This window comes from Pseudomonas gingeri, assembly GCF_013386115.1.
Taxonomy (GTDB): Bacteria; Pseudomonadota; Gammaproteobacteria; order Pseudomonadales; family Pseudomonadaceae; genus Aquipseudomonas; species Aquipseudomonas gingeri.
The window spans coordinates 739,567-795,918 of sequence record NZ_JACAOR010000005.1; the positions used below are offsets into that span (position 1 = coordinate 739,567).

51 protein-coding genes and 1 pseudogene (2 of these 52 cut by a window edge) are annotated in these 56,352 nt (G+C 63.5%); 38 read left to right on the plus strand and 14 right to left on the minus strand.

All coding sequences use genetic code 11. From position 1 onward, the window contains the following. A protein-coding gene (locus HX881_RS11310) for a HAMP domain-containing sensor histidine kinase (protein ID WP_042935313.1) crosses the window boundary here: on the plus strand, positions 1–152 show its final stretch. Its footprint begins 1,309 nt before the window's first position; only the last 152 of its 1,461 coding nucleotides appear in the window; the start codon falls outside the window, past its left edge; it ends in the stop codon at positions 150–152. Here HX881_RS11310 and HX881_RS11315 read toward each other — a convergent pair. After that, positions 121–765, minus strand: coding sequence for an AP2/ERF family transcription factor (locus HX881_RS11315; protein ID WP_177084444.1), 645 nt, complete (start codon positions 763–765; stop codon positions 121–123). The two genes, HX881_RS11310 and HX881_RS11315, sit on opposite strands and share 32 nt — an antisense overlap. Positions 766–1,101: 336 nt before the next feature. Between HX881_RS11315 and HX881_RS11320 the strand changes: the two genes are divergently transcribed. From HX881_RS11320 to HX881_RS11350, 7 genes are all read left to right on the plus strand, one after another. Beyond that, positions 1,102–2,370, plus strand: a complete 1,269-nt coding sequence (locus HX881_RS11320) for a D-mannose isomerase (protein ID WP_177084446.1) — start codon at positions 1,102–1,104, stop codon at positions 2,368–2,370. A gap of 125 nt (positions 2,371–2,495) precedes the next feature. Beyond that, the gene (locus HX881_RS11325) at positions 2,496–3,782 is read left to right on the plus strand and encodes an ABC transporter substrate-binding protein (protein WP_177084448.1); all 1,287 of its coding nucleotides are present in this window, start codon (positions 2,496–2,498) and stop codon (positions 3,780–3,782) included. A gap of 144 nt (positions 3,783–3,926) precedes the next feature. Continuing rightward, the gene (locus tag HX881_RS11330) at positions 3,927–4,835 is read left to right on the plus strand and encodes a carbohydrate ABC transporter permease (protein ID WP_042935312.1); all 909 of its coding nucleotides are present in this window, start codon (positions 3,927–3,929) and stop codon (positions 4,833–4,835) included. Then, positions 4,828–5,673 (plus strand): carbohydrate ABC transporter permease, encoded by an 846-nt coding sequence (locus tag HX881_RS11335; RefSeq protein WP_103032781.1) that lies wholly within the window; start codon positions 4,828–4,830, stop codon positions 5,671–5,673. The genes HX881_RS11330 and HX881_RS11335 overlap by 8 nt, the downstream gene beginning before the upstream one ends. A gap of 2 nt (positions 5,674–5,675) precedes the next feature. Continuing rightward, positions 5,676–6,836, plus strand: a complete 1,161-nt coding sequence (locus tag HX881_RS11340; RefSeq protein ID WP_103032782.1) for an ABC transporter ATP-binding protein — start codon at positions 5,676–5,678, stop codon at positions 6,834–6,836. A gap of 89 nt (positions 6,837–6,925) precedes the next feature. Beyond that, positions 6,926–8,275, plus strand: coding sequence for a carbohydrate porin (locus tag HX881_RS11345; protein ID WP_017126230.1), 1,350 nt, complete (start codon positions 6,926–6,928; stop codon positions 8,273–8,275). A gap of 245 nt (positions 8,276–8,520) precedes the next feature. Then, on the plus strand, positions 8,521–9,372 hold the full coding sequence (locus HX881_RS11350) for a D-hexose-6-phosphate mutarotase (protein ID WP_103032783.1): 852 nt from the start codon (positions 8,521–8,523) through the stop codon (positions 9,370–9,372). 7 nt (positions 9,373–9,379) lie between these two features. On the opposite strand, the gene HX881_RS11355 is transcribed toward HX881_RS11350, so the two are convergent. Further along, a complete protein-coding gene (locus tag HX881_RS11355; RefSeq protein WP_177059095.1) occupies positions 9,380–10,240 on the minus strand; it encodes a MurR/RpiR family transcriptional regulator in 861 nt (286 codons plus the stop codon). Between the two features lie 210 nt (positions 10,241–10,450). Between HX881_RS11355 and zwf the strand changes: the two genes are divergently transcribed. Genes zwf through HX881_RS11370 form a run of 3 tightly spaced genes read left to right on the plus strand, consistent with a single transcriptional unit; the run spans position 10,451 to position 13,303 of the window. Beyond that, a complete protein-coding gene (gene zwf, locus HX881_RS11360; RefSeq protein WP_177084450.1) occupies positions 10,451–11,920 on the plus strand; it encodes a glucose-6-phosphate dehydrogenase in 1,470 nt (489 codons plus the stop codon). Further along, a complete protein-coding gene (gene pgl, locus HX881_RS11365) occupies positions 11,907–12,620 on the plus strand; it encodes a 6-phosphogluconolactonase (protein ID WP_042935306.1) in 714 nt (237 codons plus the stop codon). Before zwf ends, pgl begins: the two co-directional genes overlap by 14 nt. Positions 12,621–12,637: 17 nt before the next feature. Then, positions 12,638–13,303, plus strand: coding sequence for a bifunctional 4-hydroxy-2-oxoglutarate aldolase/2-dehydro-3-deoxy-phosphogluconate aldolase (locus HX881_RS11370; protein ID WP_177084452.1), 666 nt, complete (start codon positions 12,638–12,640; stop codon positions 13,301–13,303). 286 nt (positions 13,304–13,589) lie between these two features. Here the strand turns inward: HX881_RS11370 and HX881_RS11375 are convergent, their stop codons facing one another. Then, positions 13,590–14,774: an aminotransferase class V-fold PLP-dependent enzyme gene (locus tag HX881_RS11375; protein ID WP_177084454.1), complete on the minus strand. Its 1,185-nt coding sequence runs from the start codon at positions 14,772–14,774 to the stop codon at positions 13,590–13,592. A gap of 16 nt (positions 14,775–14,790) precedes the next feature. After that, positions 14,791–15,027: a DUF3820 family protein gene (locus tag HX881_RS11380; protein ID WP_017126223.1), complete on the minus strand. Its 237-nt coding sequence runs from the start codon at positions 15,025–15,027 to the stop codon at positions 14,791–14,793. Between the two features lie 206 nt (positions 15,028–15,233). Between HX881_RS11380 and HX881_RS11385 the strand changes: the two genes are divergently transcribed. Then, entirely contained in the window at positions 15,234–15,701 is a 468-nt protein-coding gene (locus HX881_RS11385) for a PA2169 family four-helix-bundle protein (RefSeq protein WP_017126222.1), read from the plus strand. Between the two features lie 620 nt (positions 15,702–16,321). Here the strand turns inward: HX881_RS11385 and HX881_RS11390 are convergent. Then, positions 16,322–16,792 (minus strand): MaoC family dehydratase, encoded by a 471-nt coding sequence (locus HX881_RS11390; RefSeq protein WP_017126221.1) that lies wholly within the window; start codon positions 16,790–16,792, stop codon positions 16,322–16,324. A gap of 59 nt (positions 16,793–16,851) precedes the next feature. Next, complete coding sequence (locus HX881_RS11395; protein ID WP_017126220.1) at positions 16,852–17,796, minus strand: alpha/beta hydrolase; 945 nt, start codon at positions 17,794–17,796, stop codon at positions 16,852–16,854. Between the two features lie 259 nt (positions 17,797–18,055). Between HX881_RS11395 and fadD2 the strand changes: the two genes are divergently transcribed. Both fadD2 and fadD1 read left to right on the plus strand, forming a co-directional pair. After that, positions 18,056–19,744 (plus strand): long-chain-fatty-acid--CoA ligase FadD2, encoded by a 1,689-nt coding sequence (fadD2, locus tag HX881_RS11400; protein WP_017126219.1) that lies wholly within the window; start codon positions 18,056–18,058, stop codon positions 19,742–19,744. A gap of 399 nt (positions 19,745–20,143) precedes the next feature. Beyond that, positions 20,144–21,841 (plus strand): long-chain-fatty-acid--CoA ligase FadD1, encoded by a 1,698-nt coding sequence (fadD1, locus tag HX881_RS11405; protein ID WP_103032785.1) that lies wholly within the window; start codon positions 20,144–20,146, stop codon positions 21,839–21,841. A gap of 157 nt (positions 21,842–21,998) precedes the next feature. On the opposite strand, the gene HX881_RS11410 is transcribed toward fadD1, so the two are convergent. Next, entirely contained in the window at positions 21,999–22,379 is a 381-nt protein-coding gene (locus tag HX881_RS11410; RefSeq protein WP_177084456.1) for a hypothetical protein, read from the minus strand. A 200-nt stretch (positions 22,380–22,579) separates the two neighbouring features. On the opposite strand from HX881_RS11410, the gene HX881_RS11415 reads away from it, so the two are divergent. The 3 genes from HX881_RS11415 (at position 22,580) to def (ending at position 24,444) form a co-directional block, all read left to right on the plus strand. Next, positions 22,580–22,768: a CsbD family protein gene (locus tag HX881_RS11415; RefSeq protein ID WP_017126217.1), complete on the plus strand. Its 189-nt coding sequence runs from the start codon at positions 22,580–22,582 to the stop codon at positions 22,766–22,768. A gap of 189 nt (positions 22,769–22,957) precedes the next feature. Then, positions 22,958–23,902, plus strand: a complete 945-nt coding sequence (locus HX881_RS11420) for a YihY/virulence factor BrkB family protein (protein ID WP_017126216.1) — start codon at positions 22,958–22,960, stop codon at positions 23,900–23,902. Between the two features lie 2 nt (positions 23,903–23,904). Then, positions 23,905–24,444: a peptide deformylase gene (gene def, locus HX881_RS11425; protein ID WP_017126215.1), complete on the plus strand. Its 540-nt coding sequence runs from the start codon at positions 23,905–23,907 to the stop codon at positions 24,442–24,444. Positions 24,445–24,447: 3 nt separating this feature from the next. Here the strand turns inward: def and HX881_RS11430 are convergent, their stop codons facing one another. After that, positions 24,448–25,281 (minus strand): class I SAM-dependent methyltransferase, encoded by an 834-nt coding sequence (locus tag HX881_RS11430; protein ID WP_177084458.1) that lies wholly within the window; start codon positions 25,279–25,281, stop codon positions 24,448–24,450. Between the two features lie 59 nt (positions 25,282–25,340). Continuing rightward, positions 25,341–25,778 (minus strand): GNAT family N-acetyltransferase, encoded by a 438-nt coding sequence (locus HX881_RS11435; protein WP_177084459.1) that lies wholly within the window; start codon positions 25,776–25,778, stop codon positions 25,341–25,343. Between the two features lie 323 nt (positions 25,779–26,101). Between HX881_RS11435 and HX881_RS11440 the strand changes: the two genes are divergently transcribed. From HX881_RS11440 to HX881_RS11480, 9 genes are all read left to right on the plus strand, one after another. After that, positions 26,102–27,043 (plus strand): fatty acid desaturase, encoded by a 942-nt coding sequence (locus HX881_RS11440; RefSeq protein ID WP_017126211.1) that lies wholly within the window; start codon positions 26,102–26,104, stop codon positions 27,041–27,043. 9 nt (positions 27,044–27,052) lie between these two features. Further along, positions 27,053–27,847, plus strand: coding sequence for a phosphate/phosphite/phosphonate ABC transporter substrate-binding protein (locus HX881_RS11445; RefSeq protein ID WP_177084461.1), 795 nt, complete (start codon positions 27,053–27,055; stop codon positions 27,845–27,847). Between the two features lie 233 nt (positions 27,848–28,080). Continuing rightward, positions 28,081–28,590 carry a sigma-70 family RNA polymerase sigma factor gene (locus tag HX881_RS11450; RefSeq protein WP_017126209.1) on the plus strand — a complete coding sequence of 170 codons (510 nt, stop codon included), beginning with the start codon at positions 28,081–28,083 and terminating at the stop codon, positions 28,588–28,590. 1 nt (position 28,591) lies between these two features. Then, positions 28,592–29,551 carry a FecR domain-containing protein gene (locus HX881_RS11455; protein ID WP_177084463.1) on the plus strand — a complete coding sequence of 320 codons (960 nt, stop codon included), beginning with the start codon at positions 28,592–28,594 and terminating at the stop codon, positions 29,549–29,551. A 118-nt stretch (positions 29,552–29,669) separates the two neighbouring features. Next, positions 29,670–32,345, plus strand: a complete 2,676-nt coding sequence (locus HX881_RS11460) for a TonB-dependent receptor plug domain-containing protein (protein WP_245222990.1) — start codon at positions 29,670–29,672, stop codon at positions 32,343–32,345. A 96-nt stretch (positions 32,346–32,441) separates the two neighbouring features. Then, entirely contained in the window at positions 32,442–33,455 is a 1,014-nt protein-coding gene (locus tag HX881_RS11465; RefSeq protein ID WP_017126206.1) for an ABC transporter substrate-binding protein, read from the plus strand. Then, positions 33,455–34,384, plus strand: coding sequence for an aliphatic sulfonate ABC transporter substrate-binding protein (locus HX881_RS11470; protein ID WP_177084465.1), 930 nt, complete (start codon positions 33,455–33,457; stop codon positions 34,382–34,384). Before HX881_RS11465 ends, HX881_RS11470 begins: the two co-directional genes overlap by 1 nt. A gap of 24 nt (positions 34,385–34,408) precedes the next feature. After that, a complete protein-coding gene (locus tag HX881_RS11475; protein ID WP_177084468.1) occupies positions 34,409–35,413 on the plus strand; it encodes an ornithine cyclodeaminase family protein in 1,005 nt (334 codons plus the stop codon). After that, positions 35,410–36,906: an HAL/PAL/TAL family ammonia-lyase gene (locus HX881_RS11480; RefSeq protein WP_177084470.1), complete on the plus strand. Its 1,497-nt coding sequence runs from the start codon at positions 35,410–35,412 to the stop codon at positions 36,904–36,906. The genes HX881_RS11475 and HX881_RS11480 overlap by 4 nt, the downstream gene beginning before the upstream one ends. Before the next feature lie 3 nt (positions 36,907–36,909). On the opposite strand, the gene gstA is transcribed toward HX881_RS11480, so the two are convergent. Then, positions 36,910–37,515 (minus strand): glutathione transferase GstA, encoded by a 606-nt coding sequence (gstA, locus tag HX881_RS11485; RefSeq protein ID WP_177084472.1) that lies wholly within the window; start codon positions 37,513–37,515, stop codon positions 36,910–36,912. 109 nt (positions 37,516–37,624) lie between these two features. On the opposite strand from gstA, the gene HX881_RS11490 reads away from it, so the two are divergent. The 3 genes and pseudogenes from HX881_RS11490 to HX881_RS33200 all read left to right on the plus strand — a co-directional run bounded on the left by HX881_RS11490 (position 37,625) and on the right by HX881_RS33200 (position 40,210). Beyond that, entirely contained in the window at positions 37,625–38,491 is an 867-nt protein-coding gene (locus HX881_RS11490) for a LysR family transcriptional regulator (RefSeq protein ID WP_177084474.1), read from the plus strand. A gap of 399 nt (positions 38,492–38,890) precedes the next feature. After that, a pseudogene (locus HX881_RS33195) lies at positions 38,891–39,658 on the plus strand (PAS domain-containing protein); the annotation flags it as partial. 168 nt (positions 39,659–39,826) lie between these two features. After that, positions 39,827–40,210 (plus strand): methyl-accepting chemotaxis protein, encoded by a 384-nt coding sequence (locus HX881_RS33200; protein ID WP_370591019.1) that lies wholly within the window; start codon positions 39,827–39,829, stop codon positions 40,208–40,210. Positions 40,211–40,320: 110 nt separating this feature from the next. Here the strand turns inward: HX881_RS33200 and HX881_RS11500 are convergent, their stop codons facing one another. Further along, positions 40,321–40,887, minus strand: a complete 567-nt coding sequence (locus tag HX881_RS11500; RefSeq protein ID WP_017126198.1) for a hypothetical protein — start codon at positions 40,885–40,887, stop codon at positions 40,321–40,323. A 267-nt stretch (positions 40,888–41,154) separates the two neighbouring features. Here HX881_RS11500 and HX881_RS11505 point away from each other — a divergent pair, with 267 nt between their 5' ends. After that, the gene (locus HX881_RS11505; protein WP_017126197.1) at positions 41,155–42,600 is read left to right on the plus strand and encodes an NAD-dependent succinate-semialdehyde dehydrogenase; all 1,446 of its coding nucleotides are present in this window, start codon (positions 41,155–41,157) and stop codon (positions 42,598–42,600) included. A gap of 40 nt (positions 42,601–42,640) precedes the next feature. Here the strand turns inward: HX881_RS11505 and HX881_RS11510 are convergent, their stop codons facing one another. After that, positions 42,641–43,390, minus strand: coding sequence for an NAD-dependent epimerase/dehydratase family protein (locus HX881_RS11510; protein ID WP_177084476.1), 750 nt, complete (start codon positions 43,388–43,390; stop codon positions 42,641–42,643). Between the two features lie 211 nt (positions 43,391–43,601). Then, entirely contained in the window at positions 43,602–44,633 is a 1,032-nt protein-coding gene (gene gntR, locus HX881_RS11515; protein ID WP_017126195.1) for an HTH-type transcriptional regulator GntR, read from the minus strand. A gap of 227 nt (positions 44,634–44,860) precedes the next feature. On the opposite strand from gntR, the gene HX881_RS11520 reads away from it, so the two are divergent. After that, positions 44,861–45,391: a gluconokinase gene (locus HX881_RS11520; RefSeq protein WP_017126194.1), complete on the plus strand. Its 531-nt coding sequence runs from the start codon at positions 44,861–44,863 to the stop codon at positions 45,389–45,391. 97 nt (positions 45,392–45,488) lie between these two features. Continuing rightward, a complete protein-coding gene (locus tag HX881_RS11525; protein ID WP_017126193.1) occupies positions 45,489–46,841 on the plus strand; it encodes a GntP family permease in 1,353 nt (450 codons plus the stop codon). Positions 46,842–46,966: 125 nt separating this feature from the next. Here HX881_RS11525 and alaC read toward each other — a convergent pair whose 3' ends face one another. After that, positions 46,967–48,187 carry an alanine transaminase gene (alaC, locus tag HX881_RS11530; protein ID WP_017126192.1) on the minus strand — a complete coding sequence of 407 codons (1,221 nt, stop codon included), beginning with the start codon at positions 48,185–48,187 and terminating at the stop codon, positions 46,967–46,969. A gap of 161 nt (positions 48,188–48,348) precedes the next feature. Here alaC and HX881_RS11535 point away from each other — a divergent pair, with 161 nt between their 5' ends. The 6 genes from HX881_RS11535 to HX881_RS11560 form a co-directional block, all read left to right on the plus strand. Continuing rightward, positions 48,349–48,834 carry a GyrI-like domain-containing protein gene (locus tag HX881_RS11535; protein ID WP_177084478.1) on the plus strand — a complete coding sequence of 162 codons (486 nt, stop codon included), beginning with the start codon at positions 48,349–48,351 and terminating at the stop codon, positions 48,832–48,834. A gap of 213 nt (positions 48,835–49,047) precedes the next feature. Then, the gene (kdpF, locus tag HX881_RS11540; protein WP_017126190.1) at positions 49,048–49,146 is read left to right on the plus strand and encodes a K(+)-transporting ATPase subunit F; all 99 of its coding nucleotides are present in this window, start codon (positions 49,048–49,050) and stop codon (positions 49,144–49,146) included. Between the two features lie 167 nt (positions 49,147–49,313). After that, the gene (gene kdpA, locus HX881_RS11545) at positions 49,314–51,020 is read left to right on the plus strand and encodes a potassium-transporting ATPase subunit KdpA (protein WP_017126189.1); all 1,707 of its coding nucleotides are present in this window, start codon (positions 49,314–49,316) and stop codon (positions 51,018–51,020) included. A 10-nt stretch (positions 51,021–51,030) separates the two neighbouring features. Further along, positions 51,031–51,738 (plus strand): potassium-transporting ATPase subunit KdpC, encoded by a 708-nt coding sequence (gene kdpC, locus HX881_RS11550; protein WP_177084480.1) that lies wholly within the window; start codon positions 51,031–51,033, stop codon positions 51,736–51,738. A 1-nt stretch (position 51,739) separates the two neighbouring features. Next, entirely contained in the window at positions 51,740–53,806 is a 2,067-nt protein-coding gene (gene kdpB, locus HX881_RS11555; RefSeq protein WP_177084592.1) for a potassium-transporting ATPase subunit KdpB, read from the plus strand. 108 nt (positions 53,807–53,914) lie between these two features. Beyond that, positions 53,915–56,352: the 5' portion of a sensor histidine kinase gene (locus tag HX881_RS11560; protein WP_177084482.1), read on the plus strand. 244 nt of this gene lie beyond the right edge of the window; only the first 2,438 of its 2,682 coding nucleotides appear in the window; its start codon is at positions 53,915–53,917; its stop codon lies beyond the right edge, outside the window.

Consider the following 56,352-nt stretch of genomic DNA (forward strand, 5'->3'; position numbering starts at 1 on the left):
ATTTCCGCCTATCCGGCCAGCAGCAGGGCTACGGCCTGGGGCTGGGCATCGCGCGCAATATCGCCCACAGCCATGGCGGCGAAGTGAGCCTGCAGAACCTGCGTGAAGGTGGCCTGCGGGTTACTTTGTACTTGCCGCGAAATGCCGACTGATTGATAGCAGCGCCTGTTCCGGACTGATCGTCAGCGACGCTTCCGGGGTGTTCGGCAACTGGCTGTCGGCTGAGGCGGCCGTCTGCCGGGCCTGGCCGATGGCGGCCTGGATACGGTGCTCGCGCAGGCGCGAATTGGTCTGGCTGAAGTGTTGCTGCAGGGTTTCCATGGCCTTTTCATAGGGCTCGTCACACAGCGCCAGCTGCCGTTGGCGTTCAGCCAGGGCCAGGCGCTTGGCCTGTTCCTCGCCATAACGTTCGACACTGAAGCTCCTGCTCAGGCTGTAGCCATGAATCCGCGTACTGGCGCGCCAGTAACCGGTGTTGTTGGACTCCACCCGCAGGACACCCGGATGACCGCTGGTGTTGTGCGGCAACAGGCGTTGGCGGCTTTCGGTGGTGGGCATGGGCTGCATCTTCAGCACCAGCGCATTGCGACATGACTCTGCCGCCAGGCGCGCGCCCTGTTCGCCACCATGCTCGGCGAAGGTGAAGGTCTTGCTCAGGGGCTGGCCGTCGCGTCGCACTTCCACTTTCCAGGCGTACTGCATCCCTCCCCGGTGCAACGGAAAAATGCAGCACTGACGGGCCAGGTGCGGGTTGTCGTTAACCATGGGGCATGCCTCCTTGCGGGCGTGGGCTTTCATGGGTCATGTCATGGATGAAGTCTGGAAGGTTCGCCCAGGCAACGGCGGCCTTCAATGTGGGAAAACTGCTTAGGGAGCGCTCCTACACTGAAAAGGGACGCGGCCTAATCGGCGTTTTTCCTACCGGATGGCAAAAGCCCTGATGCGGCGGATTGTCGGGACAAGGCATTGTCACCGGCTGGTGACATTTTCACCGGCCTTCGTTACCTGTTGTCCGCGGGGTGCTGGTTAGAATCCGCAGCATGGCGGGCCTGCGACCCGGCTCTGAACAACAAGACTGAATAACAAGAAAAGGCGACGCCCATGACTGGCGACAGCGTTGAATTTCCGTCCGGCAGTTGGCTGGATGCTCCTGCTCACCACGCCTGGTTGATGGCAGAAGGACAGCGCCTGCTGTCGTTCGCCAAGGCCTCCAGGCTGCCCGAAGGTTTCGGCAATCTGGATGCGCGTGGCTGCCTGCCGCCCGGGTCCATGGCCGAGACCATGAACACCGCGCGCATGACCCACAGTTTCGCCATGGCCCATGTCCAGGGGATTCCCGGTTGCCGCGAACTGGTCGACCACGGTGTCGCCGCGCTCTGGGGGCCGCTGCGCGATGCGACCTTCGGCGGTTGGTATGCCGTGGCCGAGCATCGCGATGGCAACAGTGGCAAGGCCGCCTACCTGCATGCCTTCGTGGCGCTCGCCGCCAGCTCGGCGGTGGTCGCCGGCAGCCCGGAAGCTCCCGGCCTGCTGGCCGAGGCGATCCGGGTGATCGACACGCATTTCTGGAGCGAGGAAGAGGGCACCCTGCGCGAGTCCTTCACCCGTGACTGGAGCAACGAGGAAAGTTATCGCGGCGCCAACAGCAACATGCACGGCACCGAGGCTTTCCTCGCCCTGGCCGATGTCACCGGCGACAGCCGCTGGCTCGACCGCGCCCTGCGCATCGTCGAGCGACTGATCCACCAGCAGGCGGCGGCCAATGGCTTCATGGTCATCGAGCATTTCGATCGTCACTGGCAACCCTTGCCGGGTTACAACGAGGAAAACCCCGCCGACGGTTTCCGCCCCTACGGCACGACCCCGGGTCACGGTTTCGAATGGGCGCGGCTGGTGCTGCACCTTGAGGCCGCCCGCCGTGCGGCCGGGCTGGAGACGCCGCAATGGCTGCTGGCGGATGCCCGTGAACTGTTCGCCAGCGCCTGCCGCCATGGCTGGGCGGCGGACGGTGCGCCCGGTGTGGTCTACACCCTGGACTGGGAAAATCGCCCGGTGGTCCGCGAGCGCCTGCACTGGGTGCATTGCGAGGCGAGCGCGACGGCGGCGGCACTGCTGCGGCGCACGGGCGAGGAGCAGTACGAAACCTGGTACCGGCGCTTCTGGGACTTCAACGACCTGCACTTTATCGACCGGCTGCATGGCAGCTGGCATCACGAACTCGATGAGCATAACCAGCCCGGTGCACGCATCTGGGGTGGCAAACCCGATCTCTATCATGCCTACCAGGCGGTGCTGTTACCCTGCCTGCCACTGGCACCGAGTCTCGCGAGCGCTCTGGCACGGGCCTCGGCGCCAAAAAAACGGTTATAGATACATGTAACCATGCCGTGACATTTGCACGTCCCTTCGTTACCTGCGACGGGGCGTGCCTTGACTAGAATCCCATGCAGCGCAAGCACCAGACTTGCATGCATAACAACAAGAAAGGTACTCAGATGAATTCGATTTCTCGCCTCGCCGCAGTGATTTCTCTCGCCTCGTTGTTTCCTCTCAGCGCACAGGCCGCAGACTCGAAAGGGACTGTGGAAGTGGTTCACTGGTGGACGTCCGGTGGTGAAAAAGCGGCTGTCGATGTGCTCAAGGCCCAGGTTGAAAAAGATGGTTTCACCTGGAAGGACGGCGCTGTCGCCGGCGGTGGCGGCGCCACGGCCATGACCGTGCTGAAAAGCCGCGCGGTTGCCGGCAACCCGCCAGGCGTCGCGCAGATCAAGGGTCCGGACATCCAGGAATGGGCGTCCACCGGTCTGCTCGATACCGACGTCCTGAAGGGCGTTGCCAAGGAAGAGAAGTGGGACAGCCTGCTCGACAAGAAAGTCTCCGATACCGTGAAGTACGACGGTGAATACGTGGCCGTGCCGGTGAACATCCACCGCGTCAACTGGCTGTGGATCAACCCGGAAGTCTTCAAGAAAGCCGGGATCGAAAAACCACCGACCACCCTCCAGGAATTCTACGCTGCCGGTGACAAGCTCAAGGCCGCGGGCTTCATTCCGCTCGCCCACGGCGGCCAGCCTTGGCAGGACAGCACCGTTTTCGAAGCGGTGGTGCTCTCGGTCATGGGTGTCGATGGCTACAAGAAAGCCCTGGTCGACCTGGACAACGCCACCCTGACCGGTCCTGAAATGGTCAAGGCGCTGACCGAACTGAAGAAAGTCGCGACCTACATGGACGTCGACGGCAAGGGCCAGGACTGGAACCTCGAAGCGGCCAAGGTCATCAATGGCAAGGCCGGCATGCAGATCATGGGCGACTGGGCCAAGAGCGAGTGGACCGCGGCCAAGAAAGTCGCTGGCAAGGACTACGAGTGCGTAGCCTTCCCGGGCACCGACAAGGCCTTCACCTACAACATCGACTCCCTGGCGGTGTTCAAGCAGAAAGACAAGGGCACCGCTGCCGGTCAGCAGGACATCGCCAAGGTCGTGCTGGGTGAAAACTTCCAGAAAGTCTTCAGCATCAACAAGGGTTCGATCCCGGTTCGCAACGACATGCTGAGCGACATGGGCAAGTACGGTTTCGACTCCTGCGCCCAGACCGCGGCCAAGGACTTCCTGGCAGATGCCAAGACCGGCGGCCTGCAGCCGAGCATGGCGCACAACATGGCGACCACGCTGGCGGTACAGGGTGCGTTCTTTGACGTAGTGACCAACTACATCAACGACCCGAAAGCCGATCCGGCCGATGCCGCCAAGAAGCTCGGCGCGGCGGTCAAGTCCGCCAAGTAACCGGAAACCCCCTGTAGGAGCTGGCTTGCCAGCGATAGCGGAATGTCATCCAGCGGATTTATCCACTGACACACCGTCATCGCCAGCAAGCCGGCTCCCACGAGGGATCTGCACGTAGTCTTTTTCCCTGTACTGGATTTTCCCATGAGTTCTGTTGCTGTGTTCAGCAAAGCCTCGCCGTTCGATGCATTGCAGCGCTGGCTACCCAAACTGGTGCTGGCGCCCAGCATGTTCATCGTCCTGGTGGGCTTCTACGGCTACATCCTGTGGACGTTCGTTCTGTCGTTCACCAACTCGACTTTCCTGCCGACCTACAAATGGGTAGGCCTGGCGCAATACGCGCGGTTGTTCGACAACGACCGCTGGTGGGTGGCGAGCAAGAACCTGGCGGTCTTCGGCGGGTTGTTCATCGGCGTCACCCTGGTGATCGGCGTGCTGCTGGCGGTGTTCCTCGACCAGCGCATCCGTCGCGAAGGCTTCATCCGCACCATCTACCTGTACCCGATGGCGCTCTCGATGATCGTCACCGGTACCGCCTGGAAATGGCTGCTCAACCCTGGCATGGGCCTGGACAAACTGCTGCGTGACTGGGGCTGGGAAGGCTTCCGCCTGGACTGGCTGATCGACCCCGACCGCGTGGTGTACTGCCTGGTGATCGCCGCGGTATGGCAAGCCTCGGGCTTTATCATGGCGATGTTCCTCGCCGGCCTGCGTGGTGTCGACCAGTCGATCATCCGTGCCGCCCAGATCGATGGCGCGAGCCTGCCGCGGATCTACTGGAAAGTGGTGCTGCCCAGCCTGCGTCCGGTGTTCTTCAGCGCGGTGATGATCCTGGCGCACATCGCGATCAAGAGCTTCGACCTGGTGGCGGCGATGACCGCTGGCGGTCCTGGCTACTCGTCCGATCTGCCGGCCATGTTCATGTACTCCTTCACCTTCAGTCGCGGCCAGATGGGCATGGGCTCGGCCAGTGCGATCCTGATGCTCGGTGCGATTCTCGCGATCATCGTGCCTTACCTGTACTCCGAGCTGAGGACCAAGCGTAATGACTAGTTTCGCCGCCAAACCTTCAATCAGCCTGAGTCGCATCGCGATCTACGCGGTGCTGATTCTCGCCGTGCTGCTCTATCTGGTGCCGCTGGTAGTGATGCTGCTGACCAGCTTCAAGTCGCCGGAAGACATCAGTACCGGCAACCTGCTGAGCTGGCCGACGGTGATCACCGACATCGGCTGGGTCAAGGCCTGGGCCACGGTCAACGGTTACTTCTGGAACTCGATCAAGATCACCGTCCCGGCGGTATTGATCTCCACCGCCATCGGTGCGTTGAACGGCTATGTGCTGTCGATGTGGCGCTTTCGTGGTTCGCAGCTGTTCTTCGGGCTGCTGCTGTTCGGTTGCTTCCTGCCGTTCCAGACCGTACTGCTGCCGGCCTCGTTCACCCTTGGCAAGATGGGCCTGGCCAGCACCACCACCGGCCTGGTGTTCGTCCATGTGGTCTACGGCCTGGCGTTCACCACGCTGTTCTTCCGCAACTACTACGTGAGCATTCCCGATGCGCTGGTGAAAGCGGCACGCCTCGATGGCGCGGGTTTCTTCACCATCTTCCGGCGGATCATCCTGCCGATGTCGACCCCGATCATCATGGTCTGCCTGATCTGGCAGTTCACCCAGATCTGGAACGACTTCCTGTTCGGCGTGGTGTTCTCCAGCGGTGATTCGCAGCCCATCACGGTGGCGCTGAACAACCTGGTCAACACCAGTACCGGGGTCAAGGAATACAACGTTGATATGGCAGCGGCGATGATCGCCGGGCTGCCGACCCTGCTGGTCTATGTGGTCGCAGGCAAGTATTTCGTGCGCGGGCTGACGGCCGGCGCAGTCAAGGGGTAATCATGGCAACGCTCGAACTTCGCAATGTAAACAAGACCTACGGCACCGGCCTGCCGGACACCCTGAAGAACATCGAACTGTCGATCAAGGACGGCGAGTTCCTGATTCTCGTGGGACCTTCGGGCTGCGGCAAGTCGACCCTGATGAACTGCATCGCGGGCCTGGAAAACATCACCGGCGGCGCCATCATGATCGGCGACCAGGACGTCAGCGGCATGAGCCCGAAGGACCGTGACATCGCCATGGTGTTCCAGTCCTACGCGCTGTACCCGACCATGAGCGTGCGCGAGAACATCGAGTTCGGCCTGAAGATTCGCAAGATGAGCCAGTCGGCCATCGACGAGGAAGTCGCGCGGGTCGCCAAGCTGCTGCAGATCGAACACCTGCTCAATCGCAAGCCGGGCCAGCTGTCCGGCGGCCAGCAACAGCGCGTGGCCATGGGCCGGGCACTGGCGCGGCGGCCGAAGATCTACCTGTTCGACGAACCGCTGTCCAACCTCGACGCCAAGCTGCGGGTCGAGATGCGCACCGAAATGAAACTGATGCACCAGCGCCTGAAGACCACCACCGTCTACGTCACCCACGACCAGATCGAGGCGATGACCCTGGGCGACAAAGTGGCGGTGATGAAGGACGGCATCATCCAGCAGTTCGGCACGCCGAAACAGATCTACAACGATCCGGCCAACCTGTTCGTCGCCAGCTTCATCGGCTCGCCGCCGATGAACTTCATTCCGCTGCGCCTGCAACGCAAGGATGGCCGCCTGGTCGCCCTGCTGGACAGCGGGCAGGCCCGTTGCGAGTTGCCGATGAACATGAGCGACGCCGGCCTCGAAGACCGTGAGGTGATTCTGGGCCTTCGCCCCGAACAGATCGTGCTAGCGTCCGGCGAGACCGCGGGTGTGCCGAGCATCCGTGCCGAGGTGCAGGTCACCGAGCCGACCGGCCCGGACACGCTGGTCTTCGTCACCCTCAACGACAGCAAGGTCTGCTGCCGCCTGGCGCCGGATGTGGCGCCCCAGGTGGGTGAAACCCTGACACTGCAATTCGACCCGGCCAAGGTGTTGCTGTTCGACGCCAAGACCGGTGAACGCCTGGGCCGAGTGGGCAAGCCCGAAGCGCAGGCGCATACCGACAACGTGGCGCAATTCAAGGGCCGCTGAGTTAGCAGCGGGTGGTTCGCCACCCGTCGCGATCGATGTAAACCACGTTCAATAAAAACTGTTAATAAAAATAAGACGAGGATGTAGGGATGAAAAAGAAGAACACCAACGCCCAACTTATCTGCCAGTTGTCAGCGGTGGCGGCGTTAATGCTGGCCGGGAGCGCGCATGCAGCCGACGCTTTCAGCTCTGATTCGAAATGGATGACCGGTGACTGGGGTGGTGAGCGGACCAAGCTGATCGAGCAGGGTATCGATATCCAGGCCGACTACGTGGGTGAAGTCGGCGGCAACCTCGGCGGCGGCTACAACAACGACAAGACGGCACGCTACAGCGACCAGTTCGGTCTGGGCGTCAAGTTCGACCTGCAAAAGCTGCTGGGCTGGGATAACACCCAGGCCAAGATCCAGCTGACCAACCGTAACGGCCAGAACATCTCCAACGACCGTGTGGGCGACCCGCGTGCCGGCACCCTGAGCTCCTCGCAGGAAGTCTACGGGCGTGGCCACATGGTCCGCCTGACCCAATTGTGGGTGCAGCACCAGTTCCTCGACGGCAAACTCGACGTCAAGGCCGGCTACTTCGGTGAAGGTGAAGACTTCAACACCTTCCCATGCGACTTCCAGAACCTGGCGTTCTGCGGTTCCCAGGTGGGTAACTGGGCGACCGGTATCTGGTACAACTGGCCGGTCAGCCAGGCGGCACTGCGCGTGAAGTACAACATCACGCCTGAGTTCTACGCGCAGATCGGTGCGTACAACCAGAACCCGTCGCAACTGGAACACGGCAACGGCTTCAAGCTCAGCGGCAGCGGCACCAAGGGCACCGTGCTGCCGGTCGAACTGGTCTGGTCGCCGAAGGTCAACAACCTGCCGGGCGAATACCGTGTGGGCTACTACAAGAGCACCGCCGACGCCAATGATGTCCGCGAAGACAGCAATGGCCAGGACGCCGCCACCACCGGCAACGGTTTCCGCGTTCACAACAGCAAGCACGGCTACTGGTTCGTTGCCCAACAGCAACTCACCAGCCACAACGGCGACGCTTCCCGCGGTCTGAACGTTGCGGCCAACGCCACCTTCCACGACAAGGACACCAACGTCGTCGACAACTACCAGTCGCTGATGTTCGTGTACAAGGGCCCGTTCGATGCCCGTCCGAAGGATGACATCGGCATCGGCTTCGCCCGTATCCATGTCAACGATGACGTGAAGAAGAACGCCGAACTCGCCAACGCCGCCATTGGTGTGAGCGACTACGACAACCCGCTGTACTCGCCACTGCGTGACACCGAGTACAACTATGAGCTGAACTACGGCATCCACGTCACCAACTGGCTGACCGTACGTCCCAACCTGCAGTACATCACCCATCCGGGTGGCGTGGACAAGGTGGATAACGCCGTGGTCGCCGGCCTGAAAATTCAGTCGGTCTTCTAAGGCTCCGGCTGATAAGCTCTCTCTCTATGTGCGCATCTTGCGGATGGTCCACCAGACCGTCCGCTTTTTTTTGGTGGGTGCGGTGAGGACGGTTTGCCAGGGCAATATGCTTGGCAGACGCCGCATAACCTGTGGGAGCCGGCTTGCCGGCGAAAGGGCCCTCGAGGCCGCCAAAAGCTTCGTGGGTAAGCTCCGCTCCCACAGTCACATGGATACGGCAAAACGATTTTCAGGATTCGCGGCACATGCACGAGCAACCGCTACAACGCTTTTTCAAATCGCGGCGCGAACAGCCGGTCTTCCAGTGGGAGCGCTTTCAACAGCGCGAAGTGCTGGTGATCGACCATCCACTGTGCCAGGCGGTGTTCAGTCGCCAGGGTGCGCAGTTGCTGCATTTCCAGCCACGGGGACAGAAACCCTGGCTGTGGTGCGCGGCGAAGTGGCCGCAGGTCGGGGCGATTCGCGGTGGCGTCCCCGTATGCTGGCCCTGGTATGGCCGGCACCCGAGTGAAAATGCCTGGCCCTCCCATGGCTGGGCCCGGCTGATCGACTGGAAGCTGCTGCAAAGCAGTTCCGATGACGAAGGAGTCAGCCTGCATTGGCGCCTGCAGTTGTGCGACTGGCAGGTCGACCTGCATGCTCGCCTCGGTGAAACCATGGAACTGCGCCTGAGCACCGAACACCAGGACAGCGAACCCTGTCAGCTGAGCCATGCGCTGCACGCCTATTGGCGTATTGGTGACGTTGGCGAGGTAGCGCTGTCTGGGCTGGAAGGCGCCCAGGGCTATGACCAGTTGAATCGCCAGGTTTGCCAGCAGGAAGGCGAACTGCGGGTCGATGGCGGTTGCCAGCGGGTGTTCCAGCACGAGGGTGAATTGCACCTCAAGGATCACGCCTGGCAGCGCGAGTTGTGCATCGATACCGGTGACAGTGCCGACACCGTGGTCTGGCATCCGGGGCACCGGCCGTTGCTGGGGGTGAGCTGGAACGAAGTGATGGGTTTTGTCTGTGTCGAGGCCGCCAGTGGCGGCACCGACAGCCTGTGCCTGGCGCCGGGAGAGCGCGCGCACCTGAGCTTGCAGGCGCGGGCTGCCTGAAGCGGCGTCAGTCGAACTCGTCACCCACCGGGTAACGACTGGCGTTGAGGCTTTCCTTGATCTTGCGCAGGTGCGGCTGGAAGTCCACGCCACGGCGCAGGGTCATGCCGGTGGCCAGCACATCGAGCACCGTCAACTGGACGATTCGCGAGGTCATCGGCATGTAGATGTCGGTGTCCTCGGGCAGCGGGATATTCAGGCTCAGGGTGCTGGCCTTGGCCAGTGGCGAGCCGGCGGCGGTCAGGCCGAGTACCGAGGCGCCATTGGCGCGGGCGATGCGTGCCACTTCCACCAGTTCCCGCGTGCGTCCGGTGTAGGAAATGATCACGAACAGCTCGCCGGTATGGGCGACCGAGGCGATCATGCGCTGCATCAGCACGTCGACGTGGGCGGTGACCGCCATGTTGAACCGGAAGAACTTGTGCAGGGCGTCCATGGCTACCGGCGCCGAGGCGCCCAGGCCGAAGAAGTGGATCTGCCTGGCCTGGGTCAGCAGGTCGACGGCGCGGTTGATCAGCGCCGGGTCGAGGACCTGGCAGACGCTGTCCAGCGAAGCGATGGCACTGCCGAAAATCTTCTGGGTATAGGCTTCGGCGTTGTCGTCGGCCTCTACCGCGCGGCTCACATAGGCCGCACCGCTGGCCAGGCTCTGGGCCAGTTGCAGCTTGAGTTCGGGATAGCCGCTGACGTCGAACGAGCGACAGAAACGGTTGACCGTCGGTTCGCTGACCGAAGCCGCCTGGGCGAGGGCGGCGATACTGTAGCGGGTCGCCTGCTGCGGGTTGAGCAGGATGACTTCGGCGACTTTGCGCTCGGCCTTGTTCAGGTCTTCGAGACGGCTCTGGATCTGTTCCAGCAGGTTGCGGATGCGGTCCATGTGGGTGTTCCTTGGTTCTGCGATGCCTATAAGAACGTGCTTTGGCGGCTTTCGGCGGTGGCCTATCCTACTGATGGCGTCTGTGGACCACCACTCGCAATCGTCATTTTGATAAAATGTTATGGTTATTACTACATTTTTCCTTGAGTGATGCCTCGAAAAAAGGTATTTATCGTTTAACTTGATAAAAGAACAAACATCATGCCTTCGATAACGGTTGAACCGTGCACCTTTGCCTTGTTCGGCGCCCTGGGTGACCTCGCGCTTCGCAAGCTTTTTCCTGCCTTGTATCACCTCGATAGCGCCGGTCTGCTGCACAAGGACACGCGCATCCTCGCGCTGGCCCGTGAGCCGGGCAGCGTCGACGAGCACCTGGCGACCATCGCCACCGAGTTGCGCGAGTTCGTCGAGGCCAGGGAAATCGACGAAGTGGTCGTCGAGCGTTTCCTCGGCCGCCTGAGCTACCTGCACGTGGATTTCCTCAAGGCCGACGACTACGTGGCCCTGGCGGAAACCGCCGGCACGGCCGAGCGGCTGATCGCCTATTTCGCCACGCCGGCCTCGGTGTATGGCGCGATCTGCGAGAACCTGGCGAAAGTCGGCCTGGCCGAGAACACCCGGGTGGTGCTGGAAAAGCCGATCGGCTCGGACCTGGAGTCGTCACGCAAGGTCAATGACGCGGTGGCGCAGTTTTTTCCGGAAAACCGTACCTACCGTATCGACCACTACCTGGGCAAGGAGACGGTGCAGAACCTGATCGCCCTGCGTTTCGCCAACAGCCTGTTCGAAACCCAGTGGAACCAGAACTACATCTCCCACGTGGAAATCACCGTGGCCGAGAAGGTCGGGATCGAAGGTCGCTGGGGCTATTTCGACAAGGCTGGCCAGTTGCGGGACATGATCCAGAATCACCTGCTGCAGTTGCTCTGCCTGATTGCCATGGACCCGCCGGCCGACCTCTCGGCCGACAGCATCCGTGACGAGAAGGTCAAGGTGCTCAAGGCCCTGGCGCCGATCAGCCCGGAAGGCCTGACCACCCAGGTGGTGCGTGGCCAGTACATTGCCGGGCACAGCGAAGGCAAGTCCGTGCCGGGCTACCTTGAAGAAGAGAATTCCAATACTCAGAGCGACACCGAGACCTTCGTCGCCCTGCGTGCCGACATTCGCAACTGGCGCTGGGCCGGTGTGCCGTTCTACCTGCGTACCGGCAAGCGCATGCCGCAGAAGCTGTCGCAGATCGTCATCCACTTCAAGGAGCCGTCGCACTACATCTTCGCCCCCGAGCAGCGCCTGCAGATCAGCAACAAGCTGATCATCCGCCTGCAACCGGACGAAGGTATTTCCTTGCGCGTGATGACCAAGGAGCAGGGCCTGGACAAGGGCATGCAACTGCGCAGCGGGCCGCTGCAACTGAATTTCTCCGACACTTATCGCAGTGCGCGGATCCCGGATGCCTACGAGCGTCTGTTGCTGGAAGTGATGCGCGGCAACCAGAACCTGTTTGTCCGCAAAGATGAAATCGAAGCCGCGTGGAAGTGGTGTGACCAGTTGATCGCCGGCTGGAAAAAGTCCGGTGATGCGCCCAAGCCGTATGCGGCCGGGTCCTGGGGGCCGATGAGCTCCATTGCACTGATCACGCGGGATGGGAGGTCGTGGTATGGCGATATCTGAATTGAAACTGCCGCAGGGCGTGACCGGGCACGAATTCCGTACCCCGGCGCTGTTGGCCGAGGGGCAGGCCAGGGATGTGGCGCAACAGTTGCGCGCAGCCATTGCCGCCCGTGGCGTGGCGACCCTGGTGGTTTCCGGCGGGCGCAGTCCGGTGGCGTTTTTCCAGGGCCTGGCCAAGCAGGACCTGGACTGGAGCAAGGTAGTGATCAGCCTTGCCGACGAGCGCTGGGTGCCGGTCGAGCACGCCGACAGCAATGCCGGTCTGCTCAAGCGCTACCTGTTGCAAGGCCCGGTGGCCAAGGCGCGGTTTATCGGCCTGTACAACGCCGCGGCCAATCTGGAAGAGGCCGCGCAGCAAGCCGATCAGTTCCTCGCCGAGTTGCCGGATATCGACGTACTGGTCCTGGGCATGGGGGATGACGGTCACACCGCGTCGCTGTTCCCCAACAGCCCGAACCTGGAGGCCGCCTTGCAGGTGGATGGCAGCCGGCGGGTCTGGCCGATGCTGGCCCCGACCGTGCCGCACCAGCGCCTGACCATGAGCCGGGCCCTGTTGTCCTCGGCGACCTTTACCGTGCTGGCGATTTCCGGCCAGTCGAAATTGACCACCCTGGACGCCGCGTTGGCGGGCGACGAGCTCGCCGTCATGCCGATTCGCGCGTTTCTGAAACCTACTTTAGAGATTTACTGGTGCCCATGAGCCAAGGATCAGCTGCTATGAAAAACAATGCCCCGACCGTCTCCATGGCAGACAAGGTCGCCCTGATCGACGAACTGTGCAGCCGTGCGCGGATTCTCCCGGTCATCACCATCGCCCGCGAACAGGATGTCCTGCCGCTGGCCGATGCCCTGGCCGCCGGCGGCCTGACCGCCCTGGAAGTGACCTTGCGTTCGCAGTTCGGCCTCAAGGCCATCCAGATCCTGCGTGAGCAGCGTCCGGAGCTGGTGACCGGTGCCGGTACCGTGCTCGATCGCCAGATGCTGGCGGCGGCGGAGGCGGCGGGCTCGCAGTTCATCGTCACCCCGGGGATTACCCGCGACCTGCTGGAAGCCAGCGTCGACAGTCCGATCCCCCTGTTGCCGGGCATCAGCAATGCCTCGGGCATCATGGAGGGTTATGGCCTGGGCTATCGCCGCTTCAAGTTGTTCCCGGCGGAAGTCAGCGGTGGCGTGGCGGCGATCAAGGCGCTCGGCGGTCCGTTCGGTGAAGTGAAGTTCTGCCCGACCGGCGGCGTTGGCCCGGCCAATATCAAGAGCTACATGGCGTTGAAAAACGTCATGTGCGTGGGCGGTAGCTGGATGCTGGATCCGGAATGGGTCAAGAACGGCGACTGGGCCCGCATCCAGGAGTGCACCGCCGAGGCCCTGGCCTTGCTGGATTGATTCACCGCTACTGAATTCGTTGTGTGTTCTACGGCTTTACGGTGCGCTTGGTCGGCGCACCGTTTTTTTTTGCCAGCAGAAAGCCCCTTGTTTGCCTGGGGGCACACCCTGTGGGAGCGGGCTTGCCCGCGAAGAGGCCCTTGAGGCTTGCAGCGCCCTTGCGGCCGTCTTCGCGGGCAAGCCCGCTCCCACAATGGCCTGGTCAACCTTGTATACGCAGTCAATACAAACCCTGCGTGCTGGCTTGCTGGCGATAGCAATAGGCCTGGCAATTACGGCCTTCAGCTCATGCGCTCAAATCGGCGAGGGCCCTTGTCAATAAGCCGATATCTTCGGCCGAGGTGGTGAACCCCGGGGTAATGCGGATGCACGGCCCGCAGGCCGAGCCGCTGCGGGACACGGTGAACAGGTTGTAGTCCTGCAGTAGCCGATCGACCATCGCCTGCTGGTTCGCCTGCCGGGTAAAACGCATCGAGGTGATCGCGCAGTACAGGCGCGGGTCGTCCGGTGTCAGCACCTCGATACCGGGCATCTTGCGTGCTTCGCCGACCCACAGGTCGCGCAGGTAATTCAGGCGTGCGCCCTTGGCCGCTGCGCCGCCGATCTGCCGATGCTCGTCGAACACCGTGGGCAGGGTCATCAGCGCCGGAATGTTCGGTGTGCTGTGGGGCGTGCGCGAGCGGACATCCGTGACCGGGTAATGCATTTCGCCCATGTCCGGGTCGATATCGGCCAGGCGCTCGGGATCGATATGGATCACCCCCAGGCTCAATGGCGCGCCGATCCACTTCTGCAGGTTGAAGCCGGCGAAGGCCACGCCCATCGCCCGCAGGTCGAATTCGATCTGCCCCAGGGCATGGGCGCCGTCGAGAATGACATCGACCCCGTGTTCCCGGGCCGCCTCGGCAATTGCCTGGACCGGCATCACCAGTCCGGTGCGGTGGGTGACATGGGTCAGCGCCATCAGCTTCAGGCGCGGATGGCGCACGAACGCCTCGCGGTAGGTCGCCAGCAACGACTCGAAGCTCGCCGGGTGGGTATGCTCGATGCGAATCACCTGGACCCCGCGATGGCGTTCGAGCCAGTTCAGCGCGCCCTTGACCGTGTCGTATTCCAGGTCGCTGTACAGCACCTGGTCGCCCGGTTGCAGGCGATTGTAATTGCGGATCAGCGATTGCAGGGCATCGGTGGCGCAGCGGGTGAGGGCAATCGCCTCGTCGCTGACGCCCATCAGTTCGGCCAGTTCGGCGCGAATCGCGACGCTGCCGATCTTGTCGAAGTGCTGGCGGACATGCAGCGAGTTGCTGCGGTTGATGAACTCGATGTTGTGCCGGTAATCCTCGATCACCCGGCGGCTCATGCGACCGAAGTAACCGTTTTCCAGATTGAGCGGGCCGGGTTCGACATCGTAGCGCTGGGCCACGGTTTGCCAGAAGTGTTCGTCGCGGGCGTTGTCTTCATTCCTTGGCATGGCGGGGCTCGTCGGGTCAGTGGCGGGGTTTGGGTTTGCCGTGCTTCGCACGTAGCGGGTCGAGCAGGTCGGCGAGGCCGTTGTGGTCGATCTCCTGCATCAACGCCAGCAGGCCGCCGAGTTCACCCTGGGGAAAGCCTTCGCGGGCGAACCAGTTCAGGTACGGTCCGGGGAGGTCGGCGATGATCCGCCCCTTGTACTTGCCGAAGGGCATTTCGCGGGTGACCAGCAGTTCGAGTTTTTCGGGGTTCATTCGGGGACTTGCCTCCGGTGTTCAAGCGACTGGAAAAATACAGGCATTCTGCATGCAGGCCAATTGACAGATCATGCAAATAACGGGGATACAGATTTTTCGATTATTTATAAGTTACTGAAATTAAACATAAAAATTATAAGCCGAAGGCTGGCATGGCGACTGCAACGGTATACCCAACTTCCACCACCAGAAGGAATTGAGTCATGACCAACTTGAACAAAGAAACCATTTCGGTTCTCAACCACCTGATTGAAGTCAGCAAGGATGGCCAGGAAGGCTTCAAGACGTGCGCCGAAGATATCAAGAACCCCGAGCTCAAGGCGCTGTTCCAGAAACGTTCGAGCGAGTGCGCGTCGGCGGCCGTGGAATTGCAGGCCGAAGTGCGCAAGCTCGGCGGCGATCCGGAAACCTCCACCAGCGTCTCCGGTGATCTGCACCGTCGTTGGGTGGACGTGAAGGCGCTGTTCACCGGCAAGGGCGAAGAAGCGGTGCTCAACGAAGCCGAGCGTGGTGAGGATCATGCCAAGAAGGCTTATCGCGAAGCGCTGGAGAAACTGGCCAAGCACGACACCCTGCTGAGCTTGCGTGACCTGGTGGATCGTCAGTACCAGGGCGTGCTGCGCAACCATGACCAGGTCAAGGCACTGCGTAATATCGCTCGCGCCAGCTAAGTCGCCGCTATTGCCCCTGTGGGGCTGGCTTGCCAGGGAAGGCGAGCCTCAAGGCCCTCTTCGCGGGCAAGTCCGCTCCCACACAGGGATCGGCGTTTCGACACAACTGTCGCGGCTGCCACCAATCCCCTGTGGGAGCTGGCTTGCCAGCGAAGAGGGCCTCATGAGCGCTGCAAGCCTCAAGGTCCTCATCGCCGGCAAGCCGGCTCCTACACAGGGATTGGTGTTTCGACACAACTGTCGCGGCTGCCTCCAATCCCCTGTGGGAGCTGGCTTGCCAGCGAAGAGGGCTTCACGAGCGCTGCAAGCCTCAAGGTTCTCATCGCCAGCAAGCCGGCTCCTACACAGGGATCGGCGTTTCGATACAGCTATCGCGGCTGCCACCAATCCCCTGTGGGAGCTGGCTTGCCAGCGAAGAGGGCCTCATGAGCGCTGCAAGCCTCAAGGTCTTCATCGCCAGCAAGCCGGCTCCTACACAGGGATTGGTGTTTCGACACAACTGTCGCGGCTGCCTCCAATCCCCTGTGGGAGCTGGCTTGCCAGCGAAGAGGGCCTCATGAGCGCTGCAAGCCTCAAGGTTCTCATCGCCAGCAAGCCGGCTCCCACAGTTTTTGTCATCATCAGCCAATGGTGATCGGTGGCGGGCTGGTCAGGGTCACGGTCTGTTGCTTGCGAGGGGCGAGGATTTCCGCTTCGCCGTCGACCACCAGTTCATCGCGCTGGTTGAATACGCGGGTGGCGATACGTACACGAAACTTCGGCAGTTTCTCGAGGATTTCCAGGCGCACGGTCAGGGTGTCGCCAATCTTCACCGGCTTCTGGAAGCTCATCTGCTGGCCCAGGTAGATGGTGCCCGGTCCGGGCAGTTCGCACGCCACCGCGGCACTGATCAGCGCGCCACTGAACATGCCATGGGCGATGCGTTCCTTGAACATGCTCGCGGCAGCGAATTCGGCATCCAGATGCACCGGGTTGTGGTCACCGGACATCGCGGCGAACAACTGGATATCGCGTTCTTCCACGGTCTTGCTGTAGCTGGCGGTCTGGCCGACTTCGAGGGCTTCGTACGGCGTATTGGTCACCTGGGTCATCTGATACCTGTCCTGTGAAAGTTTGTTAAAATCAACTAATTGATTTTAAAGGAAAATAATCATTCTGAGCGGGCTGGTCGACGGTGCGCCAGGGTCTGCTCCAGCCAGTGCAGCACGTCGGCGGTCACTTCATCGCGGTTGGTTTCATTGAAAAGTTCGTGCCGCGCCTGTGGGTAGACGCTCAATTGCAGGTTTTGGCTACCGGCTTCGCGCAAGGCATCGGCGAGATCCTTGAGGCGCTTGCCTTCACTGACCGGATCGCGCTCGCCACCCATCACCAGCAACGGCAGGCCGGGGTCGATCTGCTTCAGGTTGCGCGCCTTGCTGATCTGTTGCAGGCCGCCCAGCAGATCGATCCACAACTGGTTGGTGCAACGGAAACCGCAGAGCGGGTCGCTGACGTACTTGTCGACTTCCTCCGGGTCGCGGCTCAGCCAGTCGAAGGCCGTGCGGGTGGGCTTGAAGGCCTTGTTGAACGAACCGAACGACAGCCAGTCGATCAGTGCGCTGCGGCCCGTGGCGCCCTGGCGCCAGCGTTCGCCGCGGGCGATCGCGGAGGCGGCGCGGTACAGCGCCACCGGCTGGAAGTTCGAGCCGCTGAGGATCGCGCCCTGCAGGCTGGCGCTGTGGTGCAGCAGGTAGGCCTGGGCAATATAGCTGCCCATGCTGTGACCGAGCAGGATGATCGGCTTGCCCGGCTGCTCTTCGCCGATGCGCTGGTTGAGGCTCGCCAGGTCGCTGACCACCGCGCACCAGCCGTCGCGATCGGCGAAATGCCCGAGCACGCCGTGTTCGGCGGTCTTGCCGTGTCCGCGCTGGTCATGGGCGTAGAGTCCGTACCCGGCCTCGCACAGGGCCGCGGCCAGGCGAGCATACCGGCCACTGTGTTCGGCCATGCCATGGGACAGCAGGACCAGTGCCTTCGGCTCGCCTTCCGGCAACCAGCGATTGACGTGGAGGCGGCTGTGGTCACTCACGGTCAGCCAGAAAGTGTCATGGGTCATGGCGGTTCCTTTGCTCAAGATGAGACGGCGGCACGGGACGAGACAGGGCACGGGATGGCATGCGGAGTCGATCCATTGTATAGCGCATCCTCGCCGAGGAAGCAGGTCATGCTGCGCATTGGCAGCAAGATTCATGATGTTGATGACTGTGTCCGCCATATTTGCCTGATTCCACATTGCTGCTAACGTCCGCTAAGCACCGCTTTTTCGCTTCGCGCGAACGCGGCCCCGGAGAGGCTCAGGCAAGAGGACAAGAACAATGCAAGCTGATTTCTGGAACGACAAGCGCCCCGCCGGCGTACCCCTGGATATCGAGGCGGGCGCCTATAGATCCGTGGTCGAGGTATTCGAGCGCTCCTGCAAGAAATTCGCCGACCGTCCGGCCTTCAGCAACATGGGCGTGACCCTGACCTACGCCGAACTCGAACGCTACAGCGCGGCCTTTGCCGGTTATCTGCAGGCCAATACCGACCTGCAGCCCGGCGACCGGATTGCCGTCCAGTTGCCCAACGTCCTGCATTATCCGATTGCCGTGTTCGGCGCCATGCGTGCCGGGCTGATCGTGGTCAACACCAACCCGCTGTACACCGTCCGCGAGATGCGCCACCAGTTCAAGGACTCCGGTGCCCGGGCGCTGGTCTACCTGAACCTGTTCGGCGCGCGGGTCCAGGAAGTGCTGCCCGATACCCGGATCGAGTTCCTGATCGAAGCGAAGATGGGCGACCTGATGGCGCCGGCCAAGGGCTGGCTGACCAACCTGGTGGTCGACAAGGTGAAAAAGCTGGTGCCGCCTTACCAGTTGCCTCAGGCGATCTCGTTCAAGAGTGCCTTGCACCTGGGCCGGGGCCAGAGCATCCAGCCGCTCAAGGTCAGCCTCGATGACCTCGCGGTGCTGCAATACACCGGCGGCACCACGGGCCTGGCCAAGGGCGCGATGCTCACCCACGGCAACCTGGTGGCGAACATGCAGCAGGCGCGGGCCTGCCTGTCCCAGCCCGGGCCCGACGGTCATCCGCTGCTCAAGGAAGGCCAGGAAGTGATGATCGCGCCGCTGCCGCTGTATCACATCTATGCCTTCACCGCGAACTGCATGTGCATGATGGTCACCGGTAACCACAACGTGCTGATCAGCAATCCGCGGGATATCGGCGGCTTCATCAAGGAACTGAAAAAGTGGCGCTTTTCCGCGCTGCTGGGGCTCAACACCCTGTTCGTGGCGCTGATGGAGCACCCGGACTTCAAGACCCTGGATTTCTCCAGCCTGAAGCTCACCAACTCCGGCGGCACCGCCTTGGTCAAGGCCACCGCCGAGCGCTGGGAGAAGGCCACCGGCTGCCGCATCACCGAGGGCTACGGCTTGACCGAGACTTCGCCCATTGCCTGCACCAACCCTTATGGCGACAAGGGCCGCCTGGGCTCGGTCGGCATCCCGGTGCCCGGCACCAGCCTGAAGATCGCCGATGACAACGGTGTCGAGCAGCCGCTGGGCGAGCGCGGCGAGTTGTGCATCAAGGGGCCGCAGGTGATGAAGGGCTACTGGCAGCAACCGGAAGCGACCCGCGAAGTGCTGGATGCCGAAGGGTGGTTCAAGACCGGCGATATCGCGGTGATCGACCCGGATGGTTTTGTCCGTATCGTCGACCGCAAGAAGGACATGATCATCGTCTCCGGTTTCAATGTGTACCCGAATGAAATCGAAGACGTGGTGATGGCCCACCCGAAAGTTGCCAATTGCGCGGTGATCGGCGTTCCGGACGAGCGTTCGGGCGAGGCGGTGAAGTTGTTCGTGGTGGCGCGGGAGGCGGGGGTCAGCGTTGAAGAACTGAAGGCCTACTGCAAGGAAAACTTCACCGGCTACAAAGTACCCAAGCATATCGTGCTGCGGGATTCGCTGCCGATGACGCCGGTGGGCAAGATCCTGCGGCGGGAGTTGCGGGATAACCCATAGGCCGCGATCGAGGGGGGGCATTGAGGGTTCTTCGCGATGTCCCGGCAAGTCCGGCTGCTACAGTTTTCGGTGGTACGCAAAGTAAGGTGCACAACTGCGAACTGTAGGAGCCGGGCTTGCCCGCGAAGCTTTTAAAAGGGCTGAAACCCTCGAAGCAGAGCTGAATTCCGGGTAATAGACTTTTTACTCTAAAAATGACCATTGCTGTTTCTTGAGTCATATTCATGACCGGCGAGCCCATCTTTGGCTCTAGGCGACCCTTGGCAAAGCTGCTACTCTCGGCGCGCTTTGTGACTTCTCGGCGTAAGTTAAAGCCAGATTCACCCAATAAAAAACACAGATAAATAATAATCGCATCAAATGCGGTGCTGAATTCGCGTTGCTGAGGAGTGGGCTTCCATGATCGAAGACTTTTGGAAGGATAAGTACCCGGCTGGGATTGCTGCCGACATCAATCCCGATGAGTACCCGAATGTTCAGACGGTATTGAAACAGTCTTGCCAACGATTCGCCAGCAAACCGGCCTTTAGCAACCTCGGCAAGACGCTCACTTATGGTGAGTTGTACGAGTTGTCCGGTGCTTTCGCCGCCTACCTGCAACAGCACACGGACCTGCAACCGGGCGATCGGATCGCCGTGCAGTTGCCCAACCTGCTGCAATACCCGATCGCCGTGTTCGGTGCCATTCGCGCCGGGCTGATCGTGGTCAACACCAACCCGCTGTACACCGCGCGGGAAATGGAACACCAATTCAACGACTCCGGCGCCAAGGCCCTGGTGTGCCTGGCGAACATGGCGCACCTGGCCGAAGCGGTGGTGCCCAAGACCGGCGTGCGGCATGTGATCGTCACCGAAGTGGCCGACCTGCTGCCCCCGCTCAAGCGTGTGCTGATCAACAGTGTCATCAAGTACGTGAAGAAGATGGTGCCGGCCTATCACCTGCCCAAGGCCGTCAAGTTCAACGACGTGCTGAGCAAGGGCCAGGGCCAGCCGGTCAAGGAAGCCAATCCGGCCAGCAGCGACGTCGCGGTGCTGCAATACACCGGCGGCACCACCGGCGTGGCCAAGGGCGCGATGCTGACCCATCGCAACCTGGTGGCGAACATGTTGCAGTGCAAGGCACTGATGGGTTCGGACCTCAATGAAGGCTGCGAGATCGTCATCACCCCGCTGCCGCTGTACCACATCTATGCCTTCACCTTTCATTGCATGGCGATGATGCTGATCGGCAACCACAACATCCTGATCAGCAACCCGCGCGACCTGTCGGCGATGGTCAAGGAACTGTCGAAGTGGAAGTTCAGCGCCTTTGTCGGCCTCAACACCCTGTTCGTCGCCCTGTGCAACAACGAGACATTCCGCAAGCTGGACTTCTCCGCGCTCAAGGTCACCCTGTCGGGGGGCATGGCCCTGCAACTGGCGGCGTCCGAGCGTTGGAAGGCGGTGACCGGCTGTTCCATCTGCGAAGGCTACGGCATGACCGAAACCAGCCCGGTGGCCTCGGTGAACCCGAGCCAGAAGATCCAGCCCGGCACCATCGGCATTCCTGTGCCGTCGACCCTGTGCAAGGTGATCAACGACGAAGGCGTCGAGCAGCCGCTGGGTGAGATCGGCGAACTGTGCATCAAGGGCCCGCAGGTGATGAAGGGCTACTGGCAGCGCCAGGACGCCACCGACGAGATCCTCGACAGCGAAGGCTGGCTGAAGACCGGCGACATCGCGATCATCCAGCCGGACGGCTACATGCGCATTGTCGACCGCAAGAAGGACATGATCCTGGTGTCCGGTTTCAACGTCTATCCGAACGAACTGGAAGACGTGCTGGCGACCTTGCCGGGTGTGCTGCAATGCGCGGCCATCGGCGTGCCGGACGAGAAGTCGGGCGAAGTGATCAAGATCTTCATCGTCGCCAAGCCGGGCGTGACCCTGACCAAGGACCAGGTGATGGAGCATATGCGGGCCAACGTGACCGGCTACAAAGTGCCGAAGTCCGTGGAATTCCGCGATGCACTGCCGACCACCAACGTCGGCAAGATCCTGCGCCGCGAGCTGCGCGATGAAGAACTGAAGAAGCTGGGCCTGAAGAAGATCGCCTGACCCTGCATAAACGACAAAGCCCCGCCGATGCGGGGCTTTGTCGTTTATGCCTGGCGAGCCGGCTTGTGTCGGAGCCGTGCTTGTCGGAACGCCGCCCGCCGCGAAGCTTCCAGCGTCCTCAAGGGCCTTATCGCCGGCAAGCCGGCTCCTGCAGGTTTCAGGATTGCTGGAACTGCGCGAATCCTACACCGGCCCCTGCCGGCCGCACGTCCTTGAGGAACGAGTCCTTGTCGGCGCTCAGTTCCAGGCTCAGCTCCGGCTTGCGCTTGCCGGCGTTGCGCACCACCAGGCCCTCCATCCGTTCGCGCAGGAACACGGTCGGCACCTTCAGGTGCAGCAACTCGTCGGTGGCCGGGGTATGCAACAGCAGGTGCACCCATTCGTATTGGCCGATCGCCAGGCGCGCCAGGGGGATATCGAACCACCAGATGTTGCGGTTGCGGTTCAATTCGGTGAAATGGCAGTTGTTCACGCCGAGCACGGCACCGCCCAGTTCCTGGTTCCTGCGGGCAATGGCCTGCTTTTTATCGAGTTTCATCACTTTCCTACCGTTATCGATCTTCAGCGCCTGAGCCTGAATCTGGCGGCTATTCTCATGGGTCGGCGGGCAAACATAAAGGCAAACCTGCTGTCTGTGATCAACAACCGGTCGAAAATAATTGAAACTCCGTGCAAAAGCCTCGGGTCAACCTTATGTCGGGACACTGACGCCCCGCACTCAACTGATGGAGAACGACCATGAGCAGCACTGGCGATAAGATCAAAGGCACAGCGAATCAAGCGGTTGGTAACGTCAAGCAGGCCGTCGGCAAAGCCACCGACAACAACCGGCTGCGCGCCGAAGGCAAGGCCCAGGAAGTGAAGGGCGACGCGCAGAAAGCGGTGGGCAAGACCAAGGAGGCGATCAAGAAGGCAGTCGATAAATAGACCGCGTTCCGATCGATCGAGCGGCCATCCCAGGATGGCCGTTCTTGTGTATCGCAGTTGCAAACGAGACAGGGCAATTGTTCAGCGCTGGCCAACTGCGCTACCGTGGGACCTATTACCCTAGGCAAGAAACCAGCCCTTGAGTCGCCTGCTGACCTGGCCCCCATGATTGCGGCGAAAGGAGACGCTATGATTTTTCCGGACTTGCGTGGTCTTCCCCTGCACCGAGTGCTGATACGCACGGTTCAGGAGTTCGTCGACGACGAAATGTCGACCTATGCCTCGGCACTGGCCTACCAGATGCTGTTTTCGCTGTTCCCCTTCCTGCTGTTCCTGATTGCCCTGATCGGCTTCCTGCATCTGCCGGACTTCTTCACCTGGCTGCGCATGCAGTCGGAGCTGGTGCTGCCGCCCCAGGCGCTGGACCAGGTCAACCCGGTGATCGATCAGTTGCAGCAATCCAAGGGCGGCCTGCTCTCGGTGGGTATCGTCATCGCCCTGTGGACCGCCTCGGCCGGCGTCCGGTTGATGATGAGCGCGATGAACGCCGCCTACGACGTGGTCGAGGCCCGGCCGATCTGGAAGCGCTTCCCGCTGTCGATCTTCTACACCGTGGGCATCGCCGGCATGTTGCTGGCCGCCGCCGCGCTGATGGTCCTCGGGCCGCAGGTGATGAGCTGGCTGGCCGGGCAGATCGGCATGGAAGACTTCGTGGTCACCCTCTGGACCATCCTGCGCTGGCCGGTGATCGTGCTGTTGCTGATGTTCGCCGTGGCCCTGATGTACTACGTGATGCCGGACGTGAAGCAGAAATTCGTGTTTATCACCCCCGGCTCGGTGCTGGCGGTGGTGGTGTGGATCGTGGCATCGCTGGGTTTCGGCTACTACGTGAAAACCTTCGCCGATTACAACGCGATGTATGGCAGTATCGGTGCGATCATTGTGCTCCTGCTGTACTTCTATATTTCCGCGGCGGTGCTGCTGCTGGGCGCGGAAATGAATGCGGTGATCGAACATATGTCGTCGGAAGGCAAGAATCCCGGCGAGAAGGACTTCCACGAACACCACGACAAGATGCCCGTCTCCGGACTGGGGCGCGACCATTCCCTGAAACCGACTACTGACGAAACCTGATCATGATCCGTGAAATCCTGAAAATGGGCGACGAGCGCCTGCTGCGCATCGCCCCGCCGGTTCCCCCGGAGATGTTCGACAGCGCCGAGCTCTGGCAACTGATCGACGACATGTTCCAGACCATGGAGCATGTCGGTGGAGTCGGCCTGGCCGCGCCGCAGATCGGCGTCGACCTGCAACTGGTGATCTTCGGTTTCGAGCACAGCGAGCGTTATCCGGACGCCGAGGCGGTGCCCCAGACGATCCTCATCAACCCGCTGATCACACCCCTGGGGCCGGAGCTGGAAGAGGGCTGGGAAGGCTGCCTGTCGGTGCCGGGGATGCGCGGTGCGGTGGATCGCTACGCGCGGATCCGCTACGAAGGTTTCACGCCCAAGGGCGAGCCGCTGGTGCGCAGCGCCGAAGGTTTCCACGCGCGTGTCGTGCAGCACGAATGCGATCATCTGATCGGTCGCCTGTATCCGTCGCGGATCAGCGACTTCCGCAAGTTCGGTTTTACCGAAGTGCTGTTCCCCGACCTCGATCCGAGCGCCGACGACTGATCCTCAGCGGGCCGCCACCTTGCCGGGCTTGACGAAGCGCAGGGTCAGGCGGTCCGACTCACCGATGGCCAGGTACCTGGCCTTGTCCTGCTCGCCCAGGCGCAGCGACGGTGGCAGGGTCCAGACCCCAGCGGCATAGTCCTTGGTGTCCCTGGGATTGGCGTTGATCTCGCTCTGTCCCTCCAGCACGAAGCCGGCATCGGTGGCCAGTTTCACCACGTAGGCGGTGGGCAGGTAGCCGCTCTGCCTGATGTTCTCCAGATCCGCACCGTCCCTGGCCCGATGATCCACCACGCCCAGCACGCCGCCGGGCTTGAGCACCTTGAAGAACGCCGAGAACATGGCCGGCGCATCGTCGGCCATGACCCAGTTGTGCACGTTGCGGAAGGTCAGCACGCGGTCGGCCGAGTCCGGCTTGCCGAGCACCGGCGCCTGGGGATCGAACTCGACGACGGCCGCCTTGGCGTAGTGCGTCGGGTCCTCGGCGAATTTCTGTTTCAGGCCGTCGGCCGAGCGCCTGGCGTAATCGCTGCTCGAGGCGGCCTGCACGGCGGCGATGTACTGCCCGTGATCCTTGAGCAGGGGCGCCAGCACCTCGCTGTACCAACCGCCGCCGGGGGTGATTTCGATCACCGTCTGGTTGGCCCGCAGGCCGAAGAACTGCAGGGTCTGCCGCGGGTGGCGATAGACGTCACGGACGCTGTTTTCCGGGGCGCGCCAGCTGCCGGCCAGGACCTTGGCGTACTGGGCGTCGCTGATGACCGCCGTGACGGCGGCCTGGCCGAGGGCTGGAGCGAGCAGGGCGGTGAAGGATAAAGCCACGAGGGTGCGGTTCATGATCATCCTGGCAGGAACGGGTGGACGAACGAGGCTATCACGCAGCCCCGAGCGGCCGATCACACATTTTTCGCGGTCGATCTAACCAATGGTTCTATGCCCAGCGCCACCAGCGGCTTGCTGCGCGAATAGCGCGCCAGACGCTCCGCCAGGGGTTGGGGCAGGGCCGTGGCGAGGCTGAAGCCCTGGCGCGTGTAGAAGTCCCGCAGGTCCGGATGGCAGAACAGCCAGACCGGGCCCTCGGCATCGCGCCGCGCCCGGGCGATCAACTGGCCGGCGATACCCTGGCCCCGCCAGCGCGGATCGACCAGCAGGCCGGTCAGCCAGAAACCTTCGGCGACCGCGGTGAGGGACAGCCCGGCGATGATCCCGTCGCACCGCGCGACCCACAGTTGGCCGTCGCCGGCAGAGCGCATCGACGAGTTGTGGGCGCGATAGAACTTGTTCAGCAGCGGTCGCAAGGGCTCCGGGAGCTGGGCGTAGTCGGCGGTCGGCATGAGGGGCGGGCAACGGCAGGGTGGGGGCCGATTATAAAACAGCCGGCGCCCGCGGATAGGTGTATACCTGAATCTAAATCCTGACGGAGTGCGCATCATGAGCAAGGGCATGGATTCAAAGAAAGCCGCGAAGAAGAAACCGGCCAAGACCGCCGACGAGAAACGGGCGGAGAAGAAGGTCAAGAAAGCCAACGTGTTCGGGCACTGAGTTGCAATCGTTCTAAGCTGATAACCAATCGATCTGCAAGATTTTGCGTTGCTGATGCACATCAGGGGATAAAGTCGGGGTTTGTCCCTCGGCCTGTCCTGTGCGAAGCCGATCGATGCCCAACTACCTCGACCCTGTTCACCGTGAAGAAATCCTTTCCCTGTCCCGCACCTTTACCGGGCGTACCGAATGGCCGACCTGGCTGTTGCTGATCGCCGTCCATGGCGGCTGGTTCGCTGTCCTGCTCGGCAGCCCGCACCTGGGGCTGTGGCCGAGCACGCTGTTGCTGATCGTCCTGGTCGCGTTGTGGCTGTCGGTGCAGCACGAACTGCTTCACGGTCACCCGACGCGTTTCGACGGCTTGAACAAGCTGCTGGGCTACGCGCCGTTTGCCGTGTGGTATCCCTACACGCTGTATCGTGACAGCCACCTGATCCATCACCGCGACGAAGACTTGACCCTGCCCGGTATCGACCCCGAGAGCCGCTATCTGCGGCAGCAGGACTGGCAGCGCTGTTCCCTGTTCGAAAAGGCCCTGCACCGCTTGAACAAGACGGTCTTCGGTCGCCTGCTGGTGGGCGCGCCGCTGGCCCTGCTCACCCTGGTGCGTGAAGAAAGCCGGCGCTTGCGGCGCGGCGAGCGCCGGGCCTGGCTGATGTGGCTGACCCACGGTGCATTGACCGTGCTGATGCTGGTGTTTGTCGCCCGCCACAGCATTATCCCGGTCTGGCACTACCTGCTGCTGGTCAGTATCCCGGCGTTGTCGGTGGCCATGCTGCGTTCCTACTACGAACATCGTCCCCACGCCGAACCCGAGCAGCGCACGGTGATCAACGAAGCCGGCTGGCCCTGGAGCTGGTTGTTCCTCAACAACAACCTGCACTTGATGCACCACGACCTGCCGAAGCTGCCCTGGTACTTCCTGCCCCGGGTCTACCGCGCACGCCGTGACCAGTGGCTGGCGCGCAGCGGCGGCTTTCTAGTAAAAGGCTACGGCGAGCTGCTGCGGCGCCATGCCGTGAAAGCCATCGACAGCCCCCAACACCCGTTTTCCTGAGGAGTCGCCATGACTGCCCGCTACGCCGAATTGCTCATGTACGTGGCCCCGCCAGCCGTGCAGCAGGCCAACGAACAATGGCTGGGGCGGATTCTCCAGACGCTCGGCGTCAGCCGCCTTCCGGCCGCGGAGCTGGACCTGAGGCAGCTGTGGCTGTCCCCGCAATTGCTGCTGACGCAGACCTGCGGCTACCCGCTGATGACCCTGCTGCGCGGCCAGGTGACGGTTATCGGGCGCCCGCGTTATGAACTGCCGGACGCCAGCGCGGGCAATCATTGCAGCCTGCTGCTGACCCGCGAAGACAACCCGCGCGTGACCCTGGAGGACTTTCGCGACAGTCGCGGCGTGCTCAATGACGAAGGCTCCAACAGTGGCATGAACCTGCTGCGCCAGTGCCTGGCCCCGCTGCAGCGCGATGGCCGCTTCTTCGCCAGCGTCGACTACAGCGGCGCCCACCGTGAAAGCCTGCGCTGGCTGCGCGAAGACCTGGCCGACCTGGCGGCGGTGGACAGCGTGACTTTCGCCTATCTGGCGCGCTTCGCCCCCGAGGAAGTGGCCGGCCTGAGGGTAGTGCAACGCAGTGCGCCGAGCCCGTGCCTGCCGTATATCGGGCCGGCGGGCCTGGACGAAGAACAGCTCAGGCGGCTGCGCGAGGCGATGAACCAGGCCTTGCGCGAGTTGCCCGCAGTGGCCGAGGTGCTGGGCCTGGCCGAGGTGCTGCCGGCCAGCGAGGCGGACTACCAGATCCTCCTCGATTACCGGGATGAAGCCCAGCGGCTGGGGTTGGCCAGACTGGGCGCATGACGCCCCCCCTGTCAGCGTCCCCCTGTAGGAGCCGGCTTGCTGGCGATAGCGGTTTATCAGGCGACAGCGATGTCGACCAAGCGCTCGTGAGCGCCAGCAAGCCTGCCGCTGCTAGAGTGTTTATGGTTATATAAAAATACCTTTTAAGTATTATTAAAGAATAAGCCGTGTTGGTAGCATCCTGCCACCGGAACACCGGACATACAGCGCAACTCTCTTGATCTGGAGCCATCATGTCCGGCGCCGACACACCTCACAGCGATTACGTGGGCGGGTTATTCCGCACGCATTACGATTGGCTCTGCGCCCGTTTGCGCCGCCATCTCGATTCCAGCGCCAGCGCCGAAGACATCGCCGCCGACACCTTCGTGCAACTGCTGATGGCCGCGGACAGCCTGCCGATTCGCCAGCCCCGTGCATTGCTGACCACCATTGCCCAGCGATTGATGTACCAGCTCTGGCGCCGCCGCGACCTGGAGCGTGCCTACCTCGACGCCCTGCAACAGGAGGACGAAGCGCAGGTGCCGTCACCGGAAGACCTGGCCCAGATGCTCGAAGCGCTGGAGACCATCGACCGCCTGCTCAACGGCTTGCCGGACAAGGTCAAGGCGACCTTCCTGCTGTCCCAGGTCAATGGCCTGACCTATCCCGAGATCGCGGTCGAGCTGGGTATTTCCCAGCGCTCGGTCAGTGACTACATGACCCGGGCAATCAGTCGCTGCCTGCGTGCGAGGCTGGACTGAGATGAGCCGCGAACAGGGCCCGGACCCGCTGATCGAAGAAGCCGCGCGCTGGATCGTCCGCCTGCGTTCCGGCCAGGCCAGCGACGCCGACCGGCATGCCTACCAGCAATGGCGCAATCAGGATCCGCGTCATGAGCAACTGTGCAGCCAGCTGGAAACCCGTCTCGGGGTGTTCCGGATTCCCATCGACCAGGGCATCAGCGGCGAACTGCTGCAACGGGCACTGAGCGCTCCGGCCAGTCGCCGCAAATTGTTGCAGGGCGCCTTGCTCGGCGTCGGCGTGATGCTCGGTGCCGGCCTGCTGCTGGGCGGCGCCGGCACCTCCCTGGCCGAACTGACGGCCGACCTGCGTACCGGCACCGCCGAGCGCCGCAGCCTCGAATTGCCCGATGGCAGCGAGTTGCAACTCAACGCCAGGAGCGCCGCCGATATCGACTTCGACCACCAGCGGCGGCAGGTGCGCCTGCTCGATGGCGAACTGTTGGCGAGGATCGCCAGGGATGCCTCGCGGCCCTTCGTGGTCCAGGCCCCGCAGGCCCGGGTACACGCCTATGGCGATCACCTGCTGGTCCGTGAGCGGGACGGCCTGGGTCATGTGGTGGCCTTGGGCGGAGCCCTGGAAATCGTCGGTCCGACGGGTGAGCGCCTGCAATTGCCGGCCGGCCATGAAGTCTCCTATGACCGCTATCGGTTCGGCCCGATCCGTCCCAGTCACGGCAGTGCCACGGCCTGGGTCGACGGTCTGCTGGAAGTGCGCGACGGCACCCTCGGCGAAGTGGTCGAGGCCCTGCGGCCCTGGCGTCCGGGTGTCTTGCGCCTCGACCCGGCGATTGCCTCGCTGCGGGTCAGCGGCCTGTTCCGGCTCGACCGGCCTGAGCAGATTCTCGACACCCTGGCCCGCACGCTGCCGATCCGGGTCGACCGGCATACCGACCTGTGGGTGACCTTGAGCCCGGCGTAGCGGGTTGGTTCTAAGACCATAACCAAAGGGTCTGCAAGTTTTTCGTCGGTCACTGCACATCACTCCCGTAAGCGCTGCCGAGGGAGCAGCGTTGTTCGATTCCATGGGGGGAGTCATTTTGCGTTCGTCCAACACCACGACCTATTCGCGTCATCCGCTTCGGGCCCTGGCCATCGCGCCGCTGGCCGGCCTGCTGTTCGCCACGGGGGCCTGGGCGGCCGAAGACGCCCGGCAGGTCTATCACATCGCCTCGGGCCCGCTCGACGAGGTACTGCTGAGCATCAGCCGGCAAAGCGGCCAGGTGATTTCCTTCACGCCGCAGTTGAGCAACTACTCCTCGGCCCAGGTCGACGGTTCCCTGTCGGCCCGGCAGGCGGTCAGCGAAGCGCTGCGCGGCACCGGCCTGCAATTGCAGGTCAGCCCGGACGGCGCGTTCATCATCCAGGAAGGCGCCACGCCGACCCAGGCCAGCGCGCAGTCCAGGGCCCAGACCAATGCCAAGGTGCACACCAGCGAGGCAGCCGTGCCGACCCTCGACCGGGTCATCGCCCTCGGCACCCGCCGCAACGATGCCACGGCACTGACCAGCGCCGCGCCGGTCGATGTGCTCACCAGCGAAGAACTGAAACAGACCGGCGCCACCAGCCTCAATCAGGCGCTGTTCCAGCTGCTGCCCTCGTTCAACTACCCGCAGAACCAGAGCGCGACCCGCGGGCAGAACCCCAAGGGCGCCTCGCTGCGCGGCCTGGCGCCGGACCAGACGCTGGTGCTGATCAACGGCAAGCGGCGGCATGCCTCGGCGGTGGTGAACATCTCCGGCGGCGTGCCGTTCATTGGCGCGCAGCCGGTGGACCTGGACATGATTCCCCTCAGCGCCATCGACCATGTCGAGGTGCTGCGTGACGGCGCCTCGGCCCAGTACGGCTCCGATGCGGTGGCCGGGGTGGTCAACATCGTGCTCAAGGAGCGCGACAGTGGCGGCCAGCTCAACACCCAGCTGGGCAAGTACTCCCAGGGCGACGGTTTCAGCAAGACCGCCGACGGCTGGTACGGCATCGGCTTGCCGGGGGACGGTTTCCTGACCCTGAGCTTCAACAGCCTGAACAACCGGCCCGACGATATCGGCGACAAATACATTGCCGACGGCCGCGAGCAGGACCCGCGCTGGGGTGGCGCCGGGCGCAACAAGTACAACCTGGTGGCGAATGCCGAGGTCGGCCTGAGCGATCAGTGGCGCCTCTACAGCTTCGCCACCTTTGGTCAGGACACCTCGGTCAACAACACGCCGCCGCTGCTGGCTGGCAACCCGAACAACGTGGCGGCGATCTATCCCAACGGCACCATTCCGAAGTACCGCTACCGCTATGAAGACGGTGCGTTGACCGTTGGCAGCCGCTACGAGGACGCGAGCCTGGGACGCTTCGACCTGAGCGCCACCTACGGTCGCGATACCCACGACGAACTGGCCTACAACACGGTCAACCCGAGCTTCGGCGCGAACAGCCCGACCAAGTTCGACGTGGCGACGCTGATCAATGAACAGACCAACCTGAGCCTGGATTACGCCAAGGACCTGGACGTCGACTGGTCCAAGCATCCGCTAACGATTTCGGCCGGCGTCGCTTACCGCAACGAGCGTTACCGGCTCGAAGCGGGAGATGCCGACTCCTACTCGTTCGGCGGGATCAACGGCGTCCAGGTCGGCGCGGTGCAGGCTTCGGGCCTGACCCCGGACGATGCCGGGACCTATACGCGCAATGTCGGCGGGGTGTACTTCGGCCTGGAAAACCAGTTGACCGACAAGTTCCAGTTCGGTCTGGCCGGGCGTACCGAGCATTACTCGGACTTCGGTTCGGCGACCACCGGCAAGGTCTCGGCGCGGTATGACTTCACGCCGCAGGTCGGCCTGCGCGCCACCGTCAACAACGCCTACCGTGCGCCGACCCTGGGCCAGATCGGCACCTCCTGGACCACCACCACCAACGTCGATATCAACGGCAACCCGGTGCTGACCCGCATGCTGCCGGCCGACAACCCGGCCGCCCGGGCCCTGGGCGCGCAGCCATTGAAACCGGAGAAGTCCACCAACTTCTCCCTTGGCCTGGTGCTGCGTCCGACCGACCAGGCTTCGCTGACCATCGATGCCTACCAGATCAGCATTCGTGACCGCCTGCTCTACAGCGGCGGCATTTCCGGTCCCCGGGCCGAGCAGATTCTCCAGGCCGCCGGCTACGGCCAGTACACCTGGGCGCAGTTCATGACCAACGCCGCCGACACCCGCACCCGTGGCGTGGACATCGTCGGCAAGTACAACCTCGACCTGCAGCAGTACGGCGGCCTGACCCTGAGCGCGGGCTACACCAAGGCCAAGACCATCATCGAGCGCATCAACTCCAACCCGTATGGCTTCGATGTGCTGACCCGCGAGGCGCGCGGCTTCCTCGAACACGGCTACCCGGAAGACAAGCTGGTATTCGGCGCGACTCACCGCTACGGCCCGTGGACGGTGGCCCTGAACGAAACCCGCTATGGCGAGTACCGCAAATACGCGGCCTCCGAAGCCAATGCCCAGTACGACCAGACCTTTTCCGCCCAGTGGACCACCGACCTGGATGTGAACTACGCGTTCAGCAAGCAACTGCGCCTGTCGGTCGGGGCCAACAACCTGTTCAGCAGCACGCCGGATGACTTCAACAAGCAACTGCGCCAGACGCCGGGCCAGCAATACAGCTACCTGTCGCCCGCGGCACCGGAGGGGGCCTTCTACTACACGCGCCTGAGCTACGACTTCTGAACCTGACACCGACCGTTCCCGGGCGCTGCTCGGGAACGATCACCACGCTGTTTCTTGCTTCACCCAACATGAAAACCAAACCACCACGAGGTGACCATGACATCCATCAAGACCCTGCTCGGCGGTTCGCTACTGGCCCTGGGCCTGCTGGCCCAACAGGCGCCCGCCGCCGACAAGCCGGCACCGATCCATTTCGGTGACATCACCTGGGAAAGCGGCAGCCTGATCACCGAGGTACTGCGGCTGATCGTCGAGAAAGGTTACGGTTATCCGACCGATACCTTGCCCGGCAGCACCGTGAGCCTTGAAGCCGCCCTGGCCAAGAACGATATCCAGGTGATCGGCGAGGAATGGGCCGGCCGCAGCCCGGCCTGGGTCAAGGCCGAAAGCGAAGGCAAGGTGTTCGGCCTCGGTGATACCGTCAAGGGCGCCACCGAAGGCTGGTGGGTCCCGGAATACGTGATCAAGGGCGACCCGGCACGGGGCATCAAGCCACTGGCGCCGGAACTCAAGTCGGTGGCCGACCTGCCGCGCTACAAGGATGTCTTCGCCGACCCCGAGGACCCGTCCCGCGGCCGCTTCCTCAACAGCCCCACCGGCTGGACCTCGGAAATCGTCAACAGCCAGAAGCTCAAGGCCTATGGCCTGACCGACAGCTTCGTCAATTTCCGCACCGGCTCCGGCGCGGCACTGGACGCCGAAGTCAGCTCCTCGGTCAAGCGCGGCAAGCCGGTGCTGTTCTACTACTGGTCGCCAACCCCGCTGCTGGGGCGTTTCAACCTGGTGAAACTGGAAGAGCCGCCGTTCGATGCCGAAGCCTGGAAAACCCTGGCCGATGCCAACAACCCGCACCCGCGTGGCACCCGCTCGATGCCGGCGCACCTGGCAATCGGTGTCTCCGCCGCGTTCAAGCAGCAATACCCGGAACTGGTCGGGGTCTTCGAGAAAGTCGACCTGCCCATCGACCTGCTGAACCGCACCCTGGCGCAGATGAGCGAGAAGCGCCTGGAACCACGCCTGGTGGCACAAGCCTTCCTGCGTGAGCAACCCCAGGTCTGGAGCCAGTGGGTACCGGCCGCGGTGGCCGAACGTGTGAAGGCGAACCTGTGATGATCAAGCGTATCTGGCTGTCAGCGATCCTCGGCCTGGTGACCGGCCTGGCCCAGGCCGGCGACCCCGCGACCTTGCGGGTCGGTTACCAGAAGAGTTCGGTGAGCATGGTCCTGGCTCGCGAGCACAAACTGCTGGAACAGGCCCTGCCTGGCACGCAGGTGCAATGGATCGAGTTTCCCGGCGGGCCGCAGATGATCGAGGCCGTCAACGGCGGTAGCGTCGATGTGGGCAATATCGGCGATATCCCGCCGATCTTTGCCCAGGTCGCGGGTATCGACCTGCTGTATATCGGTGTCGAGCCGGCCAACGGCAAGACCGACGCGATCATCGTGCCGGCGGCCAGCACGGTGCGCGGCGTGGCGGACCTCAAGGGCAAGCGTGTCGCCTTGCTCAAGGGCTCCAGCGCTCACAATCTGTTTCTCAAGAGCCTGATCAAGGCGGGCCTGCAACTGAGCGACGTGAACCTCGCCTACCTGTCGCCGGCGGATGCCCGGGCGGCCTTCGAGCAGGGCAAGCTCGATGCCTGGGTGATCTGGGACCCTTACTACTCGGCGGCACTGCTGGACGGCAGCGCGCGTCTGCTCAGCGACGGCCAGGACCTCAACCCCAGCGGTACGCTGTATATCGCCAGCGGTGCCTTCGCTCGCCAGCACCCGCAGAGCATCGCGCCGGTGCTCAAGGCCCTTGGCCAGGCCCAGCGGCTGTCTTTCGACCAGCCGCAGCAAAGCATCGACCTGATGACCCAGGCCCTGGGCCTGCAACGGGCGGTGGTCGAGCGCTATTTCGAGCATCGCTCGCGGGCGCCGCTGCAGACCATCGACCAGGCCACCATCGATACCCAGCAACGCACCGCCGATCTGTTCTTTGCCAATCACCTGATCCCCAAGGCGATCAAGGTGCAGCAGATTGTCTTCAAGGCCGACTGAGCCACGCAGAGGAAACCACCTTCCATGCAACCTGTTTATATCGACTTTCTCAACGGGCTGGATATCGCAGCCCTGGACCTGGGCAATGATGAGATCCTCGCCGCCATCGAAGCCAGCCTGGCTATCCAGGGGCGCGGCGAAGCGGTGATCGAGCCACGCACGCACCTGATTCCCGGAGGCGGGATCAACGGCCATTTCAACGTCCTGCGCGGCGTGCTGGGCGGTGATATCGGCTATGCCGGGGTCAAGGTGGTCGGCGACTTCGTCGACAACTATCGCCAGGGACTGCCGTCGGAGCTGGCGATTCTCAACCTGCTGGACCCGGCCACCGGCGTGCCGAAGGCGATTCTCGACGCTTCGGCGATCACCGATATGCGCACCGGCGCGGTGACGGCCATCGGCGCCAAGTACCTGGCCCGGCCCGACAGCAAGACCCTCGGTCATATCGGCGCGCGGGGCACCGCCTACTGGAACGTGCGGCTGCTCGATCACCTGTTCGACTTCGACGAAATACGCGTGCATTCGCGCCGGGAGGAAAGCCGCGAGGCCTTTGCCGAGAAGCTGCGCCGCGACCTGGGCAAGCCGGTCATCGTGACCCATGACTGGGAGAGCACGGTGCGTGGCGCCGATATCGTGGTCGAGGCCTCGCGCCTGGACCAGCCGCAACCGTTGCTGCGTACCGAGTGGATTGCGCCCGGCGCCTTTGTCGTGCCCTACGGCACCATGAGCGCGGTGGAGCTGTCGCTGACCGATATCATGGCCAAGCTGGTGGTCGACGACTGGGGCCAATGCAAGGGCGGGATGTTCGGTTCGCTGCGGGCCCACGTGGAGGCGGGCAAGCTCAGCGAGCAGACCCTGCATGCCGAACTGGGGCAGATCGTCGCCGGCTTGAAGAGCGGTCGGCAGAGTCCCGAGGAGCGCATTCTGTTCTGGCACCGCGGCTTGAGCCTGAGCGATATCGCCCTGGGCCACGCCTTGTTGCAGAAGGCCGCGCGCCTGGGGATCGGCCAGCGGCTGCGCTTCGCATGACGGCGGTCGAGCTCGACGGCCAGGGGCTGTCCCCACAGGCGTTGTTGCAAGTGGCGCGGGACGGCGCACCGCTGCGGTTCAGCGTCCAGGCGCGACAACGGATCGCCGCGGCCCACGCTTTGCTGCTGGCCCGGGCCGAGGCGGGCGAGGCGATCTATGGGGTCACCACGGGCCTTGGCGCGGCAGTGGATATCCGTCTGCTGGCGGACGATCCGGCGGTGCAGCAGCGGATCCCGCTGGGTCGCGCGGTGGGTGTCGGGCGCCTGGCCAGTCGCGAGGAAGTACGGGCGATCGCCTGTGCCCGCCTGGCCGGACTGGCCCAGGGCCGTTCGGGGATTTCCCTGGCGACGGCGCAGGCGCTGCTGGCGTTGCTCAATGCCGATATCTGCCCGGAGATACCCCTGACCGGATCGCTGGGCGAAAGCGATCTCGCGCCCCTGGCGCACCTGAGCCTGGGTTTGCTGGGCGAGGGCTGGGTGCAGTGGCAGGGGCAGCGTTTGCCGGCGGCGCAGGCCCTGGCCCGCAGTGGTTTGCCCGTCGCGCGGCTGTCCGGCAAGGACGGCCTGGCGCTGGTCTCGGCCAATGCCGCCAGTGTCGGCCTCGGGACCTTGCTGCTGGCAGAGGCCGACCGGGCCCTGGATTCGCTGCTGGCGGCGCTGGCGTTGTCCTGTGAAGGCTACCGGGCCAACCTCAGTCCGTTCCAGCCGTGGGCGGCGCGACTGCATCCGGCCAGTGGGCACGCGCGGCAATGCGCTGCGTTGCTGGCGCTGCTCAAGGGGGGGGAACTGGAGCAGCCGCAATCGGCCAGACGCTTGCAGGATCCCTTGAGCTTTCGTTGTGGCGGCGTGGTCCAGGGCGCTGCCCGACACGCCTGGGAGCAACTGCGTGAAACGCTGTCGATGGAGCTGGCGAGCGGGGCCGACAACCCGGCGTTGATTGTCGAAGAGGGACAGGTGCTGGCGAACGCCAACTTCGACAGCACCCATCTGGCGTTGGCGAGTGAAGGGCTGGGGTTGGCGTTCAGCCGACTGGCGGTGTGCTCCGCGGAGCGCCTGGCCAAGCTGCTGTCGCCGGGTTCCAGCGAACTGCCGCGCTTCCTGATCGAGACGCCGGGGCATGTCGGCCTGGCGGCGTTGCAACGGACCTCGGCGGCCCTGGTGGCGCAGATCGGCCATCTGGCCAATCCAATGCCGGCGGTATGCATTCCGGTGGCCGACCGGGTGGAAGACTACGCCGGCCAGGCCCTGGCGGTGATCGAGAAAACCCGCGAGCTGACCCGACTGCTGCAGACCCAGGCGGCGATCGAACTGATTGCCGCCGCCCAGGCGGTCGACTTGCGTGGAGAACGGCGGCTGGGGCAGGGCAGTGCCTCGATCTACCAGGCGGTGCGCAGCCAGGTGCCCCGGCTGGATCGGGATCGGCCGGGGGCCTGGGACGTACAGGCGTTGCTGGCGCTGATCGAGACCCGCGGCTGGCCGGAGATCGTCGGCTGATCGTCAGGCGGCCTGCTCGATTTCCAGCGCGGCCTTCACCGCGGCTCGCGCGCCGATCCGCGCCATGAAGCGGCCCAGCGCCGGCCAGGGCAGCAGGTCGATGTCGAAGAAGCGGTTCCAGCGCATCACGGTGAACAGGTAGATATCCGCCACGCTGAAGCCGTCATCGAGCAGATAGTCCTGGCGTGCCAGGGTGTTTTCCAGCAGGGCGAAACGCTGGAACAGGCGCGCACGGAAGATCGCCTTGACCTCGTCGGGGATCGCCGGATTGAACAGTGGGCCCATGGTCCCGTGGACCTCGCTGCCGAGGAAGTTCAGCCATTCCTGCAGGCGCACCCGCTGCCAACTGCCATTGGCCGGCGCCAGCCCGGCGTCGGGCTTGAGGTCGGCGAGAAACTGCACGATGACGCCGCCTTCGGTCAGCACCTGGCCGTTGTCCAGTTGTAGCGCCGCGACATACCCCTTGGGATTGATGGCGAGGAAGTCGTCACCGTGCTCGGTGAGCTTGCTGCGGTTGTCGACCCGTATCAGTTCGAACGGCAGGCCGAGTTCGCGCAGCACGATATGCGGTGACAGCGAACAGGTTTCGGGGGCGTAGTACAACTTCATGAAGGAGGACTCCAGGGCGGACGGGGTTGGTGTGCCCGCATTCTCGTATTGGCCCCGGCTCCCGGTATAATTAATACTTCATAAACCAACCATAAGGGCAGCTACTGGCATGATGAACCTGATGCACTGGCGCCTGCTGGTGGCGGTCCTCGATACCGGCACCATCAGCCGTGCCGCCGAGCAGGTCGGCATGACCCAGTCGGCGGCCAGTCAGGCCCTGGCCGCGATGGAGGAAGGGCTGGGCGCGCAACTGTTCGTGCGCGAAGCGCGGCAGGCCGTGCCCACGGCTGTCGGCCTGCAGGTGCTGGAAGAGGCGCGACTGATGCTCGGGTCGCTGCAGAAGATTCGCCAGCAGGTCGACAGGGCCCGGGGGCTGACCCACGGCACCCTGCGCCTGGCGAGTTTTCCCATGGTCCTGAGCACGTTGCTGCCGCCGCTGTTACGGCGCTTTCGCCAGCGCCACCCCGGTATCGAACTGGTCGCGCTGGAGGTCAGTGATCATGAGGTGGAGAGCATGCTCGCCAGTGAGCTGGTGGACGTCGGCGTCGTGCTCAACCCCGAGCCGGGGCGGGCGGCCCGCGAGTTGGGGCGCGACAGCTGGGTCGCGGTGGTTTCCATCGAGCATCACCTGGCGGCGCGTGGTGTCGACGGGCGTGTCAGTCTGGCGGAACTGGTCGCCGAACCCTTTGTGCTGGCCACCGGCGGCTGCACGGTCAATGCGCGCAGTATTGCCGCTGAAACCGGCCTGCGGCTCGAAGATATAAGGGTTGAAGTCCGCGAGTGGAACAGCGCCTTTGCCCTGGTGCGGGAGAACCTCGGGGTGAGCCTGGTGCCGGAGCTGACCTTGCCGAAGGAGCGCAAGGGGCTGCGCATCCTGCGTCTGGAAACCCCCGTCGAGCGCCGGTTCGCGCTGGTGGCTTCGGTGGCCGGCACGAACTCGGCGGCGGTGACGGCGTTGTTCGATATGCTGGGTTGAATCACCCTCGGTAATGTCTCGGTACTGTTGCCGGCAGGAGTAGCTGGCGATTGGCTTGCATCCGGCCCGCGGCTGTCTATGCTCTTGGGCAGGATTGTATGAGGAATGCCATCAAACGCGTGCTTATTACTGTCCCCCAAGTAGCCATGTTTATGTCCTGCATAAACGACAAGCTGTTGTTCTGAGGAAGATTGCCTGTGCAATCAGGACGTTGAGTCACGGATAGCTTGATGAGAACGATACCCAGGGATACCCGGATCAAACATCGTTCAATGCTCTGTTACTGCCCCCGGGCGGTGGGAGTGTGCCTGTCAGGTAGTTTGGCGATAAAGAGCGTGTTTACTGAAGCGAAGTTATCAACTCCGAGTGTCTTTCGACAGTGCTAAAGGGATTTGAGCCATGTTTGATTCTCATCGCAAGTCCGACCTGCTGGAAATTCAACGCTTTTCCTGCGCGCTGTCCGAGGCCAACGCCAAGTTGGCGGCGATTGGTCGTTCCATGGCCATGATCGAGTTCACGCCAGACGGTCATATCCTCGAAGCCAATGCAAACTTCTGCAAGGTCATGGGCTATTCGGCGGATGAGATCCGTGGCAAACATCATCGGATCTTCTGCGAAGAGGACTTTGCCAAGAGCGAGGACTACGCCCGCTTCTGGCGCGACCTGGCCCGTGGCGAGCCGCTGAGCGGGACCTTCCTGCGGCTCGACAAGAATGGCCGGGAAGTCTGGCTGGAGGCCAGTTACATGCCGGTGATCAATGCCGACCGGCAGGTAGAAAGTGTGATCAAGGTGGCGTCGGATATTACCCAACGCATTCACTACGAACATGAGAACCAGAGCATCGTCAATGCACTGGGACGTTCCATGGCGTTGATCGAGTTCAGCCCGGACGGCCGGGTGATCACCGCCAACGAGAACTTCCTCAAGACCATGCACTACTCGCTCAACGAAGTGGTGGGCCAGCACCACAGTATGTTCTGCCATCGCAGCGAGAGCGAGTCCCAGGGCTACAAGGCCTTCTGGGCGTCGCTCAATCGCGGCGAATATCATTCGCGGCGTTTCGAGCGCGTCGACAAGCATGGGCATACGGTGTACCTGGAAGCCTCCTACAACCCGATCTTCGATTCCAAGGGCCGTCTGTACAAGGTGGTGAAGTTCGCCAGCGATATCACCTCCCAGGTGATCAGCCTGCAATCGGCGGCGGAGTCGGCGCACAGCACTTCCGTACAGAACGACGCCTGTGCCCAGAAGGGGTCCCAGGTGGTGCAGCAGACGGTGGAAATCATCCAGGAGATTTCCCGCAACCTGAATGACGCCGCCGAAAGCATCGATGCGGTGAACCGTCAGTCCGACATCATCGGCACCATCGTCCAGACCATTCGCGGCATCGCCGACCAGACCAACCTGCTGGCCCTCAATGCGGCGATCGAGGCGGCGCGGGCCGGTGAGCACGGACGCGGTTTCGCTGTAGTGGCCGACGAGGTACGCAGCCTGGCGGCGCGCACCAGCCAGGCGACGCTGGAGATCGTCGCGGTGGTCAGCAAGAACCACGAACTGTCCCACAGCGCGGTGAGCAGCATGCAGTCGAGCCTGAGTCGAACGGGGCGCGGAGTGGAACTGGCGAACGAGGCGGGGGAAGCGATCCTGGAAATCCAGCAGGGCTCCAAGCATGTGGTGGATGCGATCAGCCAGATCAACGCGACATTGCAGTTGCCCTGAGTCTGTGTGGGAGGGGGCTAGCCCCCGAGGCTTTTGCCGCTCTCGAGGGCCTCTTCACGGGCACGCCCGCTCCCACGCAGGCCCGCTCCCACATCAACCCGCTCCCGCGGTTAGTTGTTGGTCGCCAGGAACGCGCTGGCGGCCTGCTTGTCGACCGGGTTCGGGCTGTTCTTGTCGGTCTGGGCGCTGAACTGTTCCTTGATGCGCTCGGCAATCTTGTTGTTGATCGCCTGCTGCTGTTCCGGTGGCAAGGCGTTGAAGCTTTCCTCGGTCAGCCCCTGTTCCTTGAGCATCTGTTCGCGCAGGCGCTCGACCGGCGACTTGCTCATGTAATCCTTGAATTCCTTCATCGCATCACTGTCATTACTGGTGGCAGTGGGTGCGGTGCGGGTGGTCGGCGGGGTGGCGGTCATGGTCGCGGCAGCGGCCACATCCGGCACCTTGGCCTGGAGGTGTACGCGGGTCTTGGCGAACGCGGCGTTGACGTTATCGGCCACCTTGTCGGCCGCCTTGTTGGCGGCGTTCTGGGCGGCCGGGGCCGAGGTAAGGCCGGCGGCGGCCTGGGCGCTTTGCACAAAACCGCTGGAAAGCGCGTTATTGGCGGCGGTGGTCGGATCCAGGTCGGAACGGTTCGACGGCTGGATCGCGTGAGTCTGGTTGCGGGCATTGACCAACATGGGATAAACACCTGGGTTTGAGAATACCCTCGGCTACGAGCAATTTGTATGCCGATTGCTACAAAGCCCGGTCTGTCGCGCTCTGGCCGATACAGACCTGCAGTCCCTGGCCGGCAAGCGGAAAACCCTTGCCGCCGTGCTTGCCGCCCGGGCGGCGGGAAATTTCACTTGCAGTCCGGCCCGATAGTGATTGCACTGGTCGGTGTTCTGACGCCATGACCCCTCGATGCAGCCATCTGAATTGGCCATCTGAACTGGAGAGTACTGATGACAAACGCAAGCTACGTGAACACCCGGCTCCTGATCGACGGCGTGTGGTGCGATGCCCGCAGCGGCAAGACCCTCGATGTGCTGAATCCGGCCACCGGCCTGGTGATCGGCAAGGTCGCCCATGCCGACATCGCCGATCTCGATCTCGCCCTGGCGGCTGCCCAGCGTGGTTTTGACAACTGGCGCTGGGTCCCGGCCAACGAGCGCGCGCTGATCATGCGCAAGGCCGCGGCGCTGGTTCGCGAGCGGGCCGAAACCATCGCGCAACTGATGACCCAGGAGCAGGGCAAGCCGCTCGCCGAATCGCGTGTGGAAGTGAATTCCGCCGCGGACATCATCGAGTGGTTCGCCGACGAAGGGCGGCGGGTCTACGGTCGCGTCGTCCCGTCGCGCAACCTCGCCGTGCAGCAGACGGTGGTGCGTGAACCGGTCGGCCCGGTCGCGGCCTTCACGCCGTGGAACTTCCCGGTCAACCAGGTGGTGCGCAAGCTCAGCGCCGCCCTGGCAACCGGCTGCTCCTTCCTGGTCAAGGCCCCCGAGGAAACCCCGGCATCGCCGGCGGCATTGTTGCAGGCCTTTGTCGACGCCGGCGTGCCGGCCGGTGTGGTCGGGCTGGTTTTCGGCGACCCGGCGCAGATCTCGTCCTACCTGATCGCGCACCCGGTGATCCGCAAGGTGACCTTTACCGGTTCGACCCCCGTGGGCAAGCACCTGGCGGCGCTCGCCGGCCAGCATATGAAACGCGCCACCATGGAACTGGGCGGGCATGCGCCGGTGATCATTGCCGAAGACGCGGACGTGACGGCGGCGGTCAAGGCCATGGCCGGCGCGAAGTTCCGCAATGCCGGGCAGGTGTGCATCTCGCCGACGCGTTTCCTGGTGCACAACAGCATCCGCGCCGAATTCACCCGGGAGATGGTCCGGTATGCGCAGGGCCTGAACGTCGGCAATGGTCTCGAGGCGGATACCACCCTGGGCGCCCTGGCCAACAGCCGTCGCCTGACCGCGATGGGCCGGGTGGTCGAGAGTGCGCTGGCCAGCGGGGCACGCCTGGAGACCGGCGGCGAGCGGATCGGCACCACGGGTAACTTCTTCGCGCCGACCGTACTGGCGGATGTTCCTCTCGACGCCGATGTGTTCAACAACGAACCCTTCGGTCCCGTTGCCGCCATTCGCGGATTCGATTCGCTCGACGAGGCCATTCTTGAAGCCAACAGGCTGCCGTATGGCCTGGCCGCCTACGCCTTCACGCGTTCGTTCGCCAACGTGCATCGCCTGACCCAGCGGGTCGAGTCCGGCATGTTGTGGATCAACCAGGCAATGACGCCCTGGGCCGAGATGCCGTTCGGTGGCGTGAAGGATTCGGGCTACGGCTCCGAAGGCGGACCGGAGGCCCTGGAACCGTACCTGGTGTCCAAGTCGGTGTACGTCAACTCTCTCTGAAGGGGCGGCCATCCGTCGCGGCGGATGGCCGAATCGCTCTTCAGCGGTGGAGTGCCTGTACGGGTACGGGGATAGCGAAGGTCTGGAAGCTGTCGTCCAGCGGTTGATAGCCCAGGACCCGGGTGGTCTCGCTCAGGTCCAGGCGCCTGAAGCGGTTGTCGGAAATGCCGTGGGCCACCAGGTGCTGGACGTCCTCCACTTCAATGGCCCGTTGCAGCAGTTGCACGGCATCGCGCGGGCTGAGCCAGGTGTTCAGGTCGACGTCGTGCAGATCCTGGCTATCGGGGAGCTCGAAGGCACCGATGCGCAGGGCGATGGTCGACAGGCCCCGACGGGTGGCATAGAACGCACACAAGGCCTCGCCATAACATTTGCTCACGCCATACAGGTTGGCGGGCATCACCGGCATGCCCGGGGTGACCTGGCGATCCTGCGCGTAACCTTCGATGGCCTGAGCGCTGCTGGCGAACACCACGCGCTTGCACCTGGCCCTGGCGGCGGCTTCCAGGAGGTAGGTGGTGGCCATGATGTTGTTGGGCAGCAGTTCTTCGAAAGAAGAGTCCGCGTAGGGAATGCCCGCCAGGTGCACCACCACATCGATACCCTCGACCAGCGCGCCGACCTCGTCCTTGTCGTCCAGGTCGAGGCGGACGAAACGATGCTCGCCGATGGCAAAGTCCGGTTGGTGGCGGTCGGCGAGGACAAAGTCATAGCGGTTCTGCGCAGCCAGGAAAAAGGTCTTGCCAATACGGCCACAGGCGCCTGTAAGCAGGACTCTGAGCGGATTCATACTGACTTCCTAGTAAGAACTCTGACAGGGAGATGACGGTTCGGTGAATACTCACAGTAGACCATTGTCCGAACCCTGCCCGAAAATCCCCCGCCTTGTGCGGTATCGCCGGACCCGCGGCTCCCCGTGCGGTCAAGAGTCAGCCCAGAGGTATCGTGGGGGCAGTGGCCGGGGGAGGGCTGACCGACCGTCGGCCAGCCCTTGGTGAGTCTCAACTGCTCTCGCGCACCATCAATTCGAAGCCCATGTCCACCACTGGCTGGGGCACGGGATTGCCTGCCATCAGGTTGAGCATCTGCTCGGCCGCGCGCTGGCCGATGGCTTCGCGCGGGGTGCGGATGCTGCTCAGGCGCGGCACCATGAAGGCCGAGCCGGGCAGGTCGTTGAAGCCCAGCACCGCCACTTGTTCCGGCACCTTGATGCCGCAGCGCATGGCTTCGAGCAAGGCGCCCTGGGCCAGGTCGTCGTTGCCGAAGAAGATCGCGTCGACCTGTGGATGGCTGCTCATCAATTGCAGGAACAGTTCGCCACCCAGGCCCACCGACGACGGACGCGGCGTCAGCAGTTCCAGGTCCGGGTCGTAGAGCCCGGCCGCCTGCAGCGCCCGGCGGAAGCCTTCGCCGCGCAGCAGGGTGCGCTGGTCGAGTTGCGCGCCGATATAGGCCAGGCGTCGCCGACCACGGGAGATCAGGTGCTCGGCGGCCGTGGCCCCGGCGCTCTGCTGGGAGAAACCGACGCAGTTCACGCCGGCGCCAGGGTCCAGGTCCATCATGTACACGCACGGCACATTGCTCGCCTCGATCATCCGCCGGGCGCTTTCCGAGCGGTCGAAGCCGGTCAGCAGCAGGCCACGGGGCTGGTAGGCCATGTAGTTGCGCAGCAGGTTTTCTTCTTCGTCGCGGGAATAGTGGTAGTTGCCGATCAGCACTTCGAAGCCGCGGGGCCGCAGGACCTTGTGGATGGCTTCGAGGGTATCGATGAACAGCAGGTTGGACAGCGACGGCACCAGTACCACCACCGAATGGCTCTGGGCCGAGGCCAGGGCGCGGGCCGCCGGATTGACCACGTAGTTCAGCTCATCGGCCGCCCGTCGGACTTTTTCCACCAGTTCCGTGGCCACGCTGCTGATCCCGCGCAGGGCCCGGGACGCGGTGATCGGGCTGACACCGGCGAGGCGCGCGACTTCATTGAGGGTGGGACGTCCCGTGGTACGGGGATTCTTGTCGTTCTTGGTCGAGGTCATCGGACGGCTTGCCAAACAAAATTCGAGGCACTAAGGTAGCGCTGTCTCGACGGGCCTGCAAATGCCCGGGCGCGGTTTGCCTGAACTCGCCTGGTCCTGTTGGAAAGCTTGACCGCGGCAACCCATAAAAATGACAAGAAGGCGTCGGCGACGCGTGTTTTGTGCTTTGCTTTTGCAGTATCGAAAGCTCTGGCAAAGACAGCGCTGTCTGCGTGCTGAGGTGTTACATGAGTCAACCCATCACTGCCCTGGTTATCATGGGTGTTTCCGGTTGCGGCAAGTCCAGCGTGGGCGAGGCTATCTGCCAGCTCAGCGCGGCCACCCTGATCGAAGGCGACAGTTTTCACCCCGCCGCGAACATCGCCAAGATGAGCGCCGGCACTCCCCTCACCGATGAAGACCGTGCCGGCTGGCTCGACAGCCTGTGCGACGAACTGCGGCGTGCCGTGGCCGCCGGCCAGCGTCCGGTACTGACCTGCTCGGCGCTGAAGCTGCGCTACCGCGAACGCCTGCGCGGCGCCGTGCCGGGCCTGGGCTTCGTGTTTCTCGAACTGACCCCGGCTGTCGCCGCCGAACGGGTCAACCATCGTCCCGGCCATTTCATGCCGGGGACCCTGATCGACAGCCAGTTCGCCGCCCTTGAGTCGCCGGTGGGCGAACCGCTGACCCTGGCGCTCGATGCGACCCGGGAAGTGGCGCAACTGGCGCAATCGGCCAGTCGCTGGTGGCAGGCCCATGGCCTGGAGCGCACGGCCTGATTACCGGATAAAAAATGCTGGCTGGAAAAGATAGCGCTGTCCTGAAAGCTGTCCTTCACTCACGAATACGATAAAAACAACAAGCAGGAGACACCTTATGTTTGGATTGTCCCACGAGACCTATCTGCTCCTGGATGCAGTGGTCACCATTATCGGGCTGATCGTGCTGATCACCCGCTTCAAGACCCACCCCTTCATTGCCCTGATCATTGCCTCGGCGTTTCTCGGCCTGACCTCGGGCATGCCGGCGGACAAGATCATCAAGGCCTTCCAGGACGGTTTCGGCGGGGTGCTCGGGTTTGTCGGAATCATCCTCGCGCTGGGGACGATGCTCGGCAAGATGATGTCCGACTCGGGGGGCGCCGACCAGATCGCCCAGACCCTGATCCGCGCCTTCGGTAAGGAGCGGGTGCAGTGGGCGATGATGTTCGCGGCGTTCCTGGTGGGGATTCCGCTGTTCTTCGAAATCGGCTTCGTGCTGCTGATCCCGCTGGTGTTCATCGTCGCGCGGCGCACCGGTGTGTCGTTGATCAAGATCGGCATTCCGTTGCTGGCCGGCCTGTCCGCCGTGCATGGCCTGGTGCCGCCGCATCCGGGGCCGCTGCTGGCGATCGGCGTGTTCAACGCCGATATCGGCAAGACCATCCTCTACGGCCTGATCGTCGCCCTGCCGACCGCCATCATTGCCGGTCCGATCTACGGCTCTTTTATCGCCAGGTACATTCCGGGCAACCCGAACCAGGAACTGGTCGACCAACTGGCCCGCGAGCCGGAATCCAGCAGCCTGCCGAGCTTCAGCGTGACCCTGGTCACCGTGTTGCTGCCGGTGTTCCTGATGCTGCTCAAGACCTTTGCCGATATCGCCCTGCCGGACGGGCATTTCTTCCGTATCTGGATGGACATGATCGGCCACCCGATCAGCGCCCTGCTGCTGGCCTTGCTGCTGGCGCTGTACACCTTCGGCAAGCGCCAGGGCATGGATTCCAAACGCATCCTCAAATTGCTGGACGCGAGCCTGGCGCCTACGGCGGCGATCATTCTGATCATTGGCGCCGGCGGTGGTTTCAAGCAGATGCTGGTGACCAGCGGCGTGGGCGACGTGATCGGCCATATCGCGGTGAATGCGCAGATCTCGCCGATCCTGCTGGCCTGGCTGGTGGCGGCGGTGATTCGCGTCGCGACGGGGTCGGCGACGGTGGCGACCATCACCGGGGCCGGTATCGTGATGCCGGTGGTGGACCTGATTCCCGGGGTCAACCGTGAACTGCTGGTGCTGGCAACGGGGGCGGGCTCGTTGATCCTGTCTCACGTCAACGATGCGGGATTCTGGCTGGTGAAGCAGTATTTCAACATGACCGTGGCCGAGACCTTCAAGACCTGGACCGCGATGGAAACCATCCTGTCGGTGGTGGGCCTGGGCTTCATCATGCTGCTGTCGCTGGTGGTCTGAGCCCTGGCTGAGCGTTGCTGCGCGCAACCAAGGCATGCAACCCGTGACGCTCTGCGTCGCAAGCGCGGACGCGGAGCGTCCTGAGAGGCGTTCCCACGCAGAGCGTGGGAACGATCATCGAAGGGTTATTCGCCAGCGCTTTTCTTCAACTGCCCGTCAGCCCGGAACATCGCGCGGATACCGCGCACAGCCTGGCGGATCCGGTCCTGGTTCTCGATCAGGGCAAAGCGCACATGATCATCGCCGTATTCGCCGAAACCGACACCCGGCGAGACGCAGACCTTGGCCTCGGCCAGCAGTTTCTTGGCAAACTCCAGCGATCCCAGGTGTGCATAGGCCTCGGGAATCTTCGCCCAGACATACATCGACGCCTTCGGATTCTCGACCATCCAGCCCAGCTCGTGCAGGCCCTTGACCAGCACATTGCGGCGCTGCCGATACTGTTCGGCGATATCCCGCACGCACTGTTGATCGCCTTCCAGCGCGGCGATGGCCGCCACTTGCAGCGGGGTGAAGGTGCCATAGTCGTGGTAGCTCTTGATCCGCGCCAGGGCGCTGACCAGCTCGGGATTGCCGACCATGAAGCCGATCCGCCAGCCCGCCATGTTGTAGCTCTTGGACAGGGTGAAGAACTCCACCGCAATGTCCTTGGCCCCCGGCACCTGCATGATCGACGGGGCTTTCCAGCCATCGTAGACGATGTCGGCGTAGGCCAGGTCGTGGATCACCAGCACGTCGTACTGCTTGGCCAGGGCGATCACCCGTTCGAAGAAGTCCAGTTCCACGCATTGCGCGGTCGGGTTCGACGGGAAGCCGAGAATCATCATCTTCGGCTTGGGGATCGAGCCACGGATGGCCCGCTCCAGCTCGGCGAAGAAGTCCACGCCCGGTACCAGCGGCACCGAGCGCACCTGGGCGCCGGCAATCACCGCGCCGTAGATATGAATCGGATAGCTGGGGTTGGGCACCAGCACGGTGTCGCCCTGGTCGAGGGTGGCGAGCATCAGGTGCGCCAGGCCCTCTTTCGAACCGATGGTGACGATGGCTTCGCTTTCCGGGTCGATCTCGACGTCGTAGCGGTCCTTGTACCAGTGGGAAATCGCCCGGCGCAGCCTTGGGATGCCCTTGGAGGTGGAGTAGCCATGGGTGTCTTCGCGCTGGGCGACGGTCACCAGCTTCTCGACGATATGCGGCGGAGTCGCACCGTCGGGGTTGCCCATGCTCAAGTCGATGATGTCTTCGCCACGACGACGGGCGGCCATCTTCAGCTCGGCAGTGATATTGAATACATACGGGGGGAGTCGATCGATGCGCGAGAAACGGCGCGGCGAACCTTGGTCTGCCATGGTGGCCTCTGAATACGTAAGCGCCCGGAACCGTCCGAGCGACGTCGGCCACTGCGGTGGCCTGCGGCGCTGAAGATAAAGGCGCTGATGGCACTCTGTCCAGCCTATTTTTTGCTTCTATACTGCGATGCGCACCACTTTTCCTACGGAGCTCAGTACCCATGGACGACGCATCTAGCCACGCACTGTCACCGCCACGCTTCGAGCATGGTCACTTTCAATTGATCGCGGGATTGGGCGGGCGTTTTACCGCCGACACGTCCGGGACCATCCCCGATCTGTGGGACGCCTTCATACCGCATATCGGAAATGTACCCGGCCAGGTGGGCGAGGAGACGTACGGTATCTGCTGCAATCCAGACGGCCAGGGTGGTTTCGAGTACATCGCCGGGGTAGCTATCAGCAAGCTGGACGACCTGCCCGACCTGTATCGCTGGGTGGAAGTGCAACCCCAGCACTATGCGGTTTTCGAGCACCAGGGATCCCTCGACACCCTCAAGCAGACCTTCGAGGCGATCTGGCAGCACTGGTTGCCCACCTCCGGCCACAAGGCCGCCGATGCGCCGGAGTTCGAGCGCTACAGCGCTGACTTCAACCCGGAAAAAGGCACCGGCAAGGTCGAGATCTGGTTGCCGATCAAGCCCTGATCCTGTGTGTCCCGTGCCCTTCCCGCGGGAAGGGCACGGGGTGTTTCTATACGCCGTCTTAACATTCCCCGCTGCAATCAGTGCCCGCCCTTGATACCGCCTTCCCTACGCTGGGAGGTGGGGATTCAGGCCGGCCCGGACCCGATGTCCGGCGCCTGGAATTCCCCCGCCTGCGTCCGCCCTGGACGCTTCGACTGAGCAAGGGGAAGCATCGTGTTGACACTCAAACTTATCTACCTGATCAGCGGGCTCGGTGCCGTCGGGTTGTTCGCCTACCTGGGTTATGCGCTGATCCGCGCAGAAGACTTCTGATGAACCCGCACGTTTCGACAGCGGCTGCCCGCGCAGCCCTCACCTCCCGTACCGGGCAAGGACATCGACCATGTACGACCTGATTTTCGTCGGCACGACCCTGGTGTTTTTCGGCGCGACAGCCTTGTTCATTGTCGCCTTGAACAAGATTTGAACGGAGCTTCGACATGTTGACCGTATTACTGGAATACGCGCTGATCCTCGGGTTGATGACCGGGCTCGCGGTATTGATGGGGCGCTGGCTGACCCGCGTCTTCTGCGGCACCGGTCATGGCTGGGCGGAGCGCGCGACCTATCGGCTGCTCGGTGTCGACCCCGGCGAAACCATGGGCTGGGCCCGCTACGGTTCGGCGTTGTTGCTGTCCAACGGCGCGATGATGCTGCTCGGCTACCTGCTGTTGCGCCTGCAGGGGACGATGCCGATCAACCCGCTGGGCCTGGCTGCCCAGAGCCCGGACCTGGCGTTCAACACCGCCGCCTCGTTTATCACCAATACCAACTGGCAGGCCTATTCGGGCGAGACCAGCCTGTCCAACTTCAGCCAGATGGCGGTGATCACCTTCCTGATGTTTGTCGGCGCCACCGCCGGCGTTGTCGCGGCGGCCGGTTTCATCCGTGGCCTGAGCCGGTCCCGCTCGGCGGATATCGGCAACTACTGGGTGGACTTCACCCGCATCCTGTACCGGGTGATGCTGCCGTTGTGCCTGGTCATGGCACTGGTCTATGTCTGGCAGGGCATGCCCCAGACCCTGTCGTCCGAGGCACTGGCGAGCACCCTGGAAGGCGCGCGACAACAGGTGATCGTCGGTGCGGTGGCGAGCTTCGAATCGATCAAGCATATCGGCACCAACGGCGGTGGTTTCTTTGGCATGAACGCTGCCCATCCGTTCGAAAACCCGACCCCGCTGACCAATGCCCTGCATATCCTGAGCATGCTGCTGATTCCCTCGGCGCTGACCTATGCGTTCGGTAGCATGCTGGTCCGGCGTCGCCAGGGCTGGGTCTTCTTCGGCACCTTCCTGGTGATGTTCATCGGTTTCCTGGCGGTGGTCTTCAGTGCCGAGCAGGGCGGTAACCCTTTGCTCACCCGGTTGGGGGCGGACCAGTCGCTGTCGGCGTTCCAGAGTGGCGGCAACATGGAAGGCAAGGAACTGCGTTTCGGTATCGCCGATACCAGCCTGTTCATTGCCACCACCACCGGCGCCACCACCGGTTCGGTCAATGCCATGCATGATTCGCTGATGCCCATGGGCGGCTTCGTGCCCATGGCGCAGATGATGCTCAACTGCGTGTTCGGCGGCGATGGCGTGGGCTTTATCAACCTGATCCAGTACGCCCTGCTGACCGTGTTCCTGGTGGGCATGATGATCGGCCGGACCCCGGAATTCCTCGGCAAGCGCATCGAGGCCCGGGAGATGAAACTGGTGATGCTGTCGGTGCTCGCGCATCCGATCTGCATCCTCGGTTTCAGCGCCCTGGCGGCACTCTGGCCGGCGACCCTGGACAGCCTCAACAATGTCGGCCCCCACGGGTTCAGCGAAGTGCTCTACGCCTACACGTCCGGTACTGCCAACAACGGTTCGGCATTCGCCGGGCTGAATGCCAACACACCGTTCTTCAACACCACCATCGGCCTGGCAATGCTGCTCGGACGCTTCTTCACCATGCTGCCGATGCTGGCCGTCGCCGGTTGCCTGGCCATGAAAAAGAGCACGCCGGCCGGTGCCGGGACCATTCCCACCGCGACACCGCTGTTCATGTTCCTGGTGGTGTTCGTGGTGCTGGTGGTCGGCGGCCTGACCTTCCTGCCGGCGCTCGCGCTGGGGCCGATCGTCGAGCAACTGCAACTGCTCTCCGGCCAGACCTACAAGTGAGGATGAACCCATGACAACGCGTATTTCCACGTCAACGCAGGTGGCGACCCCATCGCTGCTGCGAGGCCTGTTGCGGCCGGTGCTGGTGTCCTCGGCGTTTTTCATGTTGCTGACCGGCCTGGCCTATCCGCTGGTCACCACCGTGGCGGCCAACCTGCTGTTTCCGTTCCAGGCCGGGGGCAGCCTGCTGGAGCGTGACGGACGGGTGGTCGGCTCGTTGCTGATCGGCCAGCAGTTCGATCGCCCGGAGTACTTTCAGTCACGGCCGAGCGTGACTCAGGGCACCGATCCGAGCGATCCGACCAAGACCGTCACCACGCCGTACAACGCCGGCCTGAGCGGCGCCAGCAACCTCGGCCCGACCAGCCAGCGCTTGCTGGACACGGTCCGGGAGCGGGTCGAAGCCTACCGTCGCCTCAATGGCCTGGACCCGCAGGCCCAGGTGCCGGTCGACGCGGTCACGGCCTCGGGCTCCGGCCTGGACCCGCATATCTCGGTCGCCAATGCACTGATCCAGGCCCGGCGGGTTGCCCGCCTGCGGCAGTTGCCCGAGGACGGGCTGCTGAAGCTGGTCCGGGCCCACACCACCGGGCGCACCTTCGGCCTGCTGGGCGAGCCACGGGTCAATGTGCTGCAACTCAACCTGGCGCTGGACGCCCTGGCGGCATCGCGCCAGTTCCCTCTCGCGGTCAGTGAACAAGAGAACCACCATGAGTGAAATGAAAGTCCGTTTGCCGTTGTTCGACCGTGCCCTGCTGCTCGCGGCGGGCCTGGATGCCTTCAGGAAACTCCTGCCGCAGGCCCAGTGGAAGAACCCGGTGATGTTCGTGGTCTACCTGGGCAGTCTGTTGACCACCCTGTTGTGGTTCCAGTCATGGGGCGGCCAGGGCGAGGCCTCCAGCGGCTTTATCCTGAGCATCTGCCTGTGGCTGTGGTTCACCGTGCTCTTCGCCAACTTCGCCGAGGCCCTGGCCGAGGGACGCAGCCGGGCCCAGGCTGCCAGCTTGCGTGGCATGAAGCGCCAGACCCTGGCCAAGTTGCTGAACCAGCCGCACCACGGCGCCAGATGGCTACCGGTGCAGGCCAGCGATCTGCGCAAGGACGCCGTGGTGCTGATCGAGGCCGGCGATCTGGTGCCGCTGGACGGCATCGTCATCGAGGGCGTGGCGTCGGTGGACGAAAGCGCGATCACCGGCGAGTCGGCTCCGGTGATCCGCGAGGCCGGTGGCGATTTCTCCTCGGTCACCGGCGGCACGCGGGTACTGTCGGACTGGCTGGTGGTGCGCATCAGCGTCAACCCCGGCGAATCCTTCCTCGACCGGATGATTTCCATGGTCGAGTCCGCCAAACGGCAGAAGACGCCCAACGAAGTGGCGTTGACCATTCTGCTGGTGGGGCTGACCGCGCTGTTCCTGCTGGTCATCGTCACCCTCAGTCCGTATTCGATCTTTGCCGTGAGCATGAGCGGTACGGGCAATGTCGTCAGCGCGACGGTGCTGGTGGCATTGCTGGTGTGCCTGATCCCCACCACCATCGGCGGCCTGTTGTCGGCCATCGGCGTGGCGGGCATGAGTCGGATGATGGCGGCCAACGTGATCGCCACCTCGGGACGGGCGGTGGAGGCGGCGGGGGATGTGGACGTGTTGCTGCTGGACAAGACCGGCACCATCACCCTGGGCAACCGTCAGGCCAGTGCTTTCCTGGCCGCTCCCGGGATCAGGGACAGTGAAGTGGCACTGGCGGCGCAGTTGGCTTCCCTGGCCGATGAAACCCCGGAAGGGCGAAGTATCGTTGCCTTGGCCCGGCAGAAATTCGAGCTGCCCGAGCCGGATCTCGATCGCCTGGCTGCCAGCTTTGTGACGTTTACCGCGCAGACCCGCATGAGCGGCGTCGACCTGGCCGATGGGCGGGTGATCCGCAAGGGGGCCGCCGATGCGATCCGTCGGCATGTGGAAGCCCTCGGCGGCGGTTTTCCCATGGCACTGCAAACCCGGGTGGATGAAGTCGCGCGACGGGGCAGCACGCCGCTGGTGGTGTGCGAGGGCGCGCGGGCCCTGGGAGTGATCGAGCTCAAGGATGTCGTCAAGGGCGGGATCAAGGAGCGGTTTTGCGAGCTGCGGCGCATGGGTATCAAGACGGTGATGATCACCGGCGACAACCACCTGACCGCGGCGGCGATTGCGGCGGAGGCCGGGGTCGATGATTTTCTCGCCGAAGCCCGCCCGGAAGACAAGTTGCAGTTGATCCGCGACTACCAGGCCCAGGGCAAGCTGGTGGCGATGACCGGCGACGGCACCAACGATGCCCCGGCACTGGCCCAGGCCGATGTCGCCGTGGCGATGAACAGCGGCACCCAGGCGGCCAAGGAAGCCGGGAACATGGTCGACCTGGACAGCAACCCGACCAAGCTGATCGAAGTGGTCGAGGTGGGCAAGCAGATGCTGATGACCCGGGGCGCGCTGACCACCTTCAGCGTCGCCAATGACGTGGCGAAGTATTTTGCTATTGTGCCTGCCGCGTTCGTGGCGACTTATCCCCAGTTGGCGGCGCTGAATGTGATGCACCTGAGCAGCCCGAACTCGGCGATTCTCAGTGCGGTGATCTTCAACGCGCTGATCATCGTGGTGCTGATTCCCCTGGCGCTCAAGGGGGTGACCTACCGGGCCATCGGCGCGGCGGCGTTGCTCAACCGCAACCTGCTGATCTATGGACTGGGGGGCGTGCTGGTTCCGTTCGCCGGGATCAAGCTGATCGATATGCTGCTGGCGGGGCTGGGGCTGGTATAGGCCGGATGACCGTGTGGCGAGGGGGCTCGCCTGCTCGCCACAGGGCACCGTTCGCGGGACCCGTTCACAAGGAGTGGGTTCGCGAGCAATGGGGGCACAAGGAATGACATGGCTTTGAACGACACATCCCGCGACGGTCGTCCCGACCCGGATGCGCTGCTGGAGAAACTGCAGCAGGACGAACAGGCCGCTCGACGCGGCCGTTTGCGCATCTACTTCGGTTCCAACGCCGGCGTCGGGAAAACCTGCGCCATGCTCCAGGCGGCCCGCCGCGAGCAGGCGCAGGGGCGCGAGGTGGTCGCCGGTATCGTCGAGACCCACGGCCGCAGCGACACCGCGGCCTTGCTCGAAGGGCTGGAACAACTGCCGCGTCATGCCCTGCAACACCGGGGCGGCAGATTGCCGGAGTTCGACCTGGATGCCGCCCTGGCCCGTTGCCCGGCGGTGCTGCTGGTGGACGAGCTGGCCCACAGCAATGTCCCCGGCTCGCGCCACCCCAAGCGCTGGCAGGACGTCGAGGAGCTGTTGCGGGCCGGTATCGATGTCTGGAGTACCCTGAACGTCCAGCACCTGGAAAGCCTCAACGACCTGGTCAGCGGCATCATCGGGACCCGCGTTCGGGAAACCGTGCCGGATCATCTGTTCGACGGTGCCGACGAAGTGCTGCTGGTCGATCTGCCGCCCGATGAACTGCTGCAACGCCTCAAGGACGGCAAGGTGTACCTCGCGCCCCAGGCCGAGCGGGCATCGCGGCACTTTTTTCGCAAGGGCAACCTGCTGGCGTTGCGCGAGCTGGCCCTGCGACGTACCGCCGACCGGGTCGATGCGCAGATGCGCGTCTATCGTCGCGAGCGCTCCATCGACACCCTGTGGGCCGCCCGCGAGCGCCTGCTGGTGGGGATTGCCGGAGTGCCCGAGGACGAACGCCTGGTGCGCGAAGCGGCACGTCTGGCGCAGAAGCTCGAGGCGGACTGGATCGTGGTGCACGTCGAGTCGTCCACGGCACGCCGGTCGGTGGCGGGACGCCGAAGCCAGGCGATGAAGACCCTGGCGCTGGCCGCCGAGTTCGGTGCCGACACGGCGATCCTCGCCGGCATCGACGTTGCCGATGCCCTGGTCGCCTGCGCCCGGGAGCGCAATGCCAACCGCCTGTTGCTCGGCCATCGGCCGCGTCGGCGCTGGCGGTTCTGGCACCAGTCGGTCAGCGATCGGATCAGCCGCCAGCACCCGCAGATCGACCAGATTGTCATTGCCCAGGGGGCGTTGCCGAAGGTGGCGGCAAAACCTCAAGTGGCGCCCGAGCCGAGCGTGGGTCGCGGGTTGGCGTATTTCTGGGCCACCCTGGCCTGTTTCGCGGCCACGGCGTTGGCGGCCCTGTTACTGCAGGTTTTCGACCCGGCCAACGTGGTCATGCTGTTCCTGCTGACCGTGGTGCTGGTGGCGCTGCGCCTGGGACGCGGTCCCGGGATCTGGGCGGCGATGCTCGCGGTCCTGTGTTTCGACTTCTTTTTCGTGCAGCCGGTGTGGTCGTTCACGGTCAACGATACTCAGTATTTCTTCACCTTCGCCTTGATGCTGGGGATTGCCCTGATCACCGGGCAATTGACCGCGCGCCTGCGTCATGAGGCGCGGACAGCAGCCGCCCGGGAGCGGCGGGCCACTTCCTTGGCGCTGTTGGCGCGGGACTTGTCGGCAGCGTTGACGGTCGAACAGATCACCCAGGTGGCGCTACGCACCTTCGCTGCCGTGTTCGAGGCCCGGGTCGCCCTGGCCCTGCCGGATCCCGGCGACGCGGTGCGGTCCATGGCCGGCAGTGTGTTTGCGGCGGATGAAAGCATCGCCCAGTGGACCTACGATCACGGGCGTCCGGCGGGGCGCGGCAGCGACACCCTGGCGGCCGCGGCGGGTTGCTATTTTCCGTTGAAGGCGCCGATGCGCGTGCGTGGGGTGCTGGTTCTCGACCTGAGCGATCCCGAGCGCCTCAAAGACCCGCAGGAACAACGCCTGCTGGAAGCCTGCATGAGCCAGTTGGCGATTGCCCTGGAGCGTGTGCATTTCGTCGAGGTGGCGCAGAGCACCCTGGTACAGATGGAAGGCGAGCGGATGCGCAACACTCTGCTGGCGGCGATCTCCCATGACCTGCGCACGCCGCTGACGACCATTATCGGTGCCGCCGATGCGGCGGCGCCCCATGCCCGGGACGGCGTGCTGGCGGACCTGCTGGCGGGGATTCACGACCAGGCCAGCGCCATGCAGCGCTTGATCGAGAACCTGCTTGATATGGCTCGCCTGCAGGATCGCGGCGTGCGCCTCAATCGACAGTGGCATTCCCTGGAGGAAGTCGTCGGCAGTGCCTTGCGCCAACTGCGTGAACCGCTGGCCCGCCATGGCGTGCGGACCCAGCTGCCGGCAGACCTGCCCCTGGTGGAGGTCGATGCGTTGTTGCTCGAGCGGGTCCTGGTCAACCTGCTGGACAACGCCGCCAAATACACTGCGCCCGGTACGTCGATCACCATCGCGGCTTACCCGCAGGAACCCCATATCGT

Excerpts from the sequence above, each read along its gene's own strand:
- HX881_RS11415 (WP_017126217.1), top strand. The coding sequence starts at position 22,580 with ATGAGCAGCACTGGCGATAAGATCAAAGGCACAGCGAATCAAGCGGTT.
- HX881_RS11510 (WP_177084476.1), bottom strand. The coding sequence starts at position 43,390 with ATGAATCCGCTCAGAGTCCTGCTTACAGGCGCCTGTGGCCGTATTGGC.
- HX881_RS11315 (WP_177084444.1), bottom strand. The coding sequence starts at position 765 with ATGGTTAACGACAACCCGCACCTGGCCCGTCAGTGCTGCATTTTTCCG.
- def (WP_017126215.1), top strand. The coding sequence starts at position 23,905 with ATGATCCGTGAAATCCTGAAAATGGGCGACGAGCGCCTGCTGCGCATC.
- HX881_RS11330 (WP_042935312.1), top strand. The coding sequence starts at position 3,927 with ATGAGTTCTGTTGCTGTGTTCAGCAAAGCCTCGCCGTTCGATGCATTG.
- HX881_RS11345 (WP_017126230.1), top strand. The coding sequence starts at position 6,926 with ATGAAAAAGAAGAACACCAACGCCCAACTTATCTGCCAGTTGTCAGCG.
- HX881_RS11435 (WP_177084459.1), bottom strand. The coding sequence starts at position 25,778 with ATGCCGACCGCCGACTACGCCCAGCTCCCGGAGCCCTTGCGACCGCTG.
- HX881_RS11440 (WP_017126211.1), top strand. The coding sequence starts at position 26,102 with ATGCCCAACTACCTCGACCCTGTTCACCGTGAAGAAATCCTTTCCCTG.
- fadD2 (WP_017126219.1), top strand. The coding sequence starts at position 18,056 with ATGCAAGCTGATTTCTGGAACGACAAGCGCCCCGCCGGCGTACCCCTG.
- HX881_RS11480 (WP_177084470.1), top strand. The coding sequence starts at position 35,410 with ATGACGGCGGTCGAGCTCGACGGCCAGGGGCTGTCCCCACAGGCGTTG.
- HX881_RS11470 (WP_177084465.1), top strand. The coding sequence starts at position 33,455 with ATGATCAAGCGTATCTGGCTGTCAGCGATCCTCGGCCTGGTGACCGGC.
- HX881_RS11325 (WP_177084448.1), top strand. The coding sequence starts at position 2,496 with ATGAATTCGATTTCTCGCCTCGCCGCAGTGATTTCTCTCGCCTCGTTG.
- HX881_RS11505 (WP_017126197.1), top strand. The coding sequence starts at position 41,155 with ATGACAAACGCAAGCTACGTGAACACCCGGCTCCTGATCGACGGCGTG.
- HX881_RS11455 (WP_177084463.1), top strand. The coding sequence starts at position 28,592 with ATGAGCCGCGAACAGGGCCCGGACCCGCTGATCGAAGAAGCCGCGCGC.
- HX881_RS11450 (WP_017126209.1), top strand. The coding sequence starts at position 28,081 with ATGTCCGGCGCCGACACACCTCACAGCGATTACGTGGGCGGGTTATTC.
- HX881_RS11420 (WP_017126216.1), top strand. The coding sequence starts at position 22,958 with ATGATTTTTCCGGACTTGCGTGGTCTTCCCCTGCACCGAGTGCTGATA.
- kdpA (WP_017126189.1), top strand. The coding sequence starts at position 49,314 with ATGTTGACCGTATTACTGGAATACGCGCTGATCCTCGGGTTGATGACC.
- pgl (WP_042935306.1), top strand. The coding sequence starts at position 11,907 with ATGGCGATATCTGAATTGAAACTGCCGCAGGGCGTGACCGGGCACGAA.
- HX881_RS11500 (WP_017126198.1), bottom strand. The coding sequence starts at position 40,887 with ATGTTGGTCAATGCCCGCAACCAGACTCACGCGATCCAGCCGTCGAAC.
- zwf (WP_177084450.1), top strand. The coding sequence starts at position 10,451 with ATGCCTTCGATAACGGTTGAACCGTGCACCTTTGCCTTGTTCGGCGCC.
- alaC (WP_017126192.1), bottom strand. The coding sequence starts at position 48,187 with ATGGCAGACCAAGGTTCGCCGCGCCGTTTCTCGCGCATCGATCGACTC.
- kdpB (WP_177084592.1), top strand. The coding sequence starts at position 51,740 with ATGAAAGTCCGTTTGCCGTTGTTCGACCGTGCCCTGCTGCTCGCGGCG.
- gstA (WP_177084472.1), bottom strand. The coding sequence starts at position 37,515 with ATGAAGTTGTACTACGCCCCCGAAACCTGTTCGCTGTCACCGCATATC.
- HX881_RS11445 (WP_177084461.1), top strand. The coding sequence starts at position 27,053 with ATGACTGCCCGCTACGCCGAATTGCTCATGTACGTGGCCCCGCCAGCC.
- HX881_RS11465 (WP_017126206.1), top strand. The coding sequence starts at position 32,442 with ATGACATCCATCAAGACCCTGCTCGGCGGTTCGCTACTGGCCCTGGGC.
- HX881_RS11430 (WP_177084458.1), bottom strand. The coding sequence starts at position 25,281 with ATGAACCGCACCCTCGTGGCTTTATCCTTCACCGCCCTGCTCGCTCCA.
- HX881_RS11370 (WP_177084452.1), top strand. The coding sequence starts at position 12,638 with ATGAAAAACAATGCCCCGACCGTCTCCATGGCAGACAAGGTCGCCCTG.
- HX881_RS11475 (WP_177084468.1), top strand. The coding sequence starts at position 34,409 with ATGCAACCTGTTTATATCGACTTTCTCAACGGGCTGGATATCGCAGCC.
- HX881_RS11320 (WP_177084446.1), top strand. The coding sequence starts at position 1,102 with ATGACTGGCGACAGCGTTGAATTTCCGTCCGGCAGTTGGCTGGATGCT.
- gntR (WP_017126195.1), bottom strand. The coding sequence starts at position 44,633 with ATGACCTCGACCAAGAACGACAAGAATCCCCGTACCACGGGACGTCCC.
- HX881_RS11335 (WP_103032781.1), top strand. The coding sequence starts at position 4,828 with ATGACTAGTTTCGCCGCCAAACCTTCAATCAGCCTGAGTCGCATCGCG.
- HX881_RS11350 (WP_103032783.1), top strand. The coding sequence starts at position 8,521 with ATGCACGAGCAACCGCTACAACGCTTTTTCAAATCGCGGCGCGAACAG.
- fadD1 (WP_103032785.1), top strand. The coding sequence starts at position 20,144 with ATGATCGAAGACTTTTGGAAGGATAAGTACCCGGCTGGGATTGCTGCC.
- kdpC (WP_177084480.1), top strand. The coding sequence starts at position 51,031 with ATGACAACGCGTATTTCCACGTCAACGCAGGTGGCGACCCCATCGCTG.
- HX881_RS11390 (WP_017126221.1), bottom strand. The coding sequence starts at position 16,792 with ATGACCCAGGTGACCAATACGCCGTACGAAGCCCTCGAAGTCGGCCAG.
- HX881_RS11385 (WP_017126222.1), top strand. The coding sequence starts at position 15,234 with ATGACCAACTTGAACAAAGAAACCATTTCGGTTCTCAACCACCTGATT.
- HX881_RS11375 (WP_177084454.1), bottom strand. The coding sequence starts at position 14,774 with ATGCCAAGGAATGAAGACAACGCCCGCGACGAACACTTCTGGCAAACC.
- HX881_RS11340 (WP_103032782.1), top strand. The coding sequence starts at position 5,676 with ATGGCAACGCTCGAACTTCGCAATGTAAACAAGACCTACGGCACCGGC.
- HX881_RS11535 (WP_177084478.1), top strand. The coding sequence starts at position 48,349 with ATGGACGACGCATCTAGCCACGCACTGTCACCGCCACGCTTCGAGCAT.
- HX881_RS11490 (WP_177084474.1), top strand. The coding sequence starts at position 37,625 with ATGATGAACCTGATGCACTGGCGCCTGCTGGTGGCGGTCCTCGATACC.
- HX881_RS11410 (WP_177084456.1), bottom strand. The coding sequence starts at position 22,379 with ATGAAACTCGATAAAAAGCAGGCCATTGCCCGCAGGAACCAGGAACTG.
- HX881_RS11380 (WP_017126223.1), bottom strand. The coding sequence starts at position 15,027 with ATGAACCCCGAAAAACTCGAACTGCTGGTCACCCGCGAAATGCCCTTC.
- HX881_RS11520 (WP_017126194.1), top strand. The coding sequence starts at position 44,861 with ATGAGTCAACCCATCACTGCCCTGGTTATCATGGGTGTTTCCGGTTGC.
- HX881_RS11525 (WP_017126193.1), top strand. The coding sequence starts at position 45,489 with ATGTTTGGATTGTCCCACGAGACCTATCTGCTCCTGGATGCAGTGGTC.
- HX881_RS11395 (WP_017126220.1), bottom strand. The coding sequence starts at position 17,796 with ATGACCCATGACACTTTCTGGCTGACCGTGAGTGACCACAGCCGCCTC.